Source organism: Allosphingosinicella sp. (assembly GCF_036402135.1).
In the GTDB taxonomy this organism is placed as follows: domain Bacteria; phylum Pseudomonadota; class Alphaproteobacteria; order Sphingomonadales; family Sphingomonadaceae; genus Allosphingosinicella.
In genome coordinates, this window is record NZ_DASWTN010000015.1 from 1 (window position 1) to 54,383 (window position 54,383).

A 54,383-nucleotide genomic window follows, 5' to 3' on the forward strand; every position below is an offset into this window, starting at 1 on the left:
CGGCGCTGCTCGATCGTGACCGTTTCGCGGTCGCGATCGCCATAGGTGCTTTCGCAGAAGAGGTGATCGATGTTCCTCGGACCGTTCGGATCCAAGTGGAAGCTCTTTTGGTCGGGACCGAGGTCGCCCGAAAAGAGCATACGCCCGCCGCCGGCGAAGACCTCCACGGAAGCCGAACCCAATATGTGTCCTGCATTCCAGAAGCGTGCCTGGAAACCCGGCGCGACCTCGAACTGCTGCTCCAAGGGGATAGCGCGGCACAGCTCCAGCGTCCGCTCCACATCCTCCATCGTATAGAGAGGGATAGCGAGCGGCTCGTCGGCGCGGTCGGCACGGCGGTTGCGCCGCTCCGTATCCTGTTCCTGGATATGCGCAGCGTCTGGCAGCATCACCTCGAGCAGGTCAAGCGTCGCCGGCGTACACCAGATCGTGCCGGCGAACCCTTCCGCAGTCACCCGCGGCAGAAGTCCGCTATGATCGAGATGCGCATGCGTTAGCAGCGCGGCATCGATCTCGCGCGGATCGAAAGCGAATTTCTCCCGGTTTAGCGCTTCGAGGCTGCGCGAGCCCTGAAACAGGCCGCAATCGATCAGGACGCGGCGGCGGCCGTAGGCGAGCTCATAGCAGGATCCGGTGACCGTCTGCGCGGCGCCGTGAACCGTCAGTATAGGAAAGCTCACGCCGCTGCTGCCGCTTCTTCCACGTCCACGCGCACCACCAGCAGGTCGGCCGGGCACCAAAGCAGCATGTCATCTGAATAGCTTCCGAGCAGGTATCTGGCGAAGCCGCTGCGGCCATGCGAGCCCATGATGATAAGATCCGGGCTGACCTCCCGCGAGCATTTCTGCAGAACGTCCATTGGATCGCCCTGGCTTGCGTAGGCGAACAACTCCGGTTGGGGGGACTCCGGCTGCTCCCGCGCCAGTTCGGAAATTGCCAGCTTCAGCTCCGCAAGCGCCTCGGCCTCCGTATCGTCTCCGTCGACAAGTTCCCTCAGGCTCGGCTCACAGGCATGGACGGCATAAATCTCGTCTTTGACATCCATCTCTGCGGCGAACGGGTAAAGACGCCTTGCTGAACCCGCGTCGTCGACAGCGAGAAGCGCTTTAGAATACGCACCTTCCACCGGATTCTGTACGACCAGGATCGGGCAGCGCGTGCTCCGCAACAGGTGCGTGGCGGTGGTGCCGAAGATCGCATCCCGCATCCTCGGCTCCCCGTGCGAACCAAGGATGACCACATCGGGGTTGAAGTCGAATATCTCGTTCTTGATGGCCTCTTCCTTGGGGGCCTCGCTCAGCTGGATAGTGAGGTCCGGCTCACAATGTTCATGCCGTGCCGAGCAATCCCGCGTCCGATTTTCAATGATGCGCGTGATGACCATAAGCTCGGTCTCCGACGCATCTGCTGCGTGAGCATGGAGGATACGAAGCTCGGCGCCTTGGCTGGTTGCAAGCGCGACCGCCCGCTCGTGCGCGAATTTGCATTGCTCGCTAAGGTCGGTGGCTAGAAGAATCCGTTTCATCATCTCTTCCTCTCGTGCTCGAAAGAGAGCTACCCCCTGAAATCCTCAGGGTAGATACGGAATGTCCCTTAGAGGCAGGCGGGACCTCAGCGGACGGCACTCTGCTGGTGCGCCGTAACCCCGGATGGCTGGGTTCCGATCGTGTTGAAGCCGAGGAGCGCCAGTACCCCCGCCATGATCGCGCAACCCAGGATGGCACGCCGATCTTCCCGATTTCTCGTAGCAGCCATTTCATCGTGCCTCCCGTGATTTTCAGCGAGATTAGGGCGGACGGAGGGGTCTCTGAATAAGCAGAGTCCCTTAGTTCGAACTACGGGCTTTCACCTAAAGATCGGCTCAGGCTCTGCCGCTACCAAGCCTCCGACACGGCCGATCGGCTGTCGATATGGAGGTATTCATGTCACTTCGGGAAAACGGGGCCAGGGCCGGCCTCCTGGCAGTCGCAGCAGCGCTCGCCATTTCAGTTGTCGGCTGCTCCACGCCTACGCCCTACCAGCCGGAAGTCCGTGGGCAGCGCGTATCGGGCGGTTATTCCGAAGTGCAGCTGGCGGAGGATCGGTTCCGCGTGAATTTTCATGGAAACACGCTCACTTCGCGCGACCGCGTTGAAGGTTACATGCTCTATCGAGCCGCCGAACTGACGGTCCAGAACGGCTATGACTGGTTCCTGATCGTCGACCGCCACACCGAGCATGACGTCGAGACTTACGCGCGGCCCGGTCCCTTTTATCGGCCTTACTACGGGCCGAACTACGGCTGGTGGCGCCCGCATTGGAGCTATTACAGGCGCGGCCTCGGTTGGGAAATCTGGCACCCCGAATATGGCGATCCTTTCTGGCGCGACCGGATCGATATCGAGACCGTCGAACATTTCGAAGCCAACGCGGAGATCGTGATGAAGAAAGGCACCATCCCGACGGGGGAGGAGCGGGCATTCGATGCGCGAAAGGTCATGCAGGATCTCGAGCCGACGATCGAGCGGCCAAAGCCAACCAAGCGCTGAAGTGGAGAAAGTCATGACCTCGACAGAAACATTGCCGAACCCGGACGCCAGCCACGCTACGGACTTCAGTGCCGACCTGGTGACTCGCACCGGCTTTCGCTTCCATGTCAGACCGGCCACGCAGGACGATGAGGAGGCGCTTGCCGACTTCTTCACCCATGTGACGCCGCAGGACATTCGGTTCCGCTTCCTGACGCCGCTGCCGAAGGTGGGGCATGCTTTCCTCGAGCGGATGACGAAGGTCGATCACGATCGGACCGAGGATTTCCTCGCGTTCACCGAAGACGGAAAGACCCTCATCGCGACCGCCATGCTTGCCGCCGATGAGGCCAAGGAGAGAGCCGAAGTCGCGATCTCGATCCGCACCGACTACAAGAGGCGCGGCATTGGCTGGCGGCTCCTGGAACATGTCTCCCGCTATGCCGAAGCGAAGGGCATCAAAGTCCTTGAATCGATCGAGTGCAGGGAAAATCGCGAGGCGATCCAGCTGGAGCGCGAGATGGGTTTCACCGCCACCTCCTATCCCGGCGATCCGACTTTGGTGCTGGTGCAGAAGCGCCTCGGCTCTGTCTGACACTTGAGGGGGGCAAATATGGCAACGCATCGCATGCGCGACCTCGCCGCGCAGATCGTGGACCTGCAGCAGGAGCTGGATCGTGAGATCGAGGAGAGGCGAAAGGAGCTCGGGCTCCGTTTCCGCGGCCGGCTCGCGGAGTTCGAGCAGGGCGTGACGCTTCGCCACAAGAGGCTGAAGCAAAGCGCTGCTCAGTTTTTCGTCCAGTCGAACTTGTTCTCACTGCTGACGGCGCCGGTCATCTATTCGATGATCGTGCCGCTTGCTCTGCTCGACCTATGGGCGACAGTCTATCAGCATATCTGCTTTCATGCTTATCGCATCCCACGCGTCAGGCGATCCGATTACGTCGTCCTGGACCGCCACCGCCTGTCCTACCTGAACTGGATAGAGGCGCTGAATTGCGCCTATTGCGGCTATGGCAACGGGGTCATCGCCTATGTTCGGGAGATCGCCAGCCGCACCGAGCAATTTTGGTGCCCGATCAAACATGCGCTCCGCGTACAGGACCCGCACCAGCGCTATTACGAATTTCTCGAATATGGCGATGCCGACGGTTATCGGGAGCGCCTCGGCCAGTTCCGTGAAGCACTCCGCAAAGGTGATGAACGAACCCCTCCGCCAGTAGCGGGCATGGAGCTGGCTAAGGAACAATCCGTATAGGCCCGCAAGCGCGACCAGCCGATTATCTGCGGGACTTGCCGCGCCGGCCTACCTCTCGGCAGCCCACCCGCAGTGGCCGGCGTCGGCAGGTCACGGGAAGAGGACCATGGCAATGAACGCACTTCCAACGCGCAAGAAGGTCTTCGACCTAGAAGGCGAGGCGCAGCAAAATCCCGATGGCCACAATCGTCAGGAAGAGCTGCTGATCGCCGAGCCGGGAGAGCCGGTCAGGTTGAAGCGGGAGCCCGACAATCATGCCGATCCCAATGCCATACTCGTGCTATCGGCAAGAGGCGTTCCCATCGGCTACGTCAATCGCACCGATGCGCCGGCCATAGCCTCTGCCATGGACGGCGGCCGCACCTGTCGCGCTAAACTTCACTGCGTGCGTGGCGGCATAGCCGGATATCCGAATTACGGTGCCCGCATATCGATCGCGTGGGACGGCCGGCCGGAGCATCCGCATCTCCCGCTCGATGAGGAACAGCTAAGGGCGCGGCGTCAGAAAACTGGCAGCCGCACGGCGGGCTCCCTCGGCAGACGCGAACAGGTGACCTCTAAGGCGCTCCGGTCCGTGCGGCGCATCGAAGCAGGGCGCGGTCTCGCCGCTCATATCCTCGTCTTCTCGGCTGCGGCACTCGCCATCTACGCATTCCAGCTCGACCACGAGCTTTTCTTGCCCATGCTTGGATGGTTGTTCGGACTGCTGCTGCACGCCCTTATTGCCTTCGGACCGGGCCAATGGATCGGGCGTAGATGGGAGGACCGGAAGCTCCGGGGAGCCTTGGGCAAACTTCAGGACCTCCGCCGCTAGAGCGGCGTTCCCACATCCATGAAGGTCGCCGTTTTCAGCGCGAAGCCGCACGATCGGCGTTTCCTGGATGCGGCCAATGCGGCTGCCGGCGGGAGGCATGAACTCATCTATTTCGATGCGCATCTCACGGCCGACACCGCGCTGCTTGCCGACGGGGCGGGAGCTGTATGCGCCTTCGTGAACGATCATGTTGACCGCGCCGCGCTCAGCGCCCTCGGGAGCCGGGGCATAAGCCTCGTCGCCCTCCGAAGCGCCGGCTTCAACAATGTCGACTTCCGCGCAGCGGACGAACTCGGCATCGCGATAGCGCGCGTTCCCGCTTATTCGCCCGAAGCCGTGGCCGAACATACTGCGGCTTTGATCCTCTCGCTCAACCGGAAGATCCATCGCGCCTACGCAAGAGTGCGAGAGGGCAATTTCACCTTGGACGGGCTCTTGGGCTTCACCATCAGCGGCCGAACTGTCGGGATCGTCGGCGCCGGCCGCATCGGCATTGCCTTTGCCCGGATTATGCTGGGCTTCGGCTGCGAGGTCATTGCTTACGACCCGTTTCCTTCCCCGGAATTGGAGGCGCTGGGCGGACGCTATGTCTCCCTCGAGGAGCTTCTGAAGAATTCTGACATCGTCAGCCTTCATTGTCCCCTGACTGCCGGGACGAGACATCTCATAGATGCCGATGCGCTCGGCAAGATGAAGCTAGGCGCAATGCTCATCAATACGAGCCGTGGGGGTGTGGTGGATACGCGCGCGCTGATAGCAGCCCTGAAATCGAGCAGGATCGGCCAGGTCGGCCTCGACGTCTATGAGGAGGAAGAGGGTCTCTTCTTCGAAGACATGTCCGGACGGGCAATTGGAGACGATGTCTTCGCACGCCTCCTCACATTCCCGAACGTGCTGATAACCGGCCACCAAGGCTTCTTCACCGCCGAGGCGCTTACGGCAATCGCTGAAACCACAATAGCTAACCTTACTGCTTTTGAAGACCAGGGCAGGCCTCTGCACTCCGTAGTGTTCACCTACTGAGACTACGCAATACTACTGATGGCGCGCTTGAGCCAGCTATCGGCGCCTGACGCATGGAGGGGCAGTTTGGCACGGTCTCACGGTGCGCCTTGGTCGTCGCCTCATCACCGCAAGCTGCAAGAGGCCGCGTTCCTGCCGCGGCGGACGTCGGGACGACGTCGTTCGCACCCGCTCGCAATCAAGAGCGCTCCGGCACCCTTCTTCCCAAGGAGAGTGGGCAGAAATCCGACCAGTATCCCCAAAGCTTTTAATTAGAAGACACTGCGATCATGCGCCCTTCTCACCCCCTTGCGGATCGAACCACGCCAGAACCGTCCCCCGTCCAGCGCGCGCGAGAGGCCAAGAGTCGTCTACGGACGACCCTGCGAAGGTTGGCCGCCAGCCTCATGAATGTGAGCCGGGGCGCCGGCAAACCTTGGGCCATCTGCAGCGAGGTCGCGGCAGTGAAGCAGGAATTCGAGAGCTATCGCGCGGCGATTGGCGGCTACCCGTCCCCCGAAGAGCTTTCGGCAATGCTGCATTTTGGCGATGCGCCGGAGTGGCCGGCGCCGCATCTGAAGGAGCGGATCGAGTTGGCGATGAGCCTTCGAGCGGCCATCGGGGGCGGCCTCCGGATGGCAGCAGCGCGCCTGCTGAACTTCCCAAAAGAAGAGCTGGCCGGGGAGACGGAGCTGTATTTCGGTATCAACGGGTTGGAGGCCCTGCGCGCCGCGCGAGACGGAAGCCAATCGCCCCGATGAGCATCAGCGACGTCCCCAGTCGGCGATAATTCGGGCTGCTGGTCATTGTCTTGCAGCCCTCTGACTCATAGCTCTGAGTAGATAATGGCGGAATATTACCGATACTCGTCTGAAATGCCACTGACAGTAGCGCCAAGATGCGGTAACAAAATGCCATGGCTAAACATCTCGTCTCCGCTGTTGCTTATGATGGCCTATGCAGCTTCGAGTTTGGCTGTGTAACAGAAGTTTTCGGCCTCTCCAGACCCGAGTTAGGTTCGGATCTTTACGACTTCCAAGTGTGTAGTGCCGAGAGAGGACCTCTTGTTGCTGCAGGAGGGATCAAGGTCGACGTTCCGCACGGGTTGGAGGTTTTGGATCGTGCTGACACGATAATTCTTCCGGGCTGGCGACATGATCGCGAGTCCATTCCCGATAATCTTGTCGAGGCGCTGCGGCAGGCTCATACGCGAGGGGCCAGAATTGCCTCGATCTGCTCGGGCGCGTTCGTTCTAGCAGCGGCAGGCTTGCTAGCCGGAAGACGTGCGACCACTCATTGGCAATATGCAAAAGAGCTATCGGAGCGATATCCGGAAATCGAGGTCGACGCCAGCGTTCTATATATCGATGACGGGAACATTGTTACCTCTGCCGGCTCCGCAGCGGGCTTGGATATGATGCTTCACCTCGTGCGGTGCGACTATGGAACCCGTATTTGCAATATCGTTGCCCGCCGTCTCGTGATTCCGCCGCATCGAGACGGAGGACAGGCGCAATTTTTGTCGAGACCAATCATTGAGGTCAAAGATTCGAGACTGTCACAAGTTTTAGAGTTCTTGAGAAGCCATGCTACCGAGGAACATCGGCTCGCTGATCTTGCGGCCAAAGCTGCAATGAGCCCTCGTTCATTTTTTAGGAAGTTCCGCGATGTGGTGGGGATGTCTCCATACGAATGGCTGACGCATGAGCGTGTAGCGGTTGCCAAAGAGCTTCTCGAGGAAACCGACATGCCTGTCGACCATGTCGCTTATAAAGCGGGTTTTGGAGCGACCGAAACTCTTCGCCACCACTTCCGTCGTATTGTCGGCAGGAGCCCCGCCGAATACAGGCGGACATATTCGGGAAACCAGCCAAAGGTCGAACGACGCGCACGAGATTCAAAGCTAAAGGTTGCGGCGCCAAAGTCGATCGTCAACAGCGCAGGCTTAGGCAGACGTCATCTGGAGCAAAATACGGCGGTAACACATGTAAGCGGCGCAGACAGTTCAGTACTTGATGGGCCAAACTTTCGTGGCGCCCTACACCGGGCTTCGACGGCGGCAATGCGCCGAGGTTAGCATTGCCCCATGCTATTTTGAGACGCTGCTCTTTCAAAGGTGGTTGCTCCACCGCACGTGCAGCCGCGTCGCGAAAGTTTACGGGATCTTGTCCACATAAGCTGCCCGTTCGTGACGGAGTAACCAGGCTTTTCGGCTAATGCCGCCCCCATAACCGGTTAGGGACCGATTGGAACCAATGACCCGGTGGCACGGAATTGCGATAGCTATGGGATTTGCGCCGTTTGCCAGACCTACGGCCCGGCAGGCAGCCGGCCGAGCAATCCTACGAGCCACCTCCCGATAGGAGATGGTGGCCCCCGCTGGGATGTGCGAAAGGGTGTTCCACACAAGATGCTGAAAAGGTGATCCGTACGCGGCCAACGGCAGGTTCTGAAAAGCTTCGTAGTTTCCGGAGAAGTAAGAGCAAACGACTTCTCGCAAGGTGTTAGGAACATGAGCTTCATGCACGTCGACGCCGCCGTACATTCGCCGCATCAGTCGAAACATTCTTTCTTCGTAGTCGCCGAAGTCCAGAGATCTAAGGGCACCATCGCCGTCCCAGGAAACCAGAACCTCCCCAATAGGCGATGACAAGCGGCCAAACTCTAAGTTCCCGACGGGGAATGTGCGCAGAAGATTCGGCATTCGAAACTTTCAGCTCCGGTCACCAGGGGACGCTAATCGAAAAGACCGACAACGGATTGATCGAGATGTGACGATCCAATCCGTTGCCGGGTTGCCTGCTATGAACCTTTATTCTGCGGCCGCGATGGCCGGCGGCGCTTCGTGCTTACAAAAACCGCGGACGCCGGTCTCGCCTGCTCTGGCCTCAAGAACCAGACCTTCATCCAACCACCCGGTAACGCCTCCGATCATCTCTTTGACGGGGCGCCCAAGTTTCGCGAGAGCTATCGCGGCCTTGTTGGCTCCGTTGCAGTGGGGCCCAGCGCAGTAAACAACGAAAAGAGTGTCAGGAGCGAATTCAGCGAGAGTTTCGCTCGATATTTCGCGGTGGGGAAGATTGATTGCTCCGGGTACGTGCCCCTTCGCGTAGGCATTGGGGCCACGCACATCGAGTATTACGTAATCACGAGTTCCGTTCTTTCCACTATCATATACGTCCCAGCAATCTGCTTCGAAACTGAGGCGGCCTTGGAAGTGGGCTAAAGCCTTATCCGAAGGCGCTGCTTTGTATTCAGAAACGTGGCTCGTCATCTTTTCCTCCATTCTGAGGACTTGAGGAATAGAGTTCAGCCTCCCAAACCGGCAGTGGCATGATCGCCAAATTGAACGAAAATATTGCCAAAGATGTCTTGTTAAGGAGCGTGCATATCTGTGATAGACTCAATCACGTCCATGAATGGGAGCAAGGCGCATGCCCAATCATGACAAACGCGATATGGCCTCTATCTCTCAAAGATGAGCGACGCCCTCCAAAACCTTGACGCACCGCCCGCTAACAGATGCGCGAAAACCATCAGAAGCACGCCAGGCTGCAACTTGCAGTAGGCTAGGTCGACCCATTTCGACCCCTTGACTCACCTCAAAGGTAATTCGGTCCTCGTCAGTTAACGACAATAAATACGCTGCGAGGGCTGCGTTAGCGCTGCCGGTTGCAGGATCCTCCCACGTGCCTGCCAAAGGTGCAAAAAGACGGGCCCGCATTCCCGCACCTTCACGCGCATAAAGATGGATGGAGAGTTGATCTTCCAGTTCGGGACGTTCAGCGACGGCCGTCCTCAAGGCTGCGACGTCGGGGGCCGCGACAGATAGCGCTTCAGGTGTAACCTCAGCGAGGACGAAGGGATGGCCAACGCTGGCAACGACGGGAAGATGTGTTGTCGTCTCTATCTGTGCGGGGTTGAGATCTATACATTTTGCGATCAGATCGGGTGAGATCTCGAGGCTCAAGGTTAGGGGCACGGGAGCTTCAACCGTGGCGGATAAAGCTTGGCCGTCTGGACCGTGCTGAAATTCAATCTCCACCAAACCCGCTTTCTCTTCGAAGATCATTCTAGTTGCTTGCGTGTCAGTCATCGCCGCTAGAACGAGTGCGGTTCCAACGTTAGGGTGCCCTGCGAATGCCATTTCCGCCACGGGATTGAAGATCCTGACCCGGGCGGTGTGATCACCATTCTCGGGAGGCAAAACAAAAGTTGTCTCGCTTAGTTTTAGCTCACGAGCCAACACTTGCATCTCCTCGTCGGACATGCCCGCGGCATTGGTGAATACCGCCAACGGGTTTCCGCCGAAGCGGCTGTCGGTGAAGACGTCTACAGTAACAAAAGAATAAGTACGCACAGTGGCCTCCAACGAAAGACGCGACTGAACTCGTGCCATCGTTACCGTGGTGAAGGCGATCTTGGGAGCGGGCGAGAGGCGTGGCTGCCAGCGACGAATGGTATTCTGCCAAAAGTGGCCTATCGGCGTCACCGCCGCCTCGCTGGAAGCCGAGTGCGAAGCGCGAAACCTCCCAGGCACTTTCAAAAAGGAGCGGCCTTACACGCCCCACCATAAGCGAAGCTCAAATGGAGGAGTGCTGCCTAAAGTCCGAGGGAAAGTCGCACAGGATTCGCGCCTAAGCCGCACCAGCCGACAACCAAAACGCTACGATTATCGGGCATCGCCGAAAGGACTGTTGTAAACCTCAATCGCTGGGGGATGGAGCAAGGTCCCTCACTTAGACGAAAGCAGACATTCCCCGGCCGAGCCAGCAAACGTCCACTTTCACCAGATTAACGCCACAAGCCGACCGCCTGCTACCGGCCAGCTCCTGCCATTCCGCTATCGCCAGAAGCGGTCATTAGAAGCCACGTCGCTTGAGCCTGAGAGCTGAATGTCTGCCTTTGGTGGGCGCACTTACAGAAGGCGCATCTCGCTATACTCGGCGAACTTCACGCGACGGCAGCTACCACTCTCAGTCCCACCAGAAATACCACCAGTCGCTCGCCATCAGGACGGCTGCAAGCGGATAGATATCGCCGACACCCTGAGTCACAATATCGGGGCAGTAGCGATACTGCTCCCAGGCGAGCTCCACCGCCTCTTCGCGGGTCTTCGGCCTTTTCTTCACGCGTAGCTCCATCGTGGCTCCGCCCAGGCTCACTAGCTCTGCTCCATAACGCTCCTGCCAAGCGCGCAGCGCCGCGACATGAACATGGGGCGGAGGGCAGGCGTTGAAGTCTCCGAACTTCACGTGCGCCGGCACCTGCCAGCCTTGTTGCGCCGGAACGAGAAGAAGAGGCACTAGCTCGAGAGGCTCCATCGTGACGATATCGCGGGCGAGGATGGGGCCTGAGGTGAAAATTGGTTCTTCCGGCCATTCGCCAAGCTCGGGATCCGGCTCCTCTTCGACGCCTTCATTATTGTCCGCGGCCCACTTTCGATAGGCCGCGTCAGACCGCGCCACCTCCTCAGCAAGGGCCTGCCGGTGATTGAGGTTCTCTGCGCGCTGCAGGATGTCCTCGACAGACGTCGGCCGACCTGCCTCGAAGTTTGCGGCCAGCGCCTTGGCCTCATGCTCTCCTCCGACGATGATCGGCCACCCTCCGCCGGCCGCCCGAAGCCGCTCCCATTCGGCTAATGCTCGGGCGCCCGTAGTGGAGAACTGCCTGAACGGGAGGTCCTTCAAAGCGGGCTCGGACGCCGCTCCGGAAACTGGAGAACAACCCACCAGCCGAGTACTAAAAAGCACTGCGCCGGCGTTGAACGCGCGCCTCGTAAGCATATTCCTCCTCTAAGTTACGACGATGTTTGCTGCTGCACGTCGGCGGCTGCAAGACAAGTGGCCTTAAGGGTCAGCCTGGCGGGCCCGAATTGCAAGCTTCGGATCAGGTTCGCACATTCCTTTTGAATCCGCACCGATTGCCACGATGGCTGTGCCCTCAGTGACATCTTTGCTCGCTAACGGGCGCTTGCGCGATGGCGCCGCTGTTGAGATTATGTCGTTCCGCGCGGCAACCCCGGGTAAAGGTGGTGGAGACCCGATGATTAGTAGCCGGCGGGCACATCGCAAACAATGTCCGCCGTTTAGCTCGCTTCCCCGACCGCCTCCGGCCAACAGCGGACGATCGAAGACGTTTGATGAAGTGGTGTCCCGAACTATTCCCGGAGTGACGCCTGCCCTACCCCTCAGAAGGACGGCAATCTGCCGACATCGGGGGTGCAGAGTCTGTCAGTGTAAACGAGATGCTCTACCAACTGAGCTAAGCGCCCGCGCGATGCGGAGGCAGCGCACTGCCACTTCGGCTCGCATAGGGCAAGCCTTCAGCGTCAGATCGCGAACGGCGAGAGGCGCTGGACGGCCTTGAGGTAAGCGGTGAGGTGAGCGGCTGCCTGGTCGCTGAGTTCGATGAAGACGCGGCGGCCGTCATGGGGATCGGCGGCTCGGACGAAGAGGCCGTAGTCGGTCAGAGTCTTGATCCAGCGGAGTGCAGTGGTCGCGGGGACGGCGGCGGCGATGCAGAGGCTTGAGACGGCAACGCGCTGTCCATCAAGGCGCGCGGCCATGAGGTCGAGGAGCATGTCCCAGGCGGGGTCAGCGAAGAGGTCGCTTGGAAAATATTGATCGCGAAGGCGTCGGGCGCGGATCATGGCGCGGACGGCGGAGGCGGTAAGATCCTGGGCGGGTTCATGATTGACAAGGGGAAGGGTCGGTGTCTTCGCCTCTTCCTCTTCCGAAATTCGGGCGAGGATAGTTGCGATGCGGCCGACTTCTTCGCTTAGCTGCTGCAGCCGTGCTGTTCCGCGACCACCATCACGAAGACGCAGAAGCTTTCTCGATGCCGCAGTGGCAGTTGCCGCCAGGAGTTCGGCTTCATTCGGTTCGCAAAGCTGGATTACATTGGGGCTAGGCGCTCGCGCAAACACTCGATCGATCAAATGCGGCGGAGTGCTGATGACGGCGCCGAAGCGGTTGATCGCCGCGCCGTTACCAATCTCAGCAATCAGCTGCCCGAAATCTTCATGATCTTGCTCCACCGACAGCAAGACTGCCTGAGTACTCACCTGTTGCCTTAAACGCGGAAGTGCGTCCGGAAACATAGCCGAGCCACTGACACGGCAACCCGTGCGCAAGGCAGCATCTTCAAGCCGCGCCAAAGCGGCTTCACTGTCGGCGAATAGAAGCACCGACGGTGTGCCGTCATATTCGACCGATTGAAGCCCGTCCTCAGACATCCGGCACCCCCCGCCCCGATGCTAGCCAGTGGGGCGAGCAATTACCACCCGCTCCCAATGGCTTATGTGGCGAACATGCGCCGCCGTCGCGCGGGAGGCCATAGCCCCTCGCCCTTTTTCATCCATTTTGAACAGTATTTTGGAGGCGACCTGGCTGAACTGCTAGGAAACAGCGTCAGCCAGCTCCCGCACCGGCGCGGCCGGTTCTTCGTCGAGGATCCAGTCGACCGCGGCCCGGGCGTGAAGCGCGGTGGTGTCGTAGACCGGAAGCACATTAGCGCCCGGATCCACGATCATCCGAAGTTCGGTGCAGCCGAGGATCACCGCCTGGTTCCGCGCCTGGGCCATGTTGGTGATGCAGGTCTTCAGCGTCCGCTGCGACACGCGAGAGACGGTGCCGCGCGCCAGTTCCTCGAAGATGATGCGGTCGATCTCCCGAACCATTCCCGCGTCGGGCGTGTTCACGGCGATCCCGTGCGCCTCGATCCGATCGCGATAGAAGCTTTCCGTCATGGTGAAACGCGTTCCGAGCAGGGCCGCCCGGGCGACGCCGTCGGACGCCAGCTTCTCCGCGGTCACGTCGCCGATGTGGAGGATCGGGATGCCGACCGCCTGCGCGACCTGCGGATACACCTTGTGCATCGTATTGGTGCAAATAACGAGCCCTTCGGCGCCCGCGCCTTCGAGGCGCTTTGCCGACGCGATCATCAGCTCGGCAAGGCCGTCCCAGTCGCCCGCTGACTGCATGCGTTCGACGGGCGCGAAATCGACGCTTTCGATGAGCAGCGGCGCGGAGGAAAGCCCCCCTTCCCGCTTGGCAACACCCTTGTTGATGGCTTCATAATACATGGCGGTCGAGACCCAGCTCATCCCGCCAATCAAACCCAGTTTACGCACCCCTGCACCCCAGTCAAAACGCGCTCGGAAAAAGCGGCTGTGGCGAGGGGCAGCTTAACCCCGGATTATCCGAGCGACTTGACGATCTCCTCAACCATCTTTTTGGCGTCGGCGAGGAGCATCATCGTGTTGTCGCGGAAGAACAGTTCGTTCTCGACCCCCGCATAGCCGGCGCCGCCCATCGAGCGTTTGATGAACAGCACCGTCTTCGCCTTTTCCACGTCGAGCACAGGCATTCCATAAATAGGCGACGACTTGTCCGTTTTTGCGGCTGGATTGGTGACATCGTTGGCGCCGATCACGAAGGCGACGTCCGTGCGGGCGAATTCGGAGTTGATGTCCTCAAGCTCGAACACCTCGTCATAGGGGACGTTGGCTTCCGCGAGCAGCACGTTCATATGCCCCGGCATGCGACCCGCGACCGGGTGGATCGCATATTTGACGCTGACGCCTTCCGCCTTGAGGAGGTCGGCCATCTCGCGAAGCGCATGCTGCGCCTGCGCCACCGCCATACCGTAGCCGGGGACGATGATGACCTGTTCGGCCTGCTTCATCAGGAAAGCAGCATCCTCAGCGGAGCCGCGCTTGTACGGCCGGTCGATGGCAGGTCCGCCGCCGCCCGCAACCGCATCGCCGCCGAAGCCGCCCGCGATGACGCTGATGAAGCTGCGGTTCATCGCGCGGCACATGATGTAGGAGAGGATCGCGCCCGAGCTTCCGACCAGCGCACCGGTGATGATCATGGCCGTGTTGCCGAGCGTGAAGCCCATGGCCGCGGCCGCCCAGCCGGAATAGCTGTTCAGCATCGACACCACGACCGGCATGTCCGCGCCGCCGATCGGGATGATGAGGAGGAAGCCGATCAGGAAGGAAAGCGCGGTGATCGTCCAGAAGACCCAAGCGCTCTGATCCATCGTGAAATAGCCAATCAGGCCGAGGATCAGCGCCAGCACGCCAAGGTTGATGACGTGCCGGAGCGGCAGCAGGATCGGCTTTCCCGACATGTTGCCGTTCAATTTCAGGAACGCGATGACCGAGCCTGAAAAGGTGATCGCGCCGATGGCGACGCCGAGGCCCATCTCGACCCGGCTGACCGGGTTGATCGAGGGTCTGCCGGGGTCACTCGGGCAGTCTCCGATGCCCTGACACCAGCTTAATTGCGTGATGCCGAAGGCTTCCGGGTTCAAAAAGGCGGCGGCGCCCACCAGGACAGCGGCAAGGCCCACCAAGCTGTGGAAGGCGGCAACAAGCTGCGGCATCGCCGTCATCGCAATCCGCCGCGCGGTGACAAGACCGATGACGGCACCTAGACCTATCGCGCCGAGGATCTCGCCCAAGGTCGGAAGATCCCAGGCTTGATAATATTGATCGTGGAAGGTCGGCGGCACCGTCGGGATGTGAGTGACGAGCGTCGTGAAGACCGCGATCGCCATGCCCGCCATACCGAAGCGGTTGCCGCGACGGCTGCTTTCGGGGCTGGAAAGCCCGCGAAGCGCAAGAATGAAGCAGATTCCGGCGATCAGATAGGCGAGCAGCACCCAGGACGGCTGCGCCACATGGCTAAGCGTCTCGCCTGCCGCAGGGATGGGCGGAGGAGGATGTAGTGGCGGGGCGGACGGAGCCTGAACCCAGCCCATCAGCGCCGCTCCTTCTTCTTGTACATGGCCAGCATCCGCTCCGTGACGGCGAAGCCGCCGAAGATGTTGATGCTGGCAAGCACCACCGCGATCAGCCCCAGCCACTTGGCGCCCGGCACGCCCGCAGCCGCGGCTGCGATCAGCGCGCCGACGATGATCACCGAGGAAATGGCGTTCGTCACCGCCATCAAGGGCGTGTGCAGCGCCGGCGTCACCGACCAGACCACGTAATAGCCGACGAAACAGGCGAGCACGAAGATCGAAAGGATGGTGATGAAGTCCATTACGTCAGCAGCCTTTCGTTCACGACCTTGCCGCCTTGGGTGAGGCGCACACCCTTTACGATCTCATCATCGTCCGGCAGCACTACCCGCTTCGCCTCGGTGTCCCAGAAGGCGCTGAGGAAATTGTAGAGGTTGCGGGCGTAGAGGGCGGAGGCGTCGGCAGCGAGGCGGCTGGGCACGTTGCGGTGGCCGACGATGCGGACGCCGTGCCGCTCCGTCACCGCGCCAAGCACCGCGCCCTCGACATTGCCGCCCTGCTCCACCGCCAGGTCTACGATGACGCTTCCGGGCCGCATCGTGGCGAGCTGCGCGTCGGAGACGAGGCGCGGGGCGGGGCGGCCGGGGATAAGGGCGGTGGTGATGACGATGTCCTGCTTGGCGATATGGCTGGAGACGAGCTCCGCCTGGCGCGCCTTCTGCTCGTCCGAAAGCTCCGCCGCATAGCCGCCGGTGCCGCTCGCCTCGAGTCCCTCCGCGAACACTGCCTTCGCGCCGAGGCTTTCGATCTGCTCGCGCGTCTCCGGCCGCACGTCGGTCGCCGAGACGATCGCGCCCAGCCGCCGCGCGGTCGCGATCGCCTGGAGGCCGGCGACGCCGACGCCCATGACGAAGATGCGCGCTGCAGGGATGGTGCCCGCCGCCGTCATCATCATCGGAAAGGCGCGGCCATATTCCGCCGCCGCGTCCAGCACCGCCTTGTAGCCGGCCAGATTCGACTGCGACGAAAGCACGTCCATGGATTGGGCGCGGGTGATGCGCGGCATGAATTCCATCGCCAGCGCCTCGACACCCAAGGCGGCATAGGCGCCCACCCGCTCCCGCTGGCCGAACGGATTGAGAGCAGCAGCGAGGAGCGCGCCCGGCGTCAGACCTTGAAGGCTTGCGGGGTCCGGCCCCTGCACACCAAGCACCGCACCGGCACCCTCAAGCACCGCCTCGCGCGAACCAACGGACGCGCCGGCCGCTTCGTAATCGGCATCGGTGATGGACGCGGACAACCCCGCCCCCGCCTCGACGGCGACGGAGGCGCCGAGCGTGATATATTTCTTTATGGTTTCCGGCGTGGCGGCGACCCTGCGCTCGCCTTCCGCCGCTTCCTTGAGGACCGCTATTTTCATCCCGCGGCCCCCGTTTCGATCAGGAGGCGATGATGAGGACGACGATGGCCGCCGCGATGAAGCTCAGGATCGTTCCCCACTTCATCAGACCCACGAAGGTGGAATAGCTCCTTACGTGCGCCTTCTGGTCGTTCGTCACTTCGCCTTCGCGGGCCATTGGCATCCTCTACGATGTTCTTTCCAAGTCAGGCGCATCCTTATCAACCGAATTGCGGCTTCGGAAGGCCCCAAAATGAGGCGCTCCTTAAGCGGCTATTTACCCGCTTTGGCTACTCCCTGTTTTCCATGGAGCCGGATTCCCTTCGCACCCTGTCCCTCGTCGCCCTCGATGCGGCACAGCACCGTGTCGCATCTGCCGCCGCATCGCGCGCGGGCTGGCGCGCGCAGAGGGACGCCGAAGAGCCGGCCGCGTTGCTGATCGGCCTCTGGGACGAGGAGCAGGCCCGGCTTGTCCGTGCGGCACGAGCGCGAAGTCCGGCGCTGCCGATCCTGGTCTGCGGTCCCGCCACCGCGTCGGTGGACGCCATCCGCGCCGGCGCCAGCGATTTCCTCGCGCTGCCGCTTACCGCCGACCGGCTGATCGCCGCGCTGCAGGCGGCAGGCGACCGCCGCCGCCGGAGCGGCGAGCTTCGGCCGCTTGCCGAGAAGATCGTGAAGCCGCTGGCGCTCGACGAAATCATCGGATCGACACCCGCCTTTCGCGCCGCGCTCGCAATTGCCGCCAAGGCGGCGCGGTCGCGCGTTCCCGTGCTGATCGAGGGCGAAAGGGGCACGGGCAAGGAAACCTTGGCCCGCGCCATCCACAGCTCCGGCCCGCGCGCGCTGAGGCCGATCGTCTCTCTCGACTGCGGCACGCTTTCCCCCGCCCATCTCGAGGCCGCCTTGTTCGGCTACGAGCCCGGCGCCTTTCCAGGGGCGTTCGACCGCTCGGTGGGCAAGTTCGAGGAAGCGGACGGCGGCACGCTTTTCATCGACAATATCGAGCTACTTTCGGCCGAGCTTCAGGCGAAGCTTCTGCACGTGATCGAAACCGGCGAGGCCGCGCGTCTCGGCGGCCGCGGTTTCAAGGCGGTGGACGTGCGCATCCTCGCCGCCGCGGGCGCGCGGCTTTCGGAACAGGCTGCGGCCGGACATTTCCGCGAGGATCTCCTAAGCCGGCTTGCGCTGGTCAGCATCGCGCTTCCGCCGCTTCGCGAACGCCGCGCCGACATTCCCGCGCTTGCCCGCCACTTCCTCGGCCGTTTCGCCGAGCAGCCGGGCCTGCCGCACCTGGGCATCACGGAGGGCGCGGTGGCGCTCCTTACCCAGTTCGGCTGGAGCGGCAATGTGCGGGAGCTTCAGACCGCGCTCTTCCGCGCGGCGCTTCATTGCCAGGGCCATGCGCTTACCGCCGAGGATTTCCCGCAGATCGCGCTCGAGATCGCGCACGGCAAGCGTTCGGACGATTATCATGCGCGGGCGGTGGAGGGCGCAAGGCCTTTGCCAGGCAGCAACGGCTCCGGCGTCACGCTCTACCTTCCGGATGGCAATCTCCGGCCGCTGGAGGATATCGAGGCGGACGTGATCCGGCTCGCTATCGGCCATTATCACGGACGCATGACGGAAGTGGCGCGGCGGCTCGGCATCGGCCGCTCGACGCTCTACCGGAAGCTCGCGGAACTCGGCATCAGCGACGCCGCCTGACTCGGAACCGGCAGCTGCCGCGGCGCTTTACCGTAACATGGGTAAGCGTCTCCTCCTGCTCCTGCTTCCGCTCGTCGCCTGCGATAGCCGTGCGCCGCAGAACACGACCGAGATCATGAGCGAAGCCATGTCCGGCAATGCCGCGGTCGCGGCGGAGGCTGGAGAACCTGCAGCGGAGAATGCTAGCACGGCGGCGGCGAACCGGCCGACCTCGGTGACGGTGGGGCCGATGCAGGTGCCCTATGATGCCGCGCTGCTGGCGCCGGAGCGCGTCACGCTGCCGCTCCCGCCCGACTGGAAGGCCAAGGCGCAGGGCGTGAAGCTGATCGCGCGCGAAAGGGCCGAACTGATCGGCAAGGCGGAATGCATCTATGGCGGCTCGGGCGAGGCCAGCCGCTGCAACGCCGACCAGGAAGCGGGGCTCGCCTTCGCTTCGCTGCCCGCCCCCTTTGCCGAGATCAGCGGGCGCATCCCCGCAGACGGGCGGAAGAGCATAAGCCTTGCCGGGGTGGAGGGCGTCAGCTGGGAGATCGGGGCCGAGGGCGAAGGCGCCGAATATATCCTGCTCCCAGCCGGAAGCGGCACGGCCCTCATCGTCCGCCAGTTCCGCACCGCCGGCAATCCCGACGAAGCGGCGATCGGCACGGTGCTTAGCGACCTGAGGCTGAAGCAGGAGCCCTGAAAGACCTAGCGGATCGGCGCCCGAACGTCCGGTGAGTTGCGCTGCAACTGTCCGCGGATCGCGCCTTCCGGAAACTCGGCGCTGTGAATGTCGATATAGAAGCTTTCCGGCCTGGCCTTGATCTGGCGCAGTATTGCGCGGCCGGGGCTCAAACAGCCGTCGCTTCTGCCGTCCACCGGGGGCCGCAACGTCAGCACCTCCATACCCACCGATGTGGCGGGGCCCCGGTGCAGATGCGCCGCCGTGACTCCGTCGACCTTGGCGACGCTGAGGCTGTAGCAGAAACGGTAAGGGGGCCTTTCTATCCAGGCGCTTGCATGGCCGCTGCCGTAGCGATGGCCCTTCTGGCCATGCGCGATCGAACCGCCGGTCAGGAAGGTGCCGTAACGGTCGAAGATAACGTCGCCGAGCAGAGCGCAACCGCCGAGCAGCGCCGCCGTACCAAAAGCCACCAAAGCCATTCTCATCATTCGAATTCCATGTCTGCGTCCGCCGCGAAATGGAAGCCTTTTGTCCTGAAAGCTTCGCAGCGCCGCAGCCCGGCCTGTTCGAGTGCGTTGGACGGCCGAGAGGAGCTTCACATGAGCAGGATCCTGGTTCTTTATTATTCTTCCTACGGCCATATCGAGCGGATGGCGAAGGCGGTCGCCGAAGGCGCTAGGGAGGCGGGCGCCAGTGTCGACATCAAGCGCGTGCCGGAGCTGGTGCCGGAAGAGGTGGCGCGCTCATCGGGCTACAAGATCGATCAGGTAGCGCCCGTGGCGCGGGTCGAGGACCTCGAGAATTACGACGCGATCATCATCGGCGTCGGCACGCGCTACGGCCGAATGGCGAGTCAGATGGCGAACTTCCTGGATCAGACGGGCGGCCTCTGGGCCCGCGGCGCGCTTAACGGCAAGGTCGGCTCCGCCTTCACCTCCACCGCCACCCAGCATGGCGGGCAGGAAACGACCCTGATGGCGATCCACACCAACTTGATGCATTTCGGCATGCTCTGCGTCGGCTTGCCTTACAGCTTCCAAGGCCAGATGCGGCTCGACGAAGTGACCGGGGGTTCGCCCTACGGCGTCACCACTATCGCTGGCGGCGACGGCTCCCGCCAGCCAAGCGAGAACGAGCTGGAAGGCGCCCGTTTCCAGGGACGGCACGTCGCGGAGATCGCGAACCGCCTCTTCCCGTCCAAGGCCGGCGGCGGCGACGAGGAGCTCGAGGGCCTGATGCTGCGCGATGCCTGATCAGCGCGGCGTGGGCGGGAGCCGCTGGAACGACTTGTTGGTAATCCGCCATTCGCCGTCGATCTTGTGCAGCGACATATAGTCAACGAACTTCACACTCGGATAATCCAGCACCACCTTGGCGACAGCCGCATCGCCCGTGATGTCGATGCTGTCGACACTGCGCTTTCGCTGAGCCTCGTCGGGAGCCGGCTTGCCGCTGGCGCGGGCGGCATATTCCTCACTCGTCAGCTGCGCGAGCTTGCCGTCAGCGACGGAAAACAGCTTCGCGTCGGGATGAAAGGCTTTGCGGAAGTGGTTAGCGTCTCCCGTCTCATGCCCCTTGAAATAATGGTCGAGCGCGGCGCGGACGCCAGCTTCTTCAGGCGCCTGTGCCCTAAGCGGTGCAGCGACGCTGATGGCGGCAAGCGCGGCAAGCATGTTGATAGAAATCTTCATGTCGTCTCCCTTCTTGAATATTCTCATGGCGTCAGCGCAGCGTCGCGGAGGCCGCGCCAGACGCGGATGGCCTGGATGGTTTCGGGCACGTCGTGGACGCGGAGGATCTGCGCGCCCTGCTCCGCGCCCTTTAGCGCCAGCGCGACGGAGCCGCCGAGCCGCTGGTCCGTCGGCGCTTCGCCTGAGAGCGCGCCGATCATCCGCTTGCGGCTTGCGCCCAGCATGACCGGGCAGCCGAGGCCGTGGAAGAGCGCGAGGCCGTTCAGAAGCTGCAGATTGTGGTGGACGCTCTTGCCGAAGCCGATGCCGGGATCGACGATGATCTTCGCTCGATCGATGCCCGCAGCGACCGCGGCTTCGATCCGCTCTTCCAGCCAGTCATAGACTTCGAGCAGCACCGGTCGGTCATAATGCGGCGCCTTCTGCATCGTTTCGGGACTGCCCTTATGGTGCATCAGAACGACCGGGCCGCCGGCCCTCGCCACCACCTCCGCCGAACGAGGATCGAAGGTGAGCGCCGACACGTCGTTGACGAGGGTCGCGCCCGCACGGAGCGCCGCCTCCATCACCTCCGCCTTGCGGGTGTCGATCGACACGGCAGTGCCAGCGGCCGCGAGCCGCTCGATCGGCGGCAGCACGCGCTTCACCTCGTCGCCTTCCCAGACGGGCTTCGCGCCCGGCCGGGTGGATTCGCCGCCCACATCAATGATCGCCGCGCCAGCCGCGCTCATCGCATGGCCGGCATCCGCCGCCGCGCCCGCATCCTCGTACCTGCCGCCGTCGGAGAAGCTGTCGGGCGTCGTATTCAGGATGCCCATAACCTGCGGCTGGTCGAGCCTGATCGTGCGCTCCCCGAGCGCCAGCGGCGCACGCGGCGCCGTTATGTTCGCCCAAGTCCGCCGCGCGCCCTCACCAAGCCGGTCCAGTTCGTCTTCGATCGCCTCGACTGAGATCAATTCGGAGACGATCCGCCCGCCTTCTTCACGCAGAGCCTCGATCGCTGAGAAAAAGTTGAGCCCACCTGTGAGGCGGGCAACTTTCCCGTCATGCCCGAATGGCGCATCAATGAAGGCTGTGGGACGAAGGTAGATTTTCAACGCCGCGTTGCTCCAGCGGCTGGCGACCGGCCTACAGGAGCAGTGGCTGTCTTCGGCATTCGTGCTTCCAGCGGGGCGAGCCAGCGGGCGGCGTTGGCACCGACGCTGAGCTGCGGGTTTGAATTGCCACCGAGGATGCCGGCGCCTTCCCATCCTGTAACGAGGGCGTGCGCTTCCTCGAAGGCTTCGGCCAAGGGCTGGGGCTTGCGGAGGGCGCGGTTGATGAGGGCGTCGCCGAAATAGGTCCAGTCGTTGCCGGGATCGCAGCCGAACGAGGCGCGGTCGGCGGCGGCGGCGGTGACGATCACGCTGCTGTCTGACGCCAGCACCGGCACGAAGATGCCCGAATAGCAGGCGGAGATGATGACGAGGCGGTTCGGCATGCCTTCCACCATGCCGCGAAGCCGGAGCGGCGGAATGTTGCCCATGCCGCGCTGCGCATCGAGATATTCAAGGCCGGTGCCGGGCGCGCCGTGGCTGGTCGTGTAGAGGACGAGCACATCCTCGTTCCGGTCGGCAAGCTCCGCGACGCGGGCGAGCGCCAGCGAAAGGCTGTGCGGCGATCCGGCGGGCTCTTCGCCGCCCATCGCGAGAACGAGGGTGCGTCCCGCGGCGTCAAAGCGGCGGGAGAGGACCCGCCCCGCCTCCCGCGCCTCGCGGCCGAAGACCGGATCGCTGTTGAGGCCGGCGACCACCACATAGGCATCGACGGTTCCCGGGCGCTGCGGTTTCAGCGCATCGAGCGCGGCATCCAGGCGGCGATGATCGGTGAGGAGCTGCTGCGGCGAACGATTGAACGCAACCCAGGCGGTGTTGCGATTGACGTTGGGACCGGGCCCCACGGGAGCAATGACCTGGCTGGTGACGGAGCCGCCGAGAAGGCAGAAAAAAGCGGCCAACGCCCAGCGCAGCCGCGGGAAAGCATTTCTGCCGGACCTAAGCCCTCTCGCCCCGATTCTGGTCATCCGGCGATGCTATGGCGAAAGTGCGGCTAGTCCAGCGCGGAAATATACTTCTGCCTGAGATCATCGAGGCAGACGAGACCTTCGCCCTGCTCCACATGCCAGAAGGTCCAGCCGTTGCAGCTTGGCGCACCCTGGGCGGCGGCGCCGATCTGGTGGATCGAACCCTGCTTGCCGGATAGTTCGACCGACGCATCAGCACCCACCTTGGCGCGCCAGCGGCGCTTACTGTCCGTGAGGATCGCGCCCGGTTCGATCATGCCGGTTTCGACGAGGGCACCGAACGGCACCTTCGGCTGGGCCCGCTTGGAGACCATCGTCTTCATCGCACTCTCGTCGAGCTCCAGCGTCGAGGCGATCCGTTCGTTCGCGACCTTCACATATTTGGTCTCGCGCTCGATGCCGATCCAGTTGCGCCCCAGCCGCCGCGCCACGGCGCCCGTCGTGCCGGTGCCGAAGAAGGGGTCGAGGACGACATCGCCCTTGTTCGTGCAGGCGAGGAGTATTCGGTAGAGAAGCGCCTCGGGCTTCTGGGTCGGATGCGCCTTGCTGCCGCCCTCGCCCTTCACCCGCTCACCGCCGGAGCAGATCGGGATCACCCAGTCGGACCGCATCTGGAGGTCGTCGTTCAGCGCCTTCATCGTGCGGTAGTTGAACGTGTAGCGGCTGTCCTCAGACCGGCTCGCCCAGATCAGGGTTTCGTGCGCGTTGGTGAAGCGGGTGCCGCGGAAATTCGGCATCGGATTGGATTTCCGCCAGACGATGTCGTTCAGGATCCAATAGCCTTCGTCCTGCAACGCGGCGCCAACGCGGAAAATGTTGTGGTAGCTGCCGATCACCCAGAGCGTGCCGTCGGGCTTCAGGATGCGGCGCGCTTCCTTCAGCCACGCCTTGGTGAAGTCGTCATAGGCTTGAAAGGTGTCGAACTTGTCCCAATCGTCGTCGACTGCATCGACTCGGCTTCCCTCCGGCCGGAACAGGTCGCCGCCGAGCTGAAGATTGTAGGGCGGATCGGCGAAGATCATGTCGACGCTCGCGTCCGGAAGCGAAGCCATCGCGCGGACGCAATCGTCCTGAAGGATCCGGTTCAGCGGCAGCCCTTCGGCAGGCGCGGCCTTGGCGCGCTTCTTCACATTTCCAACGAACGTCAGCGCGCTCATCGCCGCCCCCTTTTCAGCACAAGGACGCGAAACTGAGTCAGCCGGACTCCGCGGTCAAGAACAAGCGTTTAGGCGCCGCTGTTCATAAGTGTTAAGATGTTCCGGGAACGAAAGGAGTCCCCGCTACATCTGGCGTGAGCAGCGCCGGCCCGGACTCAAGATGAAGTGGTGTGACGGGAAAGACTCACTCCGCCGCAATAGCGGTGGGGAGAAGCTCGAGCTGCATCTGCTCGCGGACGCGGGCGAAGCTCTGGCGGTGGATCGGCGTCGCGCCCAGCGCCTTTAGTGCGCGGCAATGGTCGGGCGTCGGATAGCCCTTGTTCGTCTCCCAGCCATAGCCCGGATAGTCGCGTGCATAGTCGGCCATGATCCGGTCACGGGTGACCTTGGCAACGATGGAGGCGGCGGCGATCGACCGGCATTTCGCATCGCCAGCGACGATCGCCTTCGAAGGCCGATCCCAACGTGGACAGGCATTGCCGTCGACCAGCACCCAGGCTGGATCGAAGCCGAGAGCTTCCACCGCACGCTGCATCGCCAGCATCCGCGCCCAATAGATGTTGAGGCTGTCGATCTCTTCGACCGTGGCGATGCCGACGCCGACCTTAGCGACCTTGTAGAGCCGGGCGCAGATCGCCTCCCGGTCCTTGACCGGCACGACCTTCGAATCATTGATGCCGCGCGGGAAACGCGCCCGGTCCAGCACCACCGCAGCCGCAACGACCGGCCCCGCGAGCGGCGCGCAGCCCGCTTCGTCCACGCCGGCAAGCGGTTCGGGATAGGCTTTTTCGATCTTGAAGCAGGGCGCGGCCATGGCCGCAGCCTAGAAAGCGCTCGCCGATCCCGCCAGCGAAAGCCGCAACGGCTCGCCGCTTATCTGTGGATTTCCTCGAACGGAACGACGCCGAGCGCGTGCCCCATCGGTCCATGCCCCGCTCCGTAGCCGGGAGCGGCAAGGAGGGCGGCGCGGGTATAGTCGCGGCCCGTCCAGACCGCGTCCTTCAGCGCGCGGCCGCGTCCGAGCACAGTCGCGATGGCGCTTGCGAGGGTGCAGCCGGTGCCGTGCGTGTGCGGCGTGTCGATCCGTTCGCCGTGCCAGCGACTGACTTTCCCACTTGGCTCGACAAGCATGTCGGTGAGCGCGGGGCCCCGCAAATGCCCTCCCTTGGCAAGGACGGTGGTCCCGGTGCGCTCGGCCAAAGCCCGTGCAGCGACTTCCATCTCGTCGAGCGAGGTTGCGGACATGCCGCTCAGCACCTCAAGCTCCGGGAGGTTCGGGGTCACGACGGTCGCCGCCGCCGTCAGCCGTTCGAAGGCGGCTATCGTGGCTTCGTCGGCCAGGACCGCGCCGCTGGATGCGACCATCACTGGGTCGAAGACGATGGGAACCCCCTCCATCGCTTCGAGCCGCTCCGCCACCGCCTGTGCGGTGTCGGGTGAGCCGATCATCCCGATCTTAACGGCATCGACGCCGATGTCGCTCGCTACCATGTCGATCTGCTTCAGCACGAAATCGGCGGAAACCGGCAGCACGCCCTCGACGCCAAGCGTGTTCTGCGCCGTCAGCGCGGCGATGGCGGTCATGGGATGGCCGCCGAGCATCGTCACCGTCTTGATGTCCGCCTGGATCCCAGCCCCGCCTCCGCTGTCGGAACCGGCGATGATCAGGATGCGCGGAGGCTTCAACGCGGCCTCTTCCGCTCCGTCGCGGCTGGATAGCGTTCGAGCAGGTGCTCGGCGCGCGTCGGACGCGGCCGAAAATTGCCGCCGCAATTGGGGCAGACGCCGCCGAGCGGCCCTTCCACGCATTCCGTGCAAAAGGTGCATTCGAACGAGCAGATATGCGCATCGCCGCTATCCGGCGGCAGATCGCGCCCGCAGCGTTCGCAATCGGGGCGCATGTCCAGCATCAGGCGGCTTTCACCGCATCGCAGATGCTGTCGACAACTTCATGCACCAGCTTTTCGTCCTCGCCCTCCGCCATGACGCGGATCAGCGGCTCGGTGCCGGACTTTCGGATCAGGATACGGCCGGTGCCGTTGAGGCGGGATTCCCCATCAGCGATCGCCGCCTTCACGCTGGTCGCCTCCAGCGGCTGGCCGCCGTCGAAGCGGACGTTCTTCAAAAGCTGCGGCAGCGGCTCGAACTGGCGGAGCAGCTCGCTTGCCGGCTTGCCGCTCTCGACGAGGCAGGCAAGGATCTGAAGCGCAGCAACGAGGCCGTCGCCGGTGGTCACATAATCGGACAGGATGATGTGGCCGGACTGCTCGCCGCCGACATTGTAGCCGCCGTTCCGCATCGTCTCGAGCACATAGCGGTCGCCGACGGCGGCGCGGATGAGCTTGAGGTCGCGGCTGGCGAGGAAGCGCTCCAACCCGAGGTTCGACATCACGGTCGCAACGATCCCGTCGCCGCAGAGAAGACCGCTATTCGCCCAGGAAACGCCAATCAGCGCCATCAACTGGTCGCCGTCGATCACCGTTCCCTTCTCGTCGACGATGATGACGCGGTCGGCATCGCCGTCGAGCGCAATCCCGATGTCGGCGCCTTCCGACACCACCCGCTCCTGGAGGAGCTTCGGCGCAGTCGATCCGACGCCGTCATTGATGTTGGTGCCGTTTGGCGAAACGCCCAGCGCAACCGTCTCCGCGCCAAGCTCCCACAAGGCTTCGGGCGCAACACTGTAGGCGGCGCCGTGCGCGCAATCGATCACGACCTTGAGGCCGTCGAGCCGGAGATGCTCCGGGAAAGTGGACTTGGCGAAGTGAATGTAGCGGCCGCGGGCGTCATCGATCCGGCGCGCTCGCCCGATCTTCTCAGAGGCGACGAGTTCTACGCCCGCCTCGATCATTCCCTCGATCTCGGCCTCGTCCTCGTCGGACAATTTGTAGCCGTCGGGACCGAACAATTTGATGCCGTTGTCGTAAAAGGGATTGTGGCTGGCCGAGATCATCACGCCGAGGTCGGCGCGCATCGAGCGGACAAGCATGGCGATTGCGGGCGTCGGCATCGGCCCGACCATGACAACGTCCATACCCACGCTGGTGAAGCCCGCGACCAAAGCCGACTCCATCATATAGCCCGAAAGCCGCGTATCCTTGCCGATTACGACGCGGTGGCGATGGTCGCCGCGGAGGAAGCGCGCGCCCGCCGCCTGGCCCACACGGAGCGCCATTTCCGCCGTCATCGGCGCCTCGTTGGTCCGCCCCCTGATCCCGTCCGTGCCGAAAAACTTACGCGACATTGAAATCCCTGTTTCTGTTTTCGCTTGAAAAGCCTGTGTGAGAGAGGCTGATAGCGCGAACGGGCGGCCTGTTTCCACCCGCAACTCAGTCCAAAGGGCCGGCATGTCTCAAGCCACTCGCATTCTTCTTGCACTCGCCGCCGGCCTTGCCCTTGGCTTTGCCGCCTGGAGGTGGGCGCCCGATTTCGCTTCCAGTGCCGCAAGCGTCGCCGACCCGATCGGCAACCTCTGGCTGAACGGCCTCAGGATGACGATCGTGCCTTTGCTCGTCGCTTTGCTGGTGACCGGCATTGCCCAGACCGCGGAAGCGGCGCGGGCTGGAGCGATTGCGGGCCGCGCGCTCGCCTGGATCATCGGCTTGATGACGCTTTCAGCCGTCGTGGGCGCGTTCCTGACGCCGTTCTTCCTGTCGATAGCACCGATGCCCGAAGCGTCCGCCGCGGCTCTGAGGAGCGCGCTCACTACCACCAGCGAAGTCGGCGAAGTGCCGCCTTTCGCGGACTTCCTGCGCTCGCTCGTGCCGACCAACCCCATCGCCGCCGCCGCAAGCGATGCGATCCTGCCGCTGATCATCTTCACCGGCATCTTCGCCGCTGCCGTCACGCGCCTTCCGGTGGAACCGCGGGGGCTCCTTACCGGCTTCTTCAGCGCGCTTGCCGATGCGATGATCGTGGTGATCGAATGGGTGCTGAAGCTCGCGCCGATCGGTGTGTTCGCGCTTGCCTTCGTCGTCGGCGCGCGTTCCGGCTCCGCGGCATTCGGGGCAGTCGTCCACTACATACTGGTCGTATCCGCGGTCGGACTGGTCATGTCCCTGCTCGCTTATCCTCTCGGCGTCTTCGGGGGGCGTATCCCATTCGGGCGGTTTGCCCGCACGATCGCGCCTGCCCAGGCGCTGGCGGTCAGCACCCAATCCTCGCTCGCCTGCCTGCCGATCATGCTCAAGAAGTCCGAGGCGCTGGGCGTGCCCGAGCGCACTGCCGGAATGGTTCTGCCGCTCGCCGTCGCGCTGCTCCGCGCCACCGGCCCGGCCATGAACATCGCCGTGGCGCTTTACGTCGCGAACTGGTTCGGCGTGGAAGTGGGCCCCGCGCAATATGCGGTCGCCATCCTCGCTGCGGTGCTGACCTCGATGGGATCGGTCAGCTTGCCCGGCCAAGTGAGCTTCGTCACCGCCATCGCGCCCATCTGCCTGATCCTCGGCGTTCCGATCGAGGCGCTCGCCCTGCTGATTGCCGTCGAAGTTTTGCCCGACATCATCCGCACGCTCGGCAACGTGATGATGGACATTGCGGTCACCGTCACGGTCAGCCGCCAGACCGGCGAAACCGTTGAAACGGACGAGGCCGAGGAGGGCCGCCTGTTCGGCGCGGACGCCTAGGAACCGCCTCCGCCGCCTGCTTGTTCTTCAGCAGCAACAAGGCTGCCTGAGGAGCCCGCGTCATAGCCGTATCAGAGCGATCTTTCGACCCGACCGTTCCTCCGCCGGAACCTGGAAGCCTCAACAGCGCCCTCGCCCGCAATATCGAGGCGCTTCAGCAGCGGCGGCGCGACGAGGCGGCGAACGCCAGCCTGCAGGAGCGTGTCGCCAACCGCGTCACGCGCTTCACCGGCAGCATGGCGTTCGTCTACATTCACCTCGCCCTCTACGGTTTCTGGATCATGGCTAATCTCGGCTGGCTGGGGCTCAAGCCTTGGGATCCGACCTTTGTGGTGCTGGCGATGGTCGCGTCGGTCGAGGCGATCTTCCTTTCGACATTCGTGCTCATCACGCAGAACAGGATGGCCGCCACGGCGGAAAAGCGGGCCGAACTCGACCTTCAGATCAGCCTTTTGTCCGAACATGAAGTGACGAAGCTCGTCGCCATGGTGTCGGAGATCAGCAAGCATCTCGGCCTCCACGAGGCGGCCGGCGGCGAAGTCGAGGAGTTGAAGCGGAACGTCGCTCCTGAGGCCGTGCTCGACGCAATCGAAACCAGCGAGAAATCAGCCGAAGCCGCGGCCAAGCGATCCAATCGGTGACACGACCGGCGCGTGGTACCAGGTGATCACGAGCCACAGCAGAAAACCTACCAGCAGAGGCACCCAGCTCGGATTGGCCGCGCGCCACGGTACCTTGCCGGTGAAGAGGGCGCCGAACGGCACGAACGAGGTCCGCGCCTCCCAGCCGCGCCAGGCATCGCCGTAAAGCCCGGCCTTCTTCCGGTCCTGTCCGATCGATCCGAACAGAGCGAGGATCAGGATGCCGCCAGCGACGATCAGGTTGCGCGGACTGCCCCAGAGCGTGATGTGGACGATAGCCCAGAGCGTGAAAGCCCAATTCATCGGGTGCCGCGTGATCGCGAACACGCCGGTTGCGGGCCGCACGGCCCGGGTGGCGGAACTCGCGCCCGGATGCGGCAAGGCCGGGTTCTTCATGAACGATCCGACCAGCAGAATGAGCGCGAACAGCATAATCGCGGACGCAACCGGCCACCACCAGATCGGCGCGATATATTGCGGGCCGTAATCATCGCCGCTCCGCCAGGCGAAGATCATCCATACGAAGGGGATGGCGACGATCAGCGAATAGACGCCGGCAAAGGCGCGCTCGCCCAGCCGCGCGATCATCGCGGGCCGAAGCGGGTGCGACATCAGGAAGTGAAGGCCGACAAAGGCCACGGTCGCCAGCGCAAGGCTGACGGTGGAGCTCACCGGTCGTAGGCCTTCGGAAGCTGCCCTTCCTGCGGGTTGCGATACCGGTCGCGAAGCTTGGTCTGCCGATTGTCGAGCGGCTGCTGAACGCCGTCGATCATCATGAGCACCGGCGCCGAATTATTCTCTAGTGGATCGCCGTCCCACACCACCACGTCGGCACGTCGTCCGGGCCGGAGCGAACCGATCTCGCCGCCGAGCCCGAAAGCTTCCGCAGGGCGCGAGGTGATCGAGGCGAGCGCTTCGCCCCAGCTAAGCCCGGAGGCGCCGGGGACACGTCCGAGGGCAACGAGATTGCCGGCCGACTGCTTTGACAGCCGCACTTGGCGCGCATCGCCGATCAAGGCGACGGAGACGTCGACGCCCGCCGCGCGCATCCGCCCGACATTGGACTGGGTGGCGGCAAGCTGTTCGAACGAGGCGGGAAGGTCCGCAAGCGCATCAGCGATCACCGGAACGCCGGCGGCGGCGATGCGGTCGGCGACGGTCCAGCCTTCGGCAACGCCCACCAGCACCAGCCGGAGGTTCGGGAATTCCCGCTTCAGCTGAAGCACCTGCAGGATGTCGCTTGCACGGTCGACGTTCACGACCAGAAGCTGCCGCCCCTGAAGCACCGGAACCAGCGCCGCGGCATCGAAGCGGGTGAGAAGAACGTCGTCCGAACGACTGACATTGCTTCCGAGCAGCCGGTTGTCAGGCACTTCCTCCAGCGGGAAGTCGCGCTGATCGTTGGCGCGTGGCTCCCGTTGCCCACCTCCGCCTGAGATAGGAGCGAAGCGGCCTATATCGCGGGCTTCGCGAAGGGCGTTGCGGAACAGCACGAAATTGGCGGCGCGGCTTCCGCCCGCCTCGTCCGCGCCGGACTCGCCGAACACGACATATTGGAATGCACGGGCGCGGGTGATCGGCTCCATGTCGGAACCGAGGTCGATCACCGCACCCTGCCCTGCGAAAATGCTCTTGCCGGTCGAAGGCGCCACGACGGCGCGGGTGATCCCCCCGCCGCGGCTGACGGAAACGCCCGATGCGCGTGGATTGATGGCCGGCGTGACGTCGATCGCCGCGCTGAACGGGGAGTCGTCTGCCGACGTGTCGTTCGAGGCTGCGACCGCATCCACTTCCGTAAGGCCGACCTGCGAAAAGGCCGCGATGAGGCCGGGCGTCACCCATTTGCCGGTGGCGTCCACAACTTCGGCACCGGCCGGGACGGCAACGCCGCCCCCGGCCGCAACGATGCGGCCGTTGCGGACGACGACAGTGCCGCCCTCGATCGGCTCGGAGCCGTCCCCGAGCGCGACAGTGCCGCCGGTGATCGCGACGGTCTGCGCCGCAACGGACGTCGAGGCGCACAGCGCCGCGGCGAGGATCAGGAGGCGCTTCACTTCACATCTCCTTCGCCGGGCTGGCCAAGCTCGAAGTCGCTGACAGGCCTGCGGCGCGGATCGTTGGCGTCGTACATGAGCGCGCCGTCCACCCAGACCCGTTCGGGCCTTGTGTAGACGCTGAACGGATTGCCGTTCCACAGCACCACGTCCGCCATTTTGCCGGGGCGAAGGCTGCCGGTCTGGACGTCGATGCCGAGCGCCTTGGCTGGATTGATGCTGAGCCAGGTCCAGGCGATCTCGTCCGGGATCTGGATGCCGGCGCGACGCCCGTTGGCGAGCGCCTTGGCCGCTTCCTGGTTCAGGCGCTGAATGCCGTTTTCGTCATCCGAATGGACGATGGTGCAGGCGCCCGCATTGTGAACGAAGGGAATATTCTCCTGGATGCCGTCATAGGCTTCCATCTTGAAGCCCCACCAATCGGCCCACATGGCCGAACAGACGCCGTTCTCGCGGAGGAGATCGGCGATCTTGTAGCTTTCGACCGCGTGGTGGAAGGCGGCGACCTTGTACCCGAACTCCTTCGCCACATCCATGATGATGGCCATTTCGTCGGCGCGGTAGCAATGGTTCTGAACGAGGATGTCGCCGTCGAGAACGCCTGCAAGCGTCTCCAACTGAAGATCGCGCGGGGTGCTCGCATCCTTTTCAACCTTGCGGCGGTAATCCTGCGCACGGGCCCAGGTCTGGCGAACCATGGCGACGTTCGCCATGCGGCTCGCCGGCATCTGGTTGCGGCCGCCATAGACGCGCTTCGGGTTCTCGCCGCACGCCATCTTCAGCGTGTAGGGCGCACCCGGGAACTTCATCCCCTGCATGGTTCGTGCATAGACGTTCTTCAGCGTTACGCCGCGGCCGCCGAACAGGTTCGCCGAGCCCGGCAGAACATGGAGCGCGGTCACGCCGCCATTGACGAGCGCACGGCTGAAGCCCGGATCCTGCGGCCAGACGCTATGCTCCGCCCACACTTCCGAGCGGACCGGACCCGTAACCTCATTGCCGTCCTGATGCGCCTCGACCGACGGTGAAGGATAGCCGCCGAGGTGGCTGTGAATGTCGATGATGCCCGGCGTCACCCACTTGCCGGTGCCGTCGATGACGGTCGCACCGGCAGGCGCGGCGACATTCTGACCGACACCGACGATCTTGCCATCCGCGAACAGCACCGAGCCCCGCTCGATCCGCCCGCCTTCGCCGTCGAAGATGGTGACGTTGTTCACCAAAGTCGGGACGCCGGGATAAGGCCGGTAAGTGGAGGGAAAAGCATCCCTCGCAGCAGTCGCCGGAGCCGCTGGCTCAGACGATGCCGACTTCACTTCATTGTTGTTGGCCGTGCAGGCCGAAAGCAACGCAATGACGGCGAGCGCCGCCCCCCCATTTAGCTTCATCAAATAGGCTTTCTGCTGGGCTTGGTTTCACGCTCCGGGAACATGCCGGCGGCTTCGCGCTCGCCGACTTCCTTGTAGCCCGCAAGCTCCTCGTCCTGATTGTCGCGAAGCGTGTCGAGATGCATCAGCTTCTTGATGAGCGGCGCAATGACGAGAACGACGACGCCAACCCCGACGCCGACCCAGCCGACCGTCGTATAGACGTCGAGCACCACGGTCTTTCCGGCTTCCTCGCCCACACCCTCGGCGCCCGTCGCGGCGGCGATCATGCCCGCGGCGAAGTTGCCGGTCGCGGAAGCGAAGAACCAGGTGCCCATGATGAGGCTGGCCATATGCGCCGGCGCAAGCCGGTTCATGGCCGACAGACCAACCGGGCTAAGGCACAATTCGCCGGTGGTCTGGAAGAGGTAGATGAGGAAGATGAAGATGACCGGGGTCGGAACGTCGACGCCGGCCGCCTGCGCGCCCCAGACGAGGACCAGGAAGCTGAGGCCGACCTGGACGACGCCGAGACCGAACTTGAAAGGCGCCGACGGCTCCAGCCCCTTGCGCCCAAGCACGGTCCACAAGGTCGCGAAGACCGGCGCGAGCAGGATGATGTAGATGGCGTTGATCGACTGGAAGGTCGATGCCGGTACGCCACCGCGATCCACATAGCGGTCGGTGAACAGGTTGAGCGAGGAGCCCGCCTGCTCGAAGAGCGCCCAGAAGATGATCGACGTGACGATGAGGAACATCGCCGCGAAGATGCGGTCACGGTCTTCACGATCCAGCTTCGTCACCGCTGTGAAGATGACGAAGGAGACGAGCGCGAGGCCGAACACGCCGAGCAGTACGCCAACCACTTCCTGGAACTGGATGAGCGCCCAGCAGACGGCGACCAGCACCAGGCCGACGCCGTAGAGGGAATATTCCCGACCTTTTTCGAGAGGACGAGGCGGCTCGCCGCGGCCGAGCAGCAGCGGCTTGCCCCATACGAAGACGGCGAGGCCGAGCAGCATGCCGATGCCGGCAAGGCCGAAGCCGTAGCCCCAGCCATAGGTTTCCCCGATATAACCGCAGAGCAGCGAACCGATCGCGGCGCCGAGATTGATGCCCATGTAGAAGATCGTATAGGCACCGTCCCGCCGCGCATCCGTGCGGGGGTAAAGCTGACCCACGATCACCGATATGTTCGCCTTCAAAAAGCCCGAGCCGACGATGATCAGCGCCAGCGCGAGCCAGAAGACGTAAATGACCGGATTATCGGCATTACCGGCCGCCGGCTCCCCTTCGAAAGCCATGAAGAAGTGGCCGAGCGTCAAGAGCACAGCCCCGAACAACACGGCTTTTCGCTGCCCTAGATATCGGTCCGCCAGATAGCCGCCGACCACCGGCGTGATGTAAACGAGTGCCGTGTAAGCGCCGTAGATGATGCCGGATTGCTCGTCCGAAAACAGCCAATGCTTGGTCAGGTAGAAGATCAGCAGCGCCCGCATGCCGTAATAGGAGAAGCGCTCCCACATCTCGGCGAAGAACAGGACGAACAGCCCCTTGGGATGTCCGAGGATCGTTCCGCGGGAATCTCCGTGCGGAAGGGCAGAAGGATTGGTGGCCACTGGCTCGCTACTCCATACCGTTGAGCGCCGCCTCTTCGGGCAGCTTCGAAAGGCGCGCAGACTAACGTGGAAAACGCACTTGTGAAGCGGATTGTTGCGGAGGCCGCGGCTTCCTATGTGGCAGGCTTCATGCTCAACGATACTTCCTCAGCCCTTTCGCTGCTCCAGACACGCCGCTCCGGACGCCCCCGCGACCTCGTCGAACCGGGCCCGGACGCGGAACAGCTGCGCGAGATCGTAAAGGTCGCCAGCCGGACGCCGGATCACGGCAAGCTCGCGCCCTGGCGCTTCGTGCATGTGCCGCGCGAGAAGCGCGGCGCCTTTGCACAGCTCCTTCACCAAGCCTTCCGCGTCGCCAATCCGGAGCCGAGCCGAGCCGAGGAAGAAGCGGTCGACCGGCTCGCCTATCAGGCGCCGACGCTTGTGGTGGTGCTTTCAAGCCCGATCCGTGATCACAAGATCCCGGTCTGGGAGCAGGAGCTTAGCTGCGGCGCGGCCTGCATGAACCTGCTTCACGCGGCTCACGCAATGGGCTTTGCCGGCGGCTGGATCACCGGCTGGTCGACCTATTCGGAAGAGGTACGCCGCGCCTTTGCGCATGGCGAGGACGAGCGGATCGCCGGCCTCCTCTACATCGGCACGCCCGCGCACCCGCTGGAGGAGAGGCCGCGTCCGTCCCTCGATCACGTCCTCTCGGAATGGAACGGCTGAGGCATACTTGACCTTGCCGCTGTGTTAGTACAGTATGGCGCTAATGATTAACGACGATCGCCCCGTATACCTGAAGCTTCGCGACACCATCGCCGCATCCATCCTTGATGGAGAGGTTGGCGATGGCGACGCGCTCCCTTCGGTGCGCTCGCTCGCTGCCCAATATGGCGCCAACCCGTTGACAGTTGCGAAGGCTTATCAGACCTTCCAGGACGAAGGGCTGATCGTGGTGAAGCGCGGCGTCGGCATGTTCGTTGCCGAAGGCGCCACTGCCCGGCTCCGCGCATCGGAGCGGAAGGAGTTCCTGGAGAAACGCTGGCCCGCAATCGCCGCGCACATGCGTCGGCTCGACATCGACGCGGCCGATTTAGTCGAACGGACGCTCGCTTAAGGCTTCAGCCCCTCAAGCGCATCGAGGATCGGAAGCTGGCTCTCCAGCATTTTCGCCCGCGCCTGAGCCAAGCCGAACCATTCAGCACGGTCCACCTCCGGAAAGCTTTGGAAACGGCCGCTTTTCGGTGGCCATTCCATCTCGAAGTGAATGCTGTTGAGCTCCGCCGGATCGAAATTGCCCTCCAAAGCGAAAGCCTCTACCCATTTACCGCCCTTTTGACGGATGCGGCATAGATGGACCGGCTCGCCAGAAGGCTTCGCCCCCAACTCCTCCTCGAATTCCCGCGCCGCCGCTGCCGCGGCATCCTCTCCCGGCTCGATCATGCCTTTCGGGATCGACCAGGCGCCCTCATCTCGGTTTCGCCAATAGGGCCCGCCTGGGAGGGCGAGCAGCACTTCGATCCCGCCGCCCCGTTGGCGATAGAGGAGAATGCCGGCGCTGGTCGGGACTGCCATCTTATTTCCTCCGGCCGACGAGCATCAGCACGGCCACCGCGGCCACCGATTTCAGGATCGCGCCCGGGATGAATGGCAGCAGACCATTTGCGACCGCCTCGTTCCTGCCGACGAAGGTGGAAAGCCACAGCGTGCCGGGCAGCAGGCAGACGGCATGGCCGATCAGCGCAGCGGCACAGGCGTGAACGGGCCTCCGTCCATTCCAGCCGCGCTCCACGAGCCAGCCTGCTGCCGCCGCTGCGACAGGAAAGGCGCCGAGGTAGCCGCCCGTCGGGCCCAAGAACCTTTGCCACCCGCCCAAGCCGCCCGCGAATACGGGCAGTCCCGCCGCTCCCGCGGCAAGCCAGGCAATCACGATCAGCAACCCAAGCCGCCACCCGAACAGCATTCCTGAAAGCAGAACCGCCAGCGTCTGCAGCGTAAAGGGCACCGGCTCCATCGGAACTTGCGCGCGCGAGGAGAGCGCAAGGATCGCTACGCCCGCAGCGACCATGAGCAGGCGCACACCATTGCTGCGGACGGAAATCGGCGGCTTCATCGGATCAGGCGGCGAAGGCCTCGTCCGGCACGTCGTAAACGCGCGCCGGGGCCATGGCTGCGGCGGTAAGCCCGATGGCCTCCGGCACCACCTGGTTCAGGTAATAATCCGCCGCCGCCTTCTTCATGGTGAGGAAGGCGGGATCGCCCTCTTCCTCCTCCGCGACATCATATTGCAGCGCCATCAGCCAGCCGCTCACAGCCACCGACAGCATGGTGAGGAATGGATAGGAGGCGACAAGCCGCTCATCCATATCCATATCGCCCATTTCCTCGATCACCGCCCGGCAGGCGGAGACGAGATCGACTAGCCAACGGCTCTCCCCCGCATCCTCCTCGATCTCGTTCAGCAGCCGTTCGACCACCGCGCCGCCCTCAAGCCCCAGCTTCCGGCCAACGAGGTCGGCCGCCTGAATGCCGTTCGTACCCTCGTAGATCGGCGCGATGCGGGCATCCCGATAATGCTGTGCGGCGCCTGTTTCCTCGATGAAGCCCATGCCGCCATGAATCTGTACGCCAAGGCTCGCCACCTCGACCCCGACGTCGGTGCCGTAGGCCTTGACGAGCGGCGTCAGCAGGTCGGCTCGCGCCTTGGCGTCGGCATCCCCGATGCTGCCCCGGTCGGTCTGCCCCGCCGCATAATAAGTCAGCGCCCGCGCGGCCTGCGTCAGCGCCTTCATGCGGAGCAGCATTCGCCTGACGTCGGCATGCTTCAGTATCGCGGCAGGCTTCCCCTCGCGCGCGCCCTGCACCCGGTCATTGGCATAGGCGACCGCCGCCTGCGTCGCCCGCTCGGCGATGGAAACGCCCTGAAGGCCGACATTCAGGCGCGCATTGTTCATCATCGTGAACATCGCGCGCATACCGCCGTTCTCCTCGCCGATCAGCCAGCCGACGCAGTCGTCCTCATCGCCATAGGACATGACGCAGGTCGGCGAGGCGTGGATGCCGAGCTTATGCTCGATCGACACGCAGCGCGCGTCGTTGAAGGCTCCCGGCGTGCCGTCACCGTTCAGCCGGAATTTCGGCACCAGGAATAGCGAAATGCCTTTTGTGCCCGCTGGCGCATCTGGCAGCCGCGCCAGCACCAGGTGGACGATATTGTCGGCAAGGTCGTGCTCGCCATAGGTGATGAAGATCTTCTGGCCCTTGATCAGGTAGCTGTCGTCGCCGCGCGGCTCGGCCCGCGTCTTGAGCGCGCCGACGTCGGACCCCGCCTGCGGCTCGGTGAGGTTCATCGTCCCCGTCCATTCGCCGCTAATCAGCTTCGGCAGCCACATGCGCTTCAACTCCTCCGACCCATGATGCTTCAGCGCCTCGACAGCGCCGGGAGTCAGCATCATGCAGAGCGAAAAGCCCATATTGGCGGACCCAAGATCCTCCATCACGATGGTCGCGAGCGTGAAGGGCAGCCCCTGTCCGCCATATTCCGTAGGGCCTGTCAGCGTTCCCCAGCCGTCCCGCACATAGGCCTGATAGGCTTCGCGAAAGTTCGGCGGCATGGTGACGCCGTCCGGCGACCATTTCGCGCCGACCGTATCGCCGACGCGGTTCAGCGGCGCGAACTCGCCCTCGGAAAAGGCGGCAATCCCCTCGACAATCGCATCCACCGTATCGGCCGTCGCATCGGCAAAGACATTATGGCCGGAAAGCTCGTCCATCTTCACGATGTGCTTCAGAAGGAAACGCTGCTCGGCGACTGGGGCGGTGTAGGTCATTCTGGCTCGCTCTTGCGTCTGATTTGCCCCGGCTATAGCCCCGCCCGGTGAGCCCGCCAAACCCGCCTTTCACCACGGAAATCCGCCCCTACGGCAAGGCGGCCATCGCCGAGGCCGCGCGGCTGATCGGCGAGGGCCTGCCGGTCGCGATGCCCACGGAAACCGTCTATGGACTCGCCGCCGACGCCACCAATGGCGAGGCAGTCGCGCGCATCTACGAAGCCAAGGGAAGACCGAGCTTCAACCCGCTGATCGTCCACGTGCAGAGCCTTGCACAAGCGAAGGATTACGGCGTCTTTTCGGAAGCCGCCGAAGCCGCCGCCGGGCATTACTGGCCCGGCCCGCTCACGATCGTGGTGGAGCGGCGCGCGGACAGCCCTATCGCTGAGCTGGTAACCGCCGGCCTACCCACTATCGCCCTCCGCTGCCCAAAACATCCCGCTATGCAGGACCTCCTGCAGGCAACCGGAACGCCGCTGGCGGCACCTTCCGCCAACGCCAGCGGCACGATCAGCGCCACCAGCGCCGATCATGTGATGAAGACGCTGGAAGGCCGCATTCCCCTCATCGTCGACGGCGGCCGCACCGAACAGGGGCTTGAATCCACCATCGTCCGCTTCACCGGCGACACAGTGACTTTGCTCCGACCCGGACCGATCAATTTCGAAGAGATCGTTCGCCTGTCGAGCCTCCCCGCCAACTTCTCCTCAGGCAAGATTGAGGCCCCCGGCCAGCTTCAGAGCCACTATGCACCGTCAAAGCCGCTCCGCCTGAACGTCGAGGCGCCGGAAGCCGGCGAATGGATGATCGGTTTCGGTCCGGTGCCTGGCCACGAAACGCTCAGCAACAAGGGCGATCTGGTGGAGGCGGCGGCAAGGCTGTTCGAAGCACTCCACCGCGCTGAGGCAAGCAACAGGGACGCGATAGCCGTCGCACCCATTCCCCAAACCGGGATCGGCGCTGCAATCAACGACAGGCTGAAAAGGGCCGCTGCTCCCCGTTAAGGCGTCTTGCGGACGTGGATGTAGGGAATCCAGACGCCGCCGAATTCGCCTTCCTGATACCAGACGTCGAGCACGTCATAGGATGCCTTGAAGCCCCGCTCGTCGGTCAGCCGGACGCCTTCGCCGATGCGCGGCACCGTGACGAACTTCAGCTTCTTTTCCGTCTGGTCGCTTTCGTTCTGGACCTCGACTTCAACCATGAACCTGCCTCAGTGGGTGTTGTTAGCAGCCGTTTCAGCCTCCGCTTTCGCGCGGATTGACTGAAATTCAGTTAACCAACGATCCTCCAGTCAGGTAAATCACGCAGCCGCGTCAGCCCGCCGCTTCCTGCCGCTTCAGCCGTTCCGCGAAGCTTTTCCGGAACTTGCGGAGCTTCGGCGCGACCACCGCCATGCAATAAGGATTGTTCTCGCCCTCCCGGGCGAAATATTCCTGATGATAATCCTCGGCCGGATACCAGTCGCTGAGCGGCTCGATGGTGGTGACGATCGGCTTGTCCCAATCGGCCTGAGCCCGCTCGATCGCCGCGCGGGCGCTTGCCTCCTGCTCCGGCGAATGCGGGAAGATGGCAGAGCGGTATTGCGTGCCGATGTCGTTGCCCTGGCGGTTCAGCTGGGTTGGATCGTGCGTGGCGAAATAGATGTCGAGAATGTCATCATAGCTGATCTTCTCGGGATCGAAGCTGATCCGCACCGCCTCCGCATGGCCGGTACCGCCGCCGCAGACCTGCTTATAGGTGGGATTGGTGACCTGCCCGCCCGTATAGCCGCTCTCGACGCTGGTGACGCCGATCACGTCGTCGAATACCGCTTCCGTGCACCAGAAGCACCCGCCCGCCAAAGTCGCCTGCTGTTCCGCCATGCTTCGTAGCCTTTCCGCCTGGATTTTATGGGATGCAGATAGGCAGCAACGCGGCCGATTGTAAGCTTCAGGCCGGCGGCGGCTCGGCGCGCGCCACGGTGAAACAGAAGATCGTGCCCCCGCCGTCCCGGTCACCGACCCAGATCTTGCCGCCATGCGCCTCGACGATGGTTCGGCAGATGGAAAGTCCGATCCCCAGCCCCTCCTCCTTCGTCCCCTTGAACGGCGAGAAGAGTGCGTCCCTGACGTCCGCGGAAATGCCCGGGCCGCTGTCGGAAACGCTCACCAGCACCATCTGCCTCTCGGTTGGCTTGGCGGTGATCCTGATCTCCTTTTTCTCCTGATCCCTCATCGCCTGAATGCCGTTCCGGACGAGGTTGATCAGCACCTGCTGGATCTGGACACGGTCGACTTCCACCCAATCGGCTTCAGGGTGGATTTCGACGCTGTGGCTCACGCCCAGGAAGCCCGCGTCGATGAAGGCAAGCGTTCCCGCATCTTCGACGATCTTGGAAAACTGCTCCGGCCGTAAGGCGGAATTACCGCGCGCGACCAGTTCGCGCAGCCGTCGGACGATCTGGCCCGCCCGCAATGCCCCGGCTTCGGCCGAAGCAAGCGCCTGCCGGGCATCGTCGATCTGATCGCCCTTGATGCCTTCGAGAAGCCTCCGGCTGCCGCGGACATAATTGGTGACGGCGGTAAGCGGCTGGTTGAGCTCGTGGGCGAGCGTGGACGCCATCGTGCCCATGGCGCTGAGGCGCGATACGTGAATCAGCTCCGCCTGCATGCGGCGGATCGCCTCGTCGGCCTTGTTGCGGTCGGTCAGGTCCATCATCGCGCCGACCACGCGGGCCGCCTTGCCGTCGCGGTCCCGGATGATGAAGCCCCGGTCCAGCATCAGCCGATATTCCCCGGCCTCAGTGCGGAATCTGTAAGTTGCCGACCAGCGCGTCTTTCCCCGCTTCAGCGCCTGATCGAGACTGCTTGAGGCTTGCTGCCTGTCCTCGGGATGCACCCGCTCCTCCCACCAGGCGAGGCTCGTGGTGCCTAGCTTCCGACCCGGATAGCCCAGCGTCTCGGCGGCCGTTTCGCTCCAGTGAAGCTCGTTCGTGAGCACATCGAGGTCCCAGATGGCATCATTCGTCGCGCGGGCTGCTAGGCGGTAACGTTCCTCCGCCTGCCGCTTCGCCTCTTCGGCGATCCTTTGTTCGTGAATATCCTCTGTCGATCCGTACCAACGGACCACATTGCCCTGCTCGTCGAGACGCGGCGCGGCCTTGGCACGATGATAGCGATATTCTCCACCCGGCGTCTTCATCCGGAACTCGGCCGATGACGCTTTCTTGTTCTTCACAGCAGCGTTCCATGCGGCAAGAATCACCTTCAGGTCCGCGGGATGAACCGTGTCCAGCCACGCTTCCGTGGGATCCCGTCCTTCCGGGATGCCGGTCGTCCGACTCACGGTGAGGATCCTTCCATCGGGCGCAGCCGTCCACACCTCCTGTCTGCTCAACTCCAGCGTATAGCGGTACAGCTCCTCGCTCTCGCGGAGCCGCTCCTCCGCCTCACGCCGTTCCTCTACTTCCTTGAGCAGCCGCTCATTGGCGTCGTGAAGATCCTTCGTCCGCGCCTCGACCCGCGCCTCCAGCGTCTCGGTGAGCTCCTTCAGCTCCTGCGCCGCCTTATCCCGCTCCTGAAGATAGGCGCCTGCGGCACGCTGCTGGAACCGCACGAACAGGGAGGACCTGACCGTCGCCAGCAGGACCGTGTCGTCGAACGGCATTTCGACCAGCCGGATGTTACCGAGCGTCTGCAGTTTCCGGCCTTCCTCCCGCGATAGCCCGCGCTTCGCGAGCAGGATCAGCGGGAAGAAGGACCAGCGCGGTTCTTCGGAAAGAGCCTGCCTGATGGCATCGAGAACGGCTTCGTCCGTATCGGCGCTCAAAATGGCGGTGCCCAGCGACGTCGAGCGGATGCCTTCGATCAGTTCGTCAAGGCTGAGGAGAGCCGACGCGATACCTTCAACGCGAAGGAGCGGCCCAACGAGATCTGCCTCTTTCGAGGAAGCCAGAACAGCGACTTGGCCTGCGTCCTGTTGCTGGCCATGCACGCGCTTGCTCCTATTCGTCGGACTCGGGGACGCCCTTGCTTTCAAAGGCGGGGACGTCCGCCTGGACGGCCAGCGTCAGCGCTTCCGCCAGGCTTCCAACCTGGAGCCGGTCCATCATGTTCGCACGGTGCATTTCGACCGTGCGGAGGCTGATCCCCAACTCCCGGGCCAACAGTTTGTTCGAAAGTCCGCCCGCGAGGCCCTGCAAGACTTCATATTCGCGAGCCGACAGCCGGTCTATCCGCTCCTTCGCCGCCTTCTTCCGCTCCGTTTTCTCGCCCCGGTCCTTAAGGAGCGCGAATGCCCGCTCCAGGCTGGAGAAGAGCAGCTCTTCGCCGAATGGCTTTTCGATGAAATCGACGGCGCCCATCTTCATCGCGCGGACGGCAACCGGCACTTCGCCATGACCGGTCATGACGACGATCGGCCAGTCGAGTTGCCGCTCCTGCAGCCCCGCCATTACGCCGAAGCCGTCTATCTTCGGCATGCGCACGTCGAGCAGGACGCACCCGGCTTCCAGTTCGTTGAGGCTGTTCAGGAAATCATCGCCGTCGGCGAAGGGCCGCGAACTAATGTCGGCGGTGGACAGCATGAAGCTGATCGAGGACCGGACGTCACGGTCGTCGTCGACCACATATACATGCCTGTCAGTCAACGTCGGGTCCTTTCAAACCGCGCGAATGCGGTAGAAACCGTAAAGGCAGCCGTAGCGGCGAAGTCAACCGGTTAACCTCGATCAGCCAGTTCATAGGAAAGCGCGCTCATAAAAGCAGAAGCCCGGCGGCAGGAGTGGGGTTCCTGCGGCCGGGCTTCGTATCACCGGACGTTTGGCTGACCAGTAAAGCCTTAGGTCCGAAATGCATCGTGATCAGCGATGCGTGGCCCTTAAACACCAGCACTGGTTAAGAAAATAGATGTGGAAACTACCGTAGTAACCGCAGAATTCCGCACGAAACCGCTGAAAATGCCGGAACAGCACGCGCTAAAAGAGGTTAACGCATGAGAGGAGACCAGCGATGAACCGCCAAGGACCCCATGACCAACCCAGCCAGGTAATTGCGGAAAGCGGCGAGGTTCAGATGGACGGCCCAGACGGAATTGCCGCCGCCCTGACGCCGGAGGCCGCCGAAGAGACCGGACGACGCCTTCTCGAAGCCGCGACCGAAGCAAGACGGCAGCTAGGGGAAGCGTGGCCCTAGGCGGCCGGAAGCCGCTGCCGCACCTTGCCGATCTCCGCCCACGGGTCCCGTGCCCGCGCCGCGATATGGGCCGGGGCGGTACGGATGGTGAAAGCGGACGGCTTGAGTTTCGGGCCTAAATCCGCCCATTCCAGCGGCATGGCGACCGGCGCGCCCGGTCTGGAGCGCGTCGAATATGGGCCGACCGCCGTCGATGTCGGGTCGTTCCGCAGATAATCGATGAAGATGCGTCCCGCCCGCTCCGCCTTGGAGATGCGGGTCAGGTAGGTTTCCGGCGCGTCGGCGGCCATCTCCTCCGAGGTCCGTTTGGCGAATGCCTTGGCCTCGCGCCAGGGCGTCACCGGCTCTACCGGCACCATGACATGAAGTCCCTTGCCGCCCGTTGTCTTGACGAAGCTGGTGAGACCGATCGCCTCCAGCCGTTCGCGCACCTCGATCGCCGCCTTGATCACGTCAGCAAAGCCAAGTCCCTCATCCGGATCGAGGTCGAAGATAATCCGGTCGGGCATGTCCGGCTTCTCCACCGTCACGCCCCACGGATGCATTTCAAGCACGCCCATCTGCACCATCGTGATCAGGCCGCTCACGTCGCGGATGTAGAGATAAGGCTCGTCGAAACCCGGCACCGTCACTTCATGAAGCTGCTCCGGAACGCCCGACCCCGCGTGCCGCTGATAGAAGCATTTCTTCTCCTGCCCGGTCGGACAGCGCACCAGCGTAATAGGCCGGTTCGCAACATGCGGCAGCATCTGCCCCGCCACAGCCACATAATAATCGGCAAGCTCGCTCTTGGTGATCCCCTGCTCCGGGTACAGCACCTTGTCCGGGTTGCTGAGCCGCACCCCCTCGACGAAGCGTTCGTCGCTCATACCGCCTCCAGCGTGGCGCGAAGCTCCGCCGGCCGCGCCTCCGGCTCGAGCTGGTCCATCCGGCATTGCTCCGGCGCCTTGTCCGGCCGCCAGCGGAGGAATTTTGTGCCATGGCGGAAGCGCCTGCCGGTGACATGGTCGTAGCGCACCTCGGCGATCAGCTCCGGCCGGAGCGGCTGCCAATCCCCGCTCCGCTCCGTGCTCCAGCGGCTCGGCCCGCCCGGCGCATTGCCGGTGAAGCCAGGCGCCTCCACCAGCGCCTCCAGCCTTTTCGTCAGCGCCGCCCGCCCCTCAGACGGAATGGCTGAGGTGAAGCCCACATGATCGAGCTTCCCCGCTTCATTATAAAGGCCGAGCAGCAGCGACCCCACCTCCTTGCTGTTCGTCCCGTAGCGGAAGCCGCCCACCACGCAGTCGGCGGTGCGGAGCTGCTTGATCTTCAGCATCGCCCGCTCTCCAGGTACATACGCCTCTTTCCGCCGCTTCGCGACGACGCCGTCGAGCGCCGCGCCCGCGCTTTCCAGCCACGCCTTCGCGACATCGCAATCTTCGGTGAAGGGCGACAACTCCAGCCCCTCGCCTCCCGCCTCGGCGAAGAAGCGCTCCAGTGCCTCCCGCCGCTCCGAAAGCGGCCGCTCGACAAGACTCTCGCCGTCCATCGCCAGACAATCGAACAGCATCAGCTTGGCCGGTGTCTTCGCTGCAAGCTTCCGCACCCTGCTCTCGGCCGGGTGAAGCCGCAGCTGCAGCGCTTCGAACGAAAGCACATCGCCGATCGGGATGATCAGCTCGCCGTCGATCACGAAACGCTGCGTCTTCAAGCCAAGGACCTGCTCCACCACCTCGGGAAAATAACGCCCCAGCGGCTTTCCCGATTTCGAATGAAGCTCCACATCCTTGCCGTCGCGGAAGACGAGGCAGCGAAATCCGTCCCATTTCGGCTCGAACTGCCAGCCTCCGCCTTCGGGGAGCGAGTCCACTAGCTTCGCCTCCATCGGCGGCGTTCCGGGCTTCACGGCTAGCTTCGAAAAAGGCGCCATGACTCCAAAGACGCCGCCGCCCGCACAGCGGTTCCGCCAACCGCATCTTAACGATTAACCCTGATTATGCGGCGAACAGAGTCGGTTCTGCGGTGAATTGGACCCATCAGGTGCCTCAGTTCGTTGAGCCTGCAGAACCACTTACTGTAAGGTTCTAAGCATTAGTCGGGGAGTTCCCTCTGTCATGCTTACGCGTCGTAACCTGCTTCAAACGGGAGCCGCGGCCGGGCTCGTAACCGCCGCTTCGCCGGTCTTTGCGACCGTCGCTCCGCCTCAGCCGCGCATCAATCCGGGGCTGCTCGCCCGCGCCAAGGCGGCGATGGAATCTAAGCGCCGCTTCCTCCTCGATACGAACGTGATCGCGGTTGCCGATTATTCGCAGCCGTCCGCCAGCGAACGCTTCTATCTCGTCAATCTCGCCGGCGGCATGGTGACGACCTACCAAGTGTCGCACGGCCGCGGTTCGGACCCCTATCACACCGGCTATCTCAACTATTTCTCGAACGAGCCGGGCTCCGAAGCCTCCTCGGCGGGCTCATACATCACTGGCGATGTCTATTACGGCAAATATGGCCGCTCGCTTCGCCTCAAGGGCCTGGACTGGAGCAACAGCAACGCCGAAGCGCGGGCCATCGTGGTCCACAGCGCCGCTTATGCGGAGCCGCGCGTCGTCGAACAGTTCGGCAAGCTTGGCCGCAGCGAAGGCTGCTTCGCCCTCTCGCAGCTCAGCCTCCAATATGTGCTGCAGCAGCTTGGGCCGGGCCGCCTGCTCTATTCCGACAAGGTCTAGAAACGAAAAGCCCCTCCGCTAAGGGAGGGGCTTCGTGAGAAGCGTCAGCGGCGCGGCTTACTTCGAAGCCAGCGCCGTCTTCCCGCCATTCTTGATCGATGCGACCACTTTCGCGTCGCGGTTGTAGACGTCCTTGTAGCGGATGATGCCCTTGCCGTCGGCCTGCGCCGCCGCCGTGAAATAGGCGATATAGACCGGCGTCGGGACGGACGTGTCCGCCTTCACCGTCTTCCCCGATTTGATCGTCGCGTCGATCTTAGCCTGATCCCATTCCGGGTTGCCGAGCAGCAGCCGCGCGAATTCCAGCGGATTTTGCGTGCGGATGCAGCCATGGCTGGCCGCGCGCGCGGGGCGTGAGAAGAGCGCCTTCGACGGCGTGTCGTGAAGGTAGATTGCGTAGTTGTTCGGCATCACCACCTTCATCCGGCCGAGAGAATTACCCGGTCCCGGCGGCTGGCGATAGCGGACGCCCCCTTCGGGTGTCTTCACCGATACATAGCCCTTCTTGCCGCGCACTTCCGGCGCGATGCTTGCGGGCACTTCCCACCAGGGATTGAAGATCACGCCGGTCGCGGTGGCGCCGAGCTGCGGCGTCGGCGTCTTCACAGCGCCCACCACCGCCTTGTGACGGGCGACGACGTGGCCGTTCTCGACGAGAGCCACCGTGTAAGCCGGCACGTTGACGATCACGTAGCGCGGCCCAAGCTCGCGCGGCAGCCAGCGCCAGCGCTCGAGATTGACGCGCGCCGCTTCGACCGTGCTGAGGTCCGTCGCGTTGGCGAGCACGTCCTTCAGCTCGCCATATTGCAGGTGGGTCGGAAGCAGCGAATCCAGCGTCTGCCGCACGCTGCGCGCGGCGATCGCCTTTTCCATCAGCGAGAATTGCGTGGCGCCGTCCAGATCCTCGTCCTTAAGGTGCCAGTCGGTCCGGGCCGTCATCGGCACCGTGCCGAGCGCGAGGGCGGCGGAAAGCTTCAGGAAGCTGTCGGTCGCGGCGCGGTCCACGGCCGCCTGATCGCGGCCGGCAAGCGCGGATTCAAGCGCGTCGAGGCCATATTCGGAAGGCTCCAGCCCTTCCTCGTTCACGCGGCTGATATAGCTCAGCAGGTCTTGGGCGGCCTCGCGGTTCCACGGCCGCGCGACCATCGTGCCCTGAAGGCCGCGGTAGACGGTCTCCGCCTCGGAGATCGGCGTTGCCGGCGCTTCGCCCGCGGCAATCTGCTGCTCGGTAGGCTTCTCGCCCTTCTTGAGCTGCGCGCCCGCAGGCATGGCGGTGGCGCAAAGCGCGGCGATGATCGTCGACTTCAATATTCTGGACATGGCAACCCTGTTACTTCGCATCCTGGCTTCAAGCCGTTCGCTCTATGCCAGCCTTTTCCTGTTCGCTGGCTGAACGGACGTTAACCCCGGTCAACCCGTTCTGCAGGAAAGACAATTCGAAAGCGGTCGGGCTCTTTGCCTCCGCCTTTCTTCTACCTCAGGACCCGGAATCCGCCAAGGGCCGCTATCCTGGATTAGGATGCGGCCGATGCGGGAATGCAACAGGCGCGGCCCTCGGAGCGGGGCCGCTGAAGGTCAGGCGCGCCGGTCGGCGACGCGGTCCTTGTGGATCCAGCCGAAATAGATGCCGCCGAGCGCCAGCAGCAGGTGGAGCCAGACGTCGTTGCCGTAGAGCGGAGCCATTCCGAACATCGTGTCGAGGCCGGGGACCAGCCCCATGATCATCAGGATCACGTAAGCGATGCCGACCGCTTTGGCGTAACCCTTGGCTGCGCCGAGGCTGCGGGACGCGGCAAGGCCCCAGACGCCGAACAGCAGATGCACGAGCGTGTGAACGAGGTTCACCGGGAACAGGCCGAGCGCGTCGCCGGACATCGCATCTACCGCCACCCCGTCGTGCATGCGGTGCTGCAGCAGGCCGGGGATGAGGCCTGAGGCGGTGATCAGCAGGAAAACGATTCCGAAAACCAGTGCGAAGGTGCGAGTGCTCATCCGATTTCTCCCAGGTTAGCCTTCTACGCACACAGAGCGGCGTCAGGCCTCCGCCCGCTGCCGCCAGCGGAGCCGCCGCTTCAGCTCCTCCACCTTTTCCAGATAGCTCATCGCAAGCCGGTAATGGGGGCGGGCGATGTCCATCGTTGCGGCCCGCTGCGCGAGCTGCATCTCGCTGGTCGCGCGTTCCTGCCAGTAATTAAGATCGTGCTGCTCCAACTTTCTGCTCTCCAGCATGTTCTTCTTTGTCGATGCAATGCCAGAGCGCGCCGCCAAGTTCCTGAAATTGTTCCTGATGCAGATTAGGTTGACGGTCTTCTCGCGCTCCCCGATGCTCGCACGGCAATTGGTTTAGGGGTTCGGAATTGACGGAAGCAGGGCCAAGCGCGGGCGCGATCTTCCTTCGCTTCCTCCGCTTCGGCTTTCTCGCCTGGGGCGGCCCGGTCGCGCAGATCGCGATGATCAAGCGCGAGCTGGTCGAGGAGGAGAAATGGCTCACCCCCTCCCGGTTCGCCCGCCTGCTCGCGGTCTATCAGGTACTGCCGGGGCCGGAGGCGCACGAGCTCTGCGTCCACATGGGCACGATGAAGCGCGGCCGGATCGGCGGCTTTCTCGCGGGCCTCGGCTTCATGCTGCCGGGGCTGGTCCTCATTCTCGCGCTCGCCTGGGCCTATAGCCGCCTGGACCTCCGCCAATCACTGATCGCCGCGTCATTTCTCGGCGTGCAGATCGGCGTCGTCGCGCTTATCGTCCGCGCCGTTCACCGGATCGCCGACCATACGCTGAACGATACGGCGCTCTGGCTCATCGCAGCCGCGAGCGCGGTCTGCGCCTATGTGGGCACAAGCTTCTGGATCACGCTTCCCGCCGCAGGCCTCGCTGATGCTGCCATCGCCGCTCGCAAATATTGGGCCGTCGCACTCGTCGTGGCGGTTGCCGCCATGGCCGCTGTTGCAACGGGTTCGCTCGGCACGCTCACAGACCCCGCTCCAGTCGGCCCGGCAGCGCTCGTGGAAGCGGGGTCGGTCGGGGCCCTCCCCCTCTTCCTCTCTGGCCTCAAAGCCGGACTGCTGACCTTCGGTGGGGCCTATACCGCCATCCCCTTCGTCCGCGACGACACTGTCGGACGCGGCTGGGTGACGGAGGGCCAGTTCCTCGACGGTCTCGCTCTGGCGGGGATCATTCCTGCTCCCCTCATCATCTTCGCAACCTTCGTCGGCTATCTCGCCGGCGGGCTAGCCGGAGCCTTCGCAATGACGGCAGGCATTTTCCTCCCCGCTTTCGCCTTTGGCATCATCTTCTACGACCGGCTTGAGCGGGTGATGGACGACGCCCGCCTTCACCGCTTCCTGGAGGGTGTCGCAGCCGGTGTCGTCGGCCTCATCGCCGCAACCACGATCGAGCTCGCGCTGCACGTCGCCCGATCGACGCCGTCTCTACCTATCGGCGCCGCAATCTTCGCAGCCGCCTTGGCGCTGCTCTACCTGTGGCGCTCGAAGCTCAACGTGCCTGCGGTGGTGCTGGGATCGGCCGCCGCCGGAGCCGCCTTGCTCAGCTGAGCGGTAGCGTGACGTGGAACGTCGCGCCCCGCTCAACAGCCTCGTCCAGCGTGATAGCCCCGCCATGCCGCTCGACGATCTCCTTCGTGATAGCGAGGCCTAAACCGGTGCCGGACTGCCCGCGCTGCGAGGACGCGTCCTCCTGCGCGAACCGGTTGAACAGCCGCTCACGAAATTCGGGCGAAATCCCCGGCCCCTGATCAATGACGCTGATCCGCGCATGCTCGCCTTCTTCGGTCAAACGAACCGTAACTATGCCCCCCTCCGGGGAGAATTTCGCCGCGTTCGAAAGAAGGTTGCTCATCACCTGCAGCATGCGTCCGGCATCCACTTGGCAGAAGATATCCTCCGCAGGCGGCGCGAAGGCGATGCTCATGCCCAGCTTCTCGGCATAAGGGCTATTCTGCTCCACCGCTTCCTTCAGGAACTCGGCCATATTGGTTCGGGCGAAATGGAATTCGAGCTGCCCCGACTGAAGCTTGTCGAGATCGAGAAGATCATCGACCAGCCGCGCGAGCCTCAGGCTGTTCTTCCGCGCGATCTTGACCAGCCCCTCGGCCTTGGGCGGAAGCTCCCCGCCAGCACCGCCTTGCAGCAGCCCCAGCGAACCGGAAATGGCGGTGAGCGGCGTTCGCAGCTCATGACTGACCGTGGACACAAGCTCTTCCTTCAGCCGCGCCGTCTGCCGCTCGATCGTCACGTCCCGCGCGGTCAAAATGAAGCGCCCGCCGCGGATCGACTTCCGCCAAATGTCGAGCACCCGCCCGTCCTTCCGCGTAATCTCGATCCGCCGGCTCTCGCTGCTCCTGATCGAGGCGACGAAGCCGGCGACGATCTGGTCCGGATCGCCCGGTCCAAGATCCCCGCGCTCGGCGGAAACCTTCATCAACCCGGCCGCATCGAGCCCGGTCTGGATCGCCTCCCGCGGATAGCCGAACATCTCGCCGAACGTGTCATTCCACAGGATCATGCGAAGGTCGGAATCGACCAAAGCCACTCCTTCGCTGACATTCTCCACCGTAAGGTGAAGGAGCGCCCTCTCCTCCTCCGCCCTCTCATGCTCCTGAGCCGCGGCGAGGCTTCCCACGCGAAGCTCGATCAGGTCCACCACCGTCTGTGCCAGCCCCGCGAGCCGTTCCTGCTGCTCGGCCGAAAAAGTGCGCGGAACCGTGTCGATCAGGCACAATGTCCCCACGGCATGCCCCCCGGCCACCCGAAGCGGCGCACCCGCATAGAAGCGGATGAAAGGCTCCCCCGTCACCAGCGGATTGTCGACGAAGCGCTCATCTTTCGTCGCATCTTCGACGACCATCACGCCGTCGCCCAGGATCGCGAAGCCGCAAAAGGCGACATCCCGTGACGTTCCCGACTTGTCGATGCCGCAAGCGCCGCGGAAACACTGCATCTCGGAACCAACGATCGAAACCAGCGCCATCGGCACGCCGAACAGGGATGCCGCCAACCGCGTCACATGATCGAACGCAGGCTCGCGCCCAACGCCGCCCAATTGGTAGCGCTCGATCGCAGCCAGCCGCTGCGCCTCATCGCTCGGTATCGGAGGTGCGATCATCGTCTTCCCGTCTGCAGGGCCGCCTCCTTTACAGCCACTTACCGGCGCTGCAAATGCTAGGGGCGGAGATGCGGCAGCATGTGCGGAATGTAATCCGCCTTACCCAATTCGGCCTTCCCGCTCCGCAATATCGCGTAGGCGATCATCACATGGAAATAGAACTGCCCCAAGGCCCAGTCCCGGGCATATTGCTCCGCGGTCAGATCGAAGATCATGCCGTTCGGAAGTTCGTGCGCGATCGGACTTCCCGGGTCCACATCGAGAGCTTCCGGTCCAAGGCTGTCCAGCGATGCGATCGTTTCTGCGATCCGGCTCTGAGCGTCCGACAGCGTCCCCGGCCGTTCGCCAGCGTTCCGGCCTTCGTTCAGAAGCTCGGCGACGGCAGCTGGAAAAGCCAATCCCCGCAGCCGGTGCACCGCTTCCAGAGCTTGAACGCAGGCAAAGCGCACCTGCGTCGAAAGCGGAAACATGTCCGGCGCAAGCCGCGCCGACAGCAGCGCCTCTGCTTCGCCCTGAGGCATTTGCGCCCGTGCCTTTTCCAGCCAGCCGGAGAGCGCTGTCAGCATCTGCGTGTAGGTGGGAATGAGGAGTGACGTTAAGGACAAAGGCTTGCTCCCTGAATGGAGCTCGCATGTTGGCAAAGCGCGGAAGTGTTTTCTAGCCACGGGAGCGGCCGCCTAAAGGAAGCCGGTCCTTTTGATCAGCGTGCGGCTTACCGCTGGGGGCGATGAAACAGCCGTGCAAGGAAGCCGCGTCGCGGCGCGGCCGCGGACTCGGGTTCGCTCGACCTGAGGCGCTGGCGCAGCGTCGAAGCCGGCAGAGCATCGGCGGTCGGATCTTCCCGCGGCACCCATGGCTTCATGCTCAAGGTGGCGAATTGCGCCTGCGGCGCGGCAGTGGAAGCGGTCGACGAAAAGTCGCGCGGCTTATCGGATCCGAGAACGGCGACGAAGTCGGCATTCACTCCGACCGCTCCGGAAATAAGGCGGCAGCCCAGCGGGAGGCCATGATCCGAAACCGCCCGTTCGACCGCTTGAAGAAAGCGGGTGGCCAATAGCCAGCTTCCCAATACGAATTCGACATAGCCGCCAGGCGCGCGCCCTTCGACCCCGTCCCGGCCGTCGCGGAGGAAATAGCGGTGCTTGGAATGGATCAGCGCCGTGTTCAGCGGACCGAGACCGGACAGGCTGCAATAGAATTCGACATCCTCTTCCTGCCCCAGCCATCCAGGCAGCTCCTTCTCACATTCGGCGAGCAGTTCGGAATTGGCGGCTCGGCTGAAGGGGTACGCTTCGTCCGAGTAAAGGGAGAGCAGCAGTTCGGGCTCTTCAATCCGGCCCGGTTCGAAGACCAAGTCTGGCGGATTGGTAAACCCGAGCGTGATGGCGGTGACCGGCGGCCCTTCCCACTCGGCGATGATCGGGAGAAGATCGTCCCAGCCCTCCAGGACGGCATCGGCAGCCGTTGTGGCCTTGCACAGACGGGCAAGCGCGCCATCGAAACCGGCAAGCTCGGCCGAAAGCCTTGCGTCGGCTTCGGCAGAGCGCCCCGAAGAGAGCAGGCTCCGCATCTCTTCGGTCCAGGCGTACTCGTTTTCCGCTTCGAGGAAGGTGATCTGCAGCGGGTGCGGCACCGTCGGTTCGCGATAGGCGCGCACGCCTTCGGTTTGCTCTGGGTCGGGTATCGACACGAAGTGAGGATGCGGCGCGCCAACGCCTCGGTACGCGTTCATCTCCATCTTCCCCGCAAACCACCCCAGATGAACGGCATAGTTTACGGCGCTTAAATTAAAGAATTATGCATAGCTGCCCGATGCCAGAGCCTGATCATTAGCGAGTTTCCTAAGCGCCAGCCTCTCTCGAAGATCGCGAGGCCTGAATGTTTGCAATGTGTGGAAAGCGGACATTTGCTGCCTTCAATTCTAATCCGGAAGGTGCTATGCCGGGGACGGGGGCAAGATGATGTTTTCGCAGATGTTTTCAGGATTGCTGCTTTTGGCGGGAGCCGCCACCGGGCAGACAGCTTCTAAGAGCGAGGGACCGACTTACAACTGGTGTTTCAAGAGCGGCCCTTTTGTCACCAAGGTCTTTCTTTCCGAACAAAAGAACAGCTTTGAGCTTTTCGACGCCGCCTTGGAAAAGGTCCTTGGGTATCCGGTGAATGCGGATGGCGTAAGGTGCCGCTCGTTCCCCTCCGCCGAGACTGCTAATGCTGATCGCGACAAGTGGATCACGCTTGTGCGTAGTCGCGGCCGCCCAATCGCTGAGGTCGACGTTCTAGCCGGGACCGCTGCTGAGCTTCACTAAGCCAACACAGTCTCTGAGGCTCATCAGGACCAACTCGGAAACCGCAGGGGGGAGTTGATGCATACGAGCAAAGTACGGGGCACCGTCCTCACGATCGCAGCCTCGGTTGCGATGGAGGCGAGTGCACAGACCAGCGTTCCTAAAGCTCCCGCTCAGGCGGCACCTCAGCAAGGCCTGTACGAGATCATGCCAGACTTCCGGTATCTGGATAACCGGGGGAGCATGACCCTCTCTTTCGACGCCAAATCAATCAGGCGGAACGGCGACTTGGGTACAGTGCACGTGCTCCGCGAGAACACGGATGCTCCGGGTGTCACGCATTCGTTCGACATAGAGCTAAACTGCTCGGCCAAGACCGCCCGTGTACGACAGACCACAGTGCGGTCGGCAGACGGAACGGAAACGAAGGCCGGCACTGCGGCGCCAAGTCCTATTGTAGCAGGTTCCCCCTACGCGCTGCTCCTTCCTGAGGTATGCGGCGGGTCGTAACGCTCGGCTCAGCGTGCTGCCAAATGTCCGCATTGGGCCGAAAGTAAACGCTCGAGCGAAGCGTCAATCCCGTCCCGCGATCACGTGCGATTGTCCGGCCCCATAACCTTCGGCAAAGGCCCTGATTGCCCGCGCCATCTTGGCGCCGCCCTGTACCGATGGCTCGATCGGGTTCGCATAGTCCGCCTCCTCGTTGCAGATCAGGCGAAGGTCGATCAGCGGCAGCCCGCGCGAAAACGCGGCGCGCGTGATGATGTCGTTGAAGATGGCGAGGGCGGTCCGGATGATGCGGTGGTTCTGGGCCGACTGAGGTGTGTCGTAGATGGTGCAGACCGCCGTCGGCAGCTCCTGCGCCAGCACGCCTTCCAGCATCTCGGCATAATCCTGCGCGAACGCCCGCTGCGCTTGCTCCAGCACCGCCGCGGCCTCGCCCACATTTCTGACGCTTTGCCCGAGCAGATA

61 protein-coding genes (1 of these 61 running past the window's edge) are annotated in these 54,383 nt (G+C 63.4%); 19 read left to right on the plus strand and 42 right to left on the minus strand.

Features of this window, described 5'->3' with window-relative positions:
- The 3 genes from VGD10_RS04280 to VGD10_RS04290 all read right to left on the minus strand — a co-directional run.
- The coding region (locus tag VGD10_RS04280; protein WP_331039563.1) for an MBL fold metallo-hydrolase at window positions 1-680 on the minus strand (680 nt) is incomplete at its 3' end.
- Window positions 677-1,525, minus strand: coding sequence for a universal stress protein (locus tag VGD10_RS04285; RefSeq protein ID WP_331039564.1), 849 nt, complete (start codon window positions 1,523-1,525; stop codon window positions 677-679). The genes VGD10_RS04285 and VGD10_RS04280, both read right to left, overlap by 4 nt.
- A gap of 86 nt (window positions 1,526-1,611) precedes the next feature.
- Window positions 1,612-1,755 (minus strand): hypothetical protein, encoded by a 144-nt coding sequence (locus tag VGD10_RS04290; RefSeq protein WP_331039565.1) that lies wholly within the window; start codon window positions 1,753-1,755, stop codon window positions 1,612-1,614.
- A 167-nt stretch (window positions 1,756-1,922) separates the two neighbouring features.
- Here VGD10_RS04290 and VGD10_RS04295 point away from each other — a divergent pair, with 167 nt between their 5' ends.
- The 7 genes from VGD10_RS04295 (at window position 1,923) to ftrA (ending at window position 7,658) form a co-directional block, all read left to right on the plus strand.
- Entirely contained in the window at window positions 1,923-2,528 is a 606-nt protein-coding gene (locus tag VGD10_RS04295; protein WP_331039566.1) for a CC0125/CC1285 family lipoprotein, read from the plus strand.
- 13 nt (window positions 2,529-2,541) lie between these two features.
- A complete protein-coding gene (locus VGD10_RS04300) occupies window positions 2,542-3,102 on the plus strand; it encodes a GNAT family N-acetyltransferase (protein ID WP_331039567.1) in 561 nt (186 codons plus the stop codon).
- A gap of 18 nt (window positions 3,103-3,120) precedes the next feature.
- Window positions 3,121-3,765 (plus strand): hypothetical protein, encoded by a 645-nt coding sequence (locus VGD10_RS04305; RefSeq protein WP_331039568.1) that lies wholly within the window; start codon window positions 3,121-3,123, stop codon window positions 3,763-3,765.
- Between the two features lie 112 nt (window positions 3,766-3,877).
- Window positions 3,878-4,579: an HIRAN domain-containing protein gene (locus VGD10_RS04310; RefSeq protein ID WP_331039569.1), complete on the plus strand. Its 702-nt coding sequence runs from the start codon at window positions 3,878-3,880 to the stop codon at window positions 4,577-4,579.
- 18 nt (window positions 4,580-4,597) lie between these two features.
- Entirely contained in the window at window positions 4,598-5,602 is a 1,005-nt protein-coding gene (locus VGD10_RS04315) for a 2-hydroxyacid dehydrogenase (protein WP_331039570.1), read from the plus strand.
- 443 nt (window positions 5,603-6,045) lie between these two features.
- Entirely contained in the window at window positions 6,046-6,342 is a 297-nt protein-coding gene (locus tag VGD10_RS04320; protein ID WP_331039571.1) for a hypothetical protein, read from the plus strand.
- A 155-nt stretch (window positions 6,343-6,497) separates the two neighbouring features.
- Complete coding sequence (ftrA, locus tag VGD10_RS04325) at window positions 6,498-7,658, plus strand: transcriptional regulator FtrA (protein ID WP_331039572.1); 1,161 nt, start codon at window positions 6,498-6,500, stop codon at window positions 7,656-7,658.
- Between the two features lie 78 nt (window positions 7,659-7,736).
- Here ftrA and VGD10_RS04330 read toward each other — a convergent pair whose 3' ends face one another.
- From VGD10_RS04330 to VGD10_RS04375, 10 genes are all read right to left on the minus strand, one after another.
- Entirely contained in the window at window positions 7,737-8,285 is a 549-nt protein-coding gene (locus tag VGD10_RS04330; protein ID WP_331039573.1) for a methylated-DNA--[protein]-cysteine S-methyltransferase, read from the minus strand.
- Between the two features lie 108 nt (window positions 8,286-8,393).
- Window positions 8,394-8,855: a rhodanese-like domain-containing protein gene (locus VGD10_RS04335; RefSeq protein ID WP_331039574.1), complete on the minus strand. Its 462-nt coding sequence runs from the start codon at window positions 8,853-8,855 to the stop codon at window positions 8,394-8,396.
- Between the two features lie 198 nt (window positions 8,856-9,053).
- Window positions 9,054-10,073, minus strand: coding sequence for a PhzF family phenazine biosynthesis protein (locus VGD10_RS04340; protein ID WP_331039575.1), 1,020 nt, complete (start codon window positions 10,071-10,073; stop codon window positions 9,054-9,056).
- Between the two features lie 484 nt (window positions 10,074-10,557).
- Window positions 10,558-11,271 (minus strand): DUF4253 domain-containing protein, encoded by a 714-nt coding sequence (locus tag VGD10_RS04345; RefSeq protein ID WP_331039576.1) that lies wholly within the window; start codon window positions 11,269-11,271, stop codon window positions 10,558-10,560.
- A 641-nt stretch (window positions 11,272-11,912) separates the two neighbouring features.
- Window positions 11,913-12,647, minus strand: coding sequence for a winged helix DNA-binding protein (locus VGD10_RS04350; RefSeq protein WP_331039577.1), 735 nt, complete (start codon window positions 12,645-12,647; stop codon window positions 11,913-11,915).
- 333 nt (window positions 12,648-12,980) lie between these two features.
- Window positions 12,981-13,715 (minus strand): aspartate/glutamate racemase family protein, encoded by a 735-nt coding sequence (locus tag VGD10_RS04355; protein ID WP_331039578.1) that lies wholly within the window; start codon window positions 13,713-13,715, stop codon window positions 12,981-12,983.
- A 65-nt stretch (window positions 13,716-13,780) separates the two neighbouring features.
- Window positions 13,781-15,352 carry an NAD(P)(+) transhydrogenase (Re/Si-specific) subunit beta gene (locus VGD10_RS04360; protein ID WP_331039579.1) on the minus strand — a complete coding sequence of 524 codons (1,572 nt, stop codon included), beginning with the start codon at window positions 15,350-15,352 and terminating at the stop codon, window positions 13,781-13,783.
- Window positions 15,352-15,636, minus strand: a complete 285-nt coding sequence (locus VGD10_RS04365) for an NAD(P) transhydrogenase subunit alpha (RefSeq protein WP_331039580.1) — start codon at window positions 15,634-15,636, stop codon at window positions 15,352-15,354. The genes VGD10_RS04360 and VGD10_RS04365 overlap by 1 nt, the downstream gene beginning before the upstream one ends.
- Entirely contained in the window at window positions 15,636-16,754 is a 1,119-nt protein-coding gene (locus tag VGD10_RS04370; RefSeq protein ID WP_331039581.1) for an NAD(P) transhydrogenase subunit alpha, read from the minus strand. The genes VGD10_RS04365 and VGD10_RS04370 overlap by 1 nt, the downstream gene beginning before the upstream one ends.
- A 19-nt stretch (window positions 16,755-16,773) precedes the next feature.
- Complete coding sequence (locus tag VGD10_RS04375; RefSeq protein ID WP_331039582.1) at window positions 16,774-16,911, minus strand: aa3-type cytochrome c oxidase subunit IV; 138 nt, start codon at window positions 16,909-16,911, stop codon at window positions 16,774-16,776.
- Window positions 16,912-17,039: 128 nt separating this feature from the next.
- On the opposite strand from VGD10_RS04375, the gene VGD10_RS04380 reads away from it, so the two are divergent.
- Window positions 17,040-18,437: a sigma-54 dependent transcriptional regulator gene (locus VGD10_RS04380; RefSeq protein ID WP_331039583.1), complete on the plus strand. Its 1,398-nt coding sequence runs from the start codon at window positions 17,040-17,042 to the stop codon at window positions 18,435-18,437.
- Window positions 18,438-18,474: 37 nt separating this feature from the next.
- Entirely contained in the window at window positions 18,475-19,119 is a 645-nt protein-coding gene (locus tag VGD10_RS04385) for a hypothetical protein (RefSeq protein WP_331039584.1), read from the plus strand.
- 5 nt (window positions 19,120-19,124) lie between these two features.
- Here VGD10_RS04385 and VGD10_RS04390 read toward each other — a convergent pair whose 3' ends face one another.
- Window positions 19,125-19,589, minus strand: a complete 465-nt coding sequence (locus tag VGD10_RS04390; protein ID WP_331039585.1) for a CHRD domain-containing protein — start codon at window positions 19,587-19,589, stop codon at window positions 19,125-19,127.
- Between the two features lie 111 nt (window positions 19,590-19,700).
- On the opposite strand from VGD10_RS04390, the gene wrbA reads away from it, so the two are divergent.
- Window positions 19,701-20,354, plus strand: a complete 654-nt coding sequence (gene wrbA, locus VGD10_RS04395) for an NAD(P)H:quinone oxidoreductase (protein ID WP_331039586.1) — start codon at window positions 19,701-19,703, stop codon at window positions 20,352-20,354.
- On the opposite strand, the gene VGD10_RS04400 is transcribed toward wrbA, so the two are convergent.
- The 8 genes from VGD10_RS04400 to glmM all read right to left on the minus strand — a co-directional run bounded on the left by VGD10_RS04400 (window position 20,355) and on the right by glmM (window position 27,255).
- Window positions 20,355-20,792, minus strand: coding sequence for a nuclear transport factor 2 family protein (locus tag VGD10_RS04400; RefSeq protein ID WP_331039587.1), 438 nt, complete (start codon window positions 20,790-20,792; stop codon window positions 20,355-20,357).
- Window positions 20,793-20,815: 23 nt separating this feature from the next.
- Window positions 20,816-21,889 carry a dihydropteroate synthase gene (gene folP, locus VGD10_RS04405; RefSeq protein WP_331039588.1) on the minus strand — a complete coding sequence of 358 codons (1,074 nt, stop codon included), beginning with the start codon at window positions 21,887-21,889 and terminating at the stop codon, window positions 20,816-20,818.
- A complete protein-coding gene (locus VGD10_RS04410; RefSeq protein ID WP_331039589.1) occupies window positions 21,886-22,788 on the minus strand; it encodes a C13 family peptidase in 903 nt (300 codons plus the stop codon). The genes folP and VGD10_RS04410 overlap by 4 nt, the downstream gene beginning before the upstream one ends.
- A gap of 92 nt (window positions 22,789-22,880) precedes the next feature.
- A complete protein-coding gene (locus VGD10_RS04415; RefSeq protein ID WP_331039590.1) occupies window positions 22,881-24,011 on the minus strand; it encodes a site-specific DNA-methyltransferase in 1,131 nt (376 codons plus the stop codon).
- A gap of 184 nt (window positions 24,012-24,195) precedes the next feature.
- Complete coding sequence (locus tag VGD10_RS04420) at window positions 24,196-24,825, minus strand: ribonuclease HII (protein ID WP_331039591.1); 630 nt, start codon at window positions 24,823-24,825, stop codon at window positions 24,196-24,198.
- Between the two features lie 59 nt (window positions 24,826-24,884).
- Window positions 24,885-25,697, minus strand: a complete 813-nt coding sequence (gene thiD / locus VGD10_RS04425; protein WP_331039592.1) for a bifunctional hydroxymethylpyrimidine kinase/phosphomethylpyrimidine kinase — start codon at window positions 25,695-25,697, stop codon at window positions 24,885-24,887.
- On the minus strand, window positions 25,694-25,921 hold the full coding sequence (locus VGD10_RS04430; RefSeq protein WP_331039593.1) for a DUF1272 domain-containing protein: 228 nt from the start codon (window positions 25,919-25,921) through the stop codon (window positions 25,694-25,696). The genes thiD and VGD10_RS04430 overlap by 4 nt, the downstream gene beginning before the upstream one ends.
- Entirely contained in the window at window positions 25,921-27,255 is a 1,335-nt protein-coding gene (gene glmM / locus VGD10_RS04435; protein WP_331039594.1) for a phosphoglucosamine mutase, read from the minus strand. The genes VGD10_RS04430 and glmM overlap by 1 nt, the downstream gene beginning before the upstream one ends.
- A 103-nt stretch (window positions 27,256-27,358) precedes the next feature.
- Between glmM and VGD10_RS04440 the strand changes: the two genes are divergently transcribed.
- Complete coding sequence (locus tag VGD10_RS04440) at window positions 27,359-28,636, plus strand: dicarboxylate/amino acid:cation symporter (protein ID WP_331039595.1); 1,278 nt, start codon at window positions 27,359-27,361, stop codon at window positions 28,634-28,636.
- A 236-nt stretch (window positions 28,637-28,872) separates the two neighbouring features.
- Window positions 28,873-29,277, plus strand: coding sequence for a DUF1003 domain-containing protein (locus VGD10_RS04445; RefSeq protein ID WP_331039596.1), 405 nt, complete (start codon window positions 28,873-28,875; stop codon window positions 29,275-29,277).
- Here VGD10_RS04445 and VGD10_RS04450 read toward each other — a convergent pair.
- From VGD10_RS04450 to VGD10_RS04465, 4 genes are read right to left on the minus strand one after another with little or no spacing between them, the layout of a single operon-like run.
- The gene (locus VGD10_RS04450) at window positions 29,242-29,949 is read right to left on the minus strand and encodes an NnrU family protein (protein WP_331039597.1); all 708 of its coding nucleotides are present in this window, start codon (window positions 29,947-29,949) and stop codon (window positions 29,242-29,244) included. The two genes, VGD10_RS04445 and VGD10_RS04450, sit on opposite strands and share 36 nt — an antisense overlap.
- Window positions 29,946-31,331 (minus strand): amidohydrolase family protein, encoded by a 1,386-nt coding sequence (locus VGD10_RS04455; RefSeq protein WP_331039598.1) that lies wholly within the window; start codon window positions 31,329-31,331, stop codon window positions 29,946-29,948. The genes VGD10_RS04450 and VGD10_RS04455 overlap by 4 nt, the downstream gene beginning before the upstream one ends.
- Window positions 31,328-32,719: an amidohydrolase gene (locus VGD10_RS04460; protein ID WP_331039599.1), complete on the minus strand. Its 1,392-nt coding sequence runs from the start codon at window positions 32,717-32,719 to the stop codon at window positions 31,328-31,330. Before VGD10_RS04460 ends, VGD10_RS04455 begins: the two co-directional genes overlap by 4 nt.
- Window positions 32,719-34,317, minus strand: a complete 1,599-nt coding sequence (locus VGD10_RS04465) for a peptide MFS transporter (RefSeq protein ID WP_331039600.1) — start codon at window positions 34,315-34,317, stop codon at window positions 32,719-32,721. Before VGD10_RS04465 ends, VGD10_RS04460 begins: the two co-directional genes overlap by 1 nt.
- A gap of 129 nt (window positions 34,318-34,446) precedes the next feature.
- On the opposite strand from VGD10_RS04465, the gene VGD10_RS04470 reads away from it, so the two are divergent.
- Both VGD10_RS04470 and VGD10_RS04475 read left to right on the plus strand, forming a co-directional pair.
- Window positions 34,447-35,028, plus strand: a complete 582-nt coding sequence (locus tag VGD10_RS04470) for a nitroreductase (RefSeq protein ID WP_331039655.1) — start codon at window positions 34,447-34,449, stop codon at window positions 35,026-35,028.
- A 43-nt stretch (window positions 35,029-35,071) separates the two neighbouring features.
- Complete coding sequence (locus VGD10_RS04475) at window positions 35,072-35,419, plus strand: GntR family transcriptional regulator (protein ID WP_331039601.1); 348 nt, start codon at window positions 35,072-35,074, stop codon at window positions 35,417-35,419.
- Here VGD10_RS04475 and VGD10_RS04480 read toward each other — a convergent pair.
- From VGD10_RS04480 to VGD10_RS04490, 3 genes are read right to left on the minus strand one after another with little or no spacing between them, the layout of a single operon-like run.
- Window positions 35,416-35,877 carry an NUDIX domain-containing protein gene (locus VGD10_RS04480; protein ID WP_331039602.1) on the minus strand — a complete coding sequence of 154 codons (462 nt, stop codon included), beginning with the start codon at window positions 35,875-35,877 and terminating at the stop codon, window positions 35,416-35,418. The genes VGD10_RS04475 and VGD10_RS04480 overlap by 4 nt on opposite strands.
- Before the next feature lies 1 nt (window position 35,878).
- Entirely contained in the window at window positions 35,879-36,415 is a 537-nt protein-coding gene (locus VGD10_RS04485; RefSeq protein WP_331039603.1) for a biotin transporter BioY, read from the minus strand.
- Between the two features lie 4 nt (window positions 36,416-36,419).
- Window positions 36,420-38,132: an acyl-CoA dehydrogenase gene (locus VGD10_RS04490; RefSeq protein WP_331039604.1), complete on the minus strand. Its 1,713-nt coding sequence runs from the start codon at window positions 38,130-38,132 to the stop codon at window positions 36,420-36,422.
- 47 nt (window positions 38,133-38,179) lie between these two features.
- Between VGD10_RS04490 and VGD10_RS04495 the strand changes: the two genes are divergently transcribed.
- Complete coding sequence (locus tag VGD10_RS04495) at window positions 38,180-39,136, plus strand: L-threonylcarbamoyladenylate synthase (protein WP_331039605.1); 957 nt, start codon at window positions 38,180-38,182, stop codon at window positions 39,134-39,136.
- Here the strand turns inward: VGD10_RS04495 and VGD10_RS04500 are convergent.
- The 4 genes from VGD10_RS04500 to VGD10_RS04515 form a co-directional block, all read right to left on the minus strand.
- Window positions 39,133-39,336, minus strand: coding sequence for a hypothetical protein (locus VGD10_RS04500; RefSeq protein ID WP_331039606.1), 204 nt, complete (start codon window positions 39,334-39,336; stop codon window positions 39,133-39,135). The two genes, VGD10_RS04495 and VGD10_RS04500, sit on opposite strands and share 4 nt — an antisense overlap.
- A 112-nt stretch (window positions 39,337-39,448) precedes the next feature.
- Window positions 39,449-39,997 carry a peptide-methionine (S)-S-oxide reductase MsrA gene (gene msrA, locus VGD10_RS04505; RefSeq protein WP_331039607.1) on the minus strand — a complete coding sequence of 183 codons (549 nt, stop codon included), beginning with the start codon at window positions 39,995-39,997 and terminating at the stop codon, window positions 39,449-39,451.
- Window positions 39,998-40,064: 67 nt separating this feature from the next.
- Entirely contained in the window at window positions 40,065-42,107 is a 2,043-nt protein-coding gene (locus VGD10_RS04510; RefSeq protein WP_331039608.1) for a PAS domain-containing protein, read from the minus strand.
- A gap of 10 nt (window positions 42,108-42,117) precedes the next feature.
- Window positions 42,118-42,762: a response regulator transcription factor gene (locus VGD10_RS04515; protein ID WP_331039609.1), complete on the minus strand. Its 645-nt coding sequence runs from the start codon at window positions 42,760-42,762 to the stop codon at window positions 42,118-42,120.
- Between the two features lie 361 nt (window positions 42,763-43,123).
- Between VGD10_RS04515 and VGD10_RS04520 the strand changes: the two genes are divergently transcribed.
- Window positions 43,124-43,306, plus strand: coding sequence for a hypothetical protein (locus VGD10_RS04520; RefSeq protein WP_331039610.1), 183 nt, complete (start codon window positions 43,124-43,126; stop codon window positions 43,304-43,306).
- Here VGD10_RS04520 and ligD read toward each other — a convergent pair.
- Both ligD and VGD10_RS04530 read right to left on the minus strand, forming a co-directional pair.
- Window positions 43,303-44,175 carry a non-homologous end-joining DNA ligase gene (ligD, locus tag VGD10_RS04525; protein ID WP_331039611.1) on the minus strand — a complete coding sequence of 291 codons (873 nt, stop codon included), beginning with the start codon at window positions 44,173-44,175 and terminating at the stop codon, window positions 43,303-43,305. The two genes, VGD10_RS04520 and ligD, sit on opposite strands and share 4 nt — an antisense overlap.
- Window positions 44,172-45,215 carry an ATP-dependent DNA ligase gene (locus VGD10_RS04530; RefSeq protein WP_331039612.1) on the minus strand — a complete coding sequence of 348 codons (1,044 nt, stop codon included), beginning with the start codon at window positions 45,213-45,215 and terminating at the stop codon, window positions 44,172-44,174. Before VGD10_RS04530 ends, ligD begins: the two co-directional genes overlap by 4 nt.
- Before the next feature lie 184 nt (window positions 45,216-45,399).
- On the opposite strand from VGD10_RS04530, the gene VGD10_RS04535 reads away from it, so the two are divergent.
- Complete coding sequence (locus tag VGD10_RS04535; protein ID WP_331039613.1) at window positions 45,400-46,005, plus strand: murein L,D-transpeptidase catalytic domain family protein; 606 nt, start codon at window positions 45,400-45,402, stop codon at window positions 46,003-46,005.
- Between the two features lie 57 nt (window positions 46,006-46,062).
- On the opposite strand, the gene VGD10_RS04540 is transcribed toward VGD10_RS04535, so the two are convergent.
- From VGD10_RS04540 to VGD10_RS04550, 3 genes are all read right to left on the minus strand, one after another.
- On the minus strand, window positions 46,063-47,325 hold the full coding sequence (locus tag VGD10_RS04540) for a L,D-transpeptidase family protein (RefSeq protein ID WP_331039614.1): 1,263 nt from the start codon (window positions 47,323-47,325) through the stop codon (window positions 46,063-46,065).
- Window positions 47,326-47,580: 255 nt separating this feature from the next.
- The gene (locus VGD10_RS04545; protein WP_331039615.1) at window positions 47,581-47,997 is read right to left on the minus strand and encodes a DUF4383 domain-containing protein; all 417 of its coding nucleotides are present in this window, start codon (window positions 47,995-47,997) and stop codon (window positions 47,581-47,583) included.
- A 42-nt stretch (window positions 47,998-48,039) separates the two neighbouring features.
- Window positions 48,040-48,234 carry a hypothetical protein gene (locus VGD10_RS04550; protein WP_331039616.1) on the minus strand — a complete coding sequence of 65 codons (195 nt, stop codon included), beginning with the start codon at window positions 48,232-48,234 and terminating at the stop codon, window positions 48,040-48,042.
- A gap of 128 nt (window positions 48,235-48,362) precedes the next feature.
- Between VGD10_RS04550 and chrA the strand changes: the two genes are divergently transcribed.
- The gene (gene chrA / locus VGD10_RS04555) at window positions 48,363-49,556 is read left to right on the plus strand and encodes a chromate efflux transporter (protein ID WP_331039617.1); all 1,194 of its coding nucleotides are present in this window, start codon (window positions 48,363-48,365) and stop codon (window positions 49,554-49,556) included.
- Here the strand turns inward: chrA and VGD10_RS04560 are convergent.
- From VGD10_RS04560 to VGD10_RS04570, 3 genes are all read right to left on the minus strand, one after another.
- Window positions 49,549-51,126 carry a GAF domain-containing sensor histidine kinase gene (locus tag VGD10_RS04560; protein ID WP_331039618.1) on the minus strand — a complete coding sequence of 526 codons (1,578 nt, stop codon included), beginning with the start codon at window positions 51,124-51,126 and terminating at the stop codon, window positions 49,549-49,551. The two genes, chrA and VGD10_RS04560, sit on opposite strands and share 8 nt — an antisense overlap.
- A gap of 56 nt (window positions 51,127-51,182) precedes the next feature.
- The gene (locus VGD10_RS04565; protein WP_331039619.1) at window positions 51,183-51,731 is read right to left on the minus strand and encodes a DUF1993 domain-containing protein; all 549 of its coding nucleotides are present in this window, start codon (window positions 51,729-51,731) and stop codon (window positions 51,183-51,185) included.
- A gap of 107 nt (window positions 51,732-51,838) precedes the next feature.
- Window positions 51,839-52,858: a hypothetical protein gene (locus VGD10_RS04570; RefSeq protein ID WP_331039620.1), complete on the minus strand. Its 1,020-nt coding sequence runs from the start codon at window positions 52,856-52,858 to the stop codon at window positions 51,839-51,841.
- Window positions 52,859-53,084: 226 nt separating this feature from the next.
- On the opposite strand from VGD10_RS04570, the gene VGD10_RS04575 reads away from it, so the two are divergent.
- Window positions 53,085-53,432 carry a hypothetical protein gene (locus VGD10_RS04575; protein ID WP_331039621.1) on the plus strand — a complete coding sequence of 116 codons (348 nt, stop codon included), beginning with the start codon at window positions 53,085-53,087 and terminating at the stop codon, window positions 53,430-53,432.
- Window positions 53,433-53,984: 552 nt separating this feature from the next.
- On the opposite strand, the gene VGD10_RS04580 is transcribed toward VGD10_RS04575, so the two are convergent.
- A protein-coding gene (locus VGD10_RS04580; RefSeq protein ID WP_331039622.1) for an SGNH/GDSL hydrolase family protein crosses the window boundary here: on the minus strand, window positions 53,985-54,383 show its 3' portion. The gene runs 231 nt beyond the window's last position; only the last 399 of its 630 coding nucleotides appear in the window; its start codon lies off the right edge, out of view; its stop codon occupies window positions 53,985-53,987.

What these genes read in the sequence shown, in the direction of transcription:
- VGD10_RS04285 (WP_331039564.1), bottom strand. Translation starts at nt 1,525, where the DNA reads ATGAAACGGATTCTTCTAGCCACCGACCTTAGCGAGCAATGCAAATTC.
- VGD10_RS04290 (WP_331039565.1), bottom strand. Translation starts at nt 1,755, where the DNA reads ATGGCTGCTACGAGAAATCGGGAAGATCGGCGTGCCATCCTGGGTTGC.
- VGD10_RS04295 (WP_331039566.1), top strand. Translation starts at nt 1,923, where the DNA reads ATGTCACTTCGGGAAAACGGGGCCAGGGCCGGCCTCCTGGCAGTCGCA.
- VGD10_RS04300 (WP_331039567.1), top strand. Translation starts at nt 2,542, where the DNA reads ATGACCTCGACAGAAACATTGCCGAACCCGGACGCCAGCCACGCTACG.
- VGD10_RS04305 (WP_331039568.1), top strand. Translation starts at nt 3,121, where the DNA reads ATGGCAACGCATCGCATGCGCGACCTCGCCGCGCAGATCGTGGACCTG.
- VGD10_RS04310 (WP_331039569.1), top strand. Translation starts at nt 3,878, where the DNA reads ATGAACGCACTTCCAACGCGCAAGAAGGTCTTCGACCTAGAAGGCGAG.
- VGD10_RS04315 (WP_331039570.1), top strand. Translation starts at nt 4,598, where the DNA reads ATGAAGGTCGCCGTTTTCAGCGCGAAGCCGCACGATCGGCGTTTCCTG.
- ftrA (WP_331039572.1), top strand. Translation starts at nt 6,498, where the DNA reads ATGGCTAAACATCTCGTCTCCGCTGTTGCTTATGATGGCCTATGCAGC.
- VGD10_RS04330 (WP_331039573.1), bottom strand. Translation starts at nt 8,285, where the DNA reads ATGCCGAATCTTCTGCGCACATTCCCCGTCGGGAACTTAGAGTTTGGC.
- VGD10_RS04335 (WP_331039574.1), bottom strand. Translation starts at nt 8,855, where the DNA reads ATGACGAGCCACGTTTCTGAATACAAAGCAGCGCCTTCGGATAAGGCT.
- VGD10_RS04360 (WP_331039579.1), bottom strand. Translation starts at nt 15,352, where the DNA reads ATGGGCTGGGTTCAGGCTCCGTCCGCCCCGCCACTACATCCTCCTCCG.
- VGD10_RS04365 (WP_331039580.1), bottom strand. Translation starts at nt 15,636, where the DNA reads ATGGACTTCATCACCATCCTTTCGATCTTCGTGCTCGCCTGTTTCGTC.
- VGD10_RS04370 (WP_331039581.1), bottom strand. Translation starts at nt 16,754, where the DNA reads ATGAAAATAGCGGTCCTCAAGGAAGCGGCGGAAGGCGAGCGCAGGGTC.
- VGD10_RS04375 (WP_331039582.1), bottom strand. Translation starts at nt 16,911, where the DNA reads ATGGCCCGCGAAGGCGAAGTGACGAACGACCAGAAGGCGCACGTAAGG.
- VGD10_RS04380 (WP_331039583.1), top strand. Translation starts at nt 17,040, where the DNA reads ATGGAGCCGGATTCCCTTCGCACCCTGTCCCTCGTCGCCCTCGATGCG.
- VGD10_RS04385 (WP_331039584.1), top strand. Translation starts at nt 18,475, where the DNA reads ATGGGTAAGCGTCTCCTCCTGCTCCTGCTTCCGCTCGTCGCCTGCGAT.
- VGD10_RS04390 (WP_331039585.1), bottom strand. Translation starts at nt 19,589, where the DNA reads ATGATGAGAATGGCTTTGGTGGCTTTTGGTACGGCGGCGCTGCTCGGC.
- wrbA (WP_331039586.1), top strand. Translation starts at nt 19,701, where the DNA reads ATGAGCAGGATCCTGGTTCTTTATTATTCTTCCTACGGCCATATCGAG.
- VGD10_RS04400 (WP_331039587.1), bottom strand. Translation starts at nt 20,792, where the DNA reads ATGAAGATTTCTATCAACATGCTTGCCGCGCTTGCCGCCATCAGCGTC.
- VGD10_RS04415 (WP_331039590.1), bottom strand. Translation starts at nt 24,011, where the DNA reads ATGAGCGCGCTGACGTTCGTTGGAAATGTGAAGAAGCGCGCCAAGGCC.
- VGD10_RS04420 (WP_331039591.1), bottom strand. Translation starts at nt 24,825, where the DNA reads ATGGCCGCGCCCTGCTTCAAGATCGAAAAAGCCTATCCCGAACCGCTT.
- VGD10_RS04430 (WP_331039593.1), bottom strand. Translation starts at nt 25,921, where the DNA reads ATGCTGGACATGCGCCCCGATTGCGAACGCTGCGGGCGCGATCTGCCG.
- glmM (WP_331039594.1), bottom strand. Translation starts at nt 27,255, where the DNA reads ATGTCGCGTAAGTTTTTCGGCACGGACGGGATCAGGGGGCGGACCAAC.
- VGD10_RS04440 (WP_331039595.1), top strand. Translation starts at nt 27,359, where the DNA reads ATGTCTCAAGCCACTCGCATTCTTCTTGCACTCGCCGCCGGCCTTGCC.
- VGD10_RS04445 (WP_331039596.1), top strand. Translation starts at nt 28,873, where the DNA reads ATGGCGTTCGTCTACATTCACCTCGCCCTCTACGGTTTCTGGATCATG.
- VGD10_RS04460 (WP_331039599.1), bottom strand. Translation starts at nt 32,719, where the DNA reads ATGAAGCTAAATGGGGGGGCGGCGCTCGCCGTCATTGCGTTGCTTTCG.
- VGD10_RS04470 (WP_331039655.1), top strand. Translation starts at nt 34,447, where the DNA reads ATGCTCAACGATACTTCCTCAGCCCTTTCGCTGCTCCAGACACGCCGC.
- VGD10_RS04475 (WP_331039601.1), top strand. Translation starts at nt 35,072, where the DNA reads ATGATTAACGACGATCGCCCCGTATACCTGAAGCTTCGCGACACCATC.
- VGD10_RS04480 (WP_331039602.1), bottom strand. Translation starts at nt 35,877, where the DNA reads ATGGCAGTCCCGACCAGCGCCGGCATTCTCCTCTATCGCCAACGGGGC.
- VGD10_RS04485 (WP_331039603.1), bottom strand. Translation starts at nt 36,415, where the DNA reads ATGAAGCCGCCGATTTCCGTCCGCAGCAATGGTGTGCGCCTGCTCATG.
- VGD10_RS04490 (WP_331039604.1), bottom strand. Translation starts at nt 38,132, where the DNA reads ATGACCTACACCGCCCCAGTCGCCGAGCAGCGTTTCCTTCTGAAGCAC.
- VGD10_RS04500 (WP_331039606.1), bottom strand. Translation starts at nt 39,336, where the DNA reads ATGGTTGAAGTCGAGGTCCAGAACGAAAGCGACCAGACGGAAAAGAAG.
- msrA (WP_331039607.1), bottom strand. Translation starts at nt 39,997, where the DNA reads ATGGCGGAACAGCAGGCGACTTTGGCGGGCGGGTGCTTCTGGTGCACG.
- VGD10_RS04520 (WP_331039610.1), top strand. Translation starts at nt 43,124, where the DNA reads ATGAACCGCCAAGGACCCCATGACCAACCCAGCCAGGTAATTGCGGAA.
- ligD (WP_331039611.1), bottom strand. Translation starts at nt 44,175, where the DNA reads ATGAGCGACGAACGCTTCGTCGAGGGGGTGCGGCTCAGCAACCCGGAC.
- VGD10_RS04530 (WP_331039612.1), bottom strand. Translation starts at nt 45,215, where the DNA reads ATGGCGCCTTTTTCGAAGCTAGCCGTGAAGCCCGGAACGCCGCCGATG.
- VGD10_RS04535 (WP_331039613.1), top strand. Translation starts at nt 45,400, where the DNA reads ATGCTTACGCGTCGTAACCTGCTTCAAACGGGAGCCGCGGCCGGGCTC.
- VGD10_RS04540 (WP_331039614.1), bottom strand. Translation starts at nt 47,325, where the DNA reads ATGTCCAGAATATTGAAGTCGACGATCATCGCCGCGCTTTGCGCCACC.
- VGD10_RS04545 (WP_331039615.1), bottom strand. Translation starts at nt 47,997, where the DNA reads ATGAGCACTCGCACCTTCGCACTGGTTTTCGGAATCGTTTTCCTGCTG.
- VGD10_RS04550 (WP_331039616.1), bottom strand. Translation starts at nt 48,234, where the DNA reads ATGCTGGAGAGCAGAAAGTTGGAGCAGCACGATCTTAATTACTGGCAG.
- VGD10_RS04560 (WP_331039618.1), bottom strand. Translation starts at nt 51,126, where the DNA reads ATGATCGCACCTCCGATACCGAGCGATGAGGCGCAGCGGCTGGCTGCG.
- VGD10_RS04570 (WP_331039620.1), bottom strand. Translation starts at nt 52,858, where the DNA reads ATGAACGCGTACCGAGGCGTTGGCGCGCCGCATCCTCACTTCGTGTCG.
- VGD10_RS04575 (WP_331039621.1), top strand. Translation starts at nt 53,085, where the DNA reads ATGATGTTTTCGCAGATGTTTTCAGGATTGCTGCTTTTGGCGGGAGCC.